The organism is Promicromonospora sp. NPDC050249 (genome assembly GCF_040656015.1).
Lineage (GTDB): Bacteria > Actinomycetota > Actinomycetes > Actinomycetales > Cellulomonadaceae > Promicromonospora.
The window spans coordinates 1-53,556 of record NZ_JBFAKY010000009.1 but is presented as its reverse complement, the minus strand read 5'-3'; the positions used below and the strand labels follow the sequence as shown (position 1 = coordinate 53,556).

Genomic DNA, 53,556 nt, shown 5'->3' with positions numbered 1-53,556 from the left:
GCAGGCCTCGGGCCCCGGTGGGCCCGGCCAGCAGGGCCCTGGCGGACAAGGCCCGGGTGGACAGGGCCCGCAGGGTGGGCCGCCCAGCCCGTTCGGCGGCCGTCCGTCCGCTGCGCCCATGCCGCCCGCCCCGCAGCAGGGTCGCTCGGGGAGGTTCGGCGGGCAGAACGCCCCGCAGGGCTCCGGCCCCGGTATGCCCCCGGCTGCCGGCAGGCCTGGGGACCCGGGCCAGACGTCGCAGTGGGGCCCGGCTCCTTCCGCGCCGACCCAGTCGCCGTCGGGCCCGCCATCACCGTTCGGGGCACGACCCGGAGCGCCTGCGGGCCTCGGTCAGCAGCGTCCCGGGAGTCTTGCCCCGCAGGCCGGAGGCCCGTCCAGCGGTCCGATGGCGGGCGGCGCGCCCGCGCCCGCGCTTCCTTGGGAGTCGGCTGCCTCGGCCGCCCCGCAGTCGCTGCCCCCGGGTGGCGCACCACAGGCCCCCGGTTCCCCGTTCCCCGGGCGTCCCGGTGCGGCCGGCCCGGGCTCCGGCCCGGTGGGTGGTCCTGGACAGCAGTTCCCTGGCGCGCCCGGTGGCCAGTTCGCTGCCGGCCCCGCCGCCCCGTCGCGTTCTTCCCGCCGTGAGGTGGAGGAAGAGTGGGACGAGGAGGAGGACGAGGGCCCGCAGTACACCTGGCTGCACTACATCATCCTGGTGGTCGTCGCGTTCGTGCTGGGCCTCCTGATCTGGAACCTGGTGCTCAAGGGCGACAGCGGCTCCATCACGGGTGCCGCCGCCCTGCTGGGCAGTCTGCCGGGCAGCTCGCCCGGCCTCAACGGAGGAGATGCGGCATGACCGCTACGGAGCGGGCCACAGAGCTCGCGATCATCGCTGCGCGAGCCGCGAGCAGCGTCAAGGCGCAGGAGATCATCGCGCTCGACGTGAGCGAGCAGCTGGTGCTCACCGACGTGTTCCTCATCGCGTCCGGTGCCAGCGAGCGTCAGGTCTCGGCGATCGTCGACGCGGTCGAGGAGCAGCTCTTCAAGGAGGGCGTCAAGCCGATCCGCCGGGAGGGCAAGGCCCAGGCGCGCTGGGTGCTCATCGACTTCGGTGACGTCGTCGTGCACGTGCAGCACGCCGAGGACCGCACGTACTACGCGCTCGAGCGGCTGTGGAAGGACTGCCCGGCGATCGACCTCCCGGAGGACGCCCGGGGCGGCGGCGACACCGGCGAGTACAGCGACCCCGACGACGGCGCCATCTACCTGGCGGGGGACTCGCGCCGGTGACAGCTGGGACGGTAGTGCTGCTGCGCCATGCGCGCACCGCGTACAACGCGGGACTGCGGCTGCAGGGCCAGATCGACATCCCGCTCGACGAGGTCGGGCGGTGGCAGGCGGAGCAGGGCGCCACGGCCCTCGCGGCGTCGCACAAGGCTTCCCTCGTGGTCGCCAGCGACCTGGGGCGGGCCAGGGACACGGCAGCCGCCTACGCGCGGCAGGTGGGCCTGGAGGTCGTGACAGATGCCGGGTTGCGTGAGCGCTCGTTCGGCATCTGGGAGGGCATGACCGACGCCGAGATCGCGGAGCGCTGGCCAAACGAGCACGCGGTCTGGCGGAGCGGTGGGGAGCCGCCGGTCGAGGGGGTCGAGCCGAAGGACGTGGTCGCCCGCCGGATGGAGGAGGCGGTGCTGCGGCACGCCGAGGCGCTGAGCGCGGGGGAGACCCTGGTGGTGGTCTCGCACGGTTCGGCGATCACCCAGGCGATCACCCGCCTGCTCGGCCTCGACCCGGCCACGTGGCGTGGGCTGCACGGCCTGCACAACGTGCACTGGTCGCACCTGCACGCCTCCGCCCCGGGCGCGGCACCGGCATGGCGGCTGGTCGCGCACAACGTGGGCGCCGGCTACCCGCTCGACACCTGGCAGTCAGGGCCGGAGGCCCGGCAGTAGCTGCCCGGGTTTCCGGCGTGATGGAGCGCACGCGGGTTTTGATTTGGTCCCTGGCGTCGGTCTGCATAGACTAACCACGCTCGCCCGGCCGGATGGCTGGGGGAGACCAATTCGGGGCTGTGGCGCAGCTGGTAGCGCACCTGCATGGCATGCAGGGGGTCGGGGGTTCGAGTCCCCCCAGCTCCACCGATACGAGAGCCCGGCCATCGGCCGGGCTCTCGTTCGTTGTTGCGCCGGCGGTTACCGCCAGGCAGATCCCGGCCCACGGCTCAGCCGGACCAGGGCCTCCGCGCGCTCCTGCCGGCCGGCGTCGTCCAGCGCGAGGCCTGAGGTTCTCGACGCCCCGCAGAAGACGTCGGACTCCGGCAGGTTGCCGCTGAGCAGGAACCGCGTCGTGGTGTTCAGCGCGCACGGGTTGTCGTCGTAGACGTAGACCCCGTGCCCGCCGCCGTCCACGCTGACCAGCCGGGCCCGGTCGCCGAACGCCTCGCGCGCGATCTCGCCGCCCCGGTGCGGTGTCGCCGGGTCCCGCAGGTTCTGCAGCACGAGGACGTTCTCCGGCCCCTCCTCCGCGAACTCCACCGGCGGGTCGACCGGGTCGTTGTGCCAGTAGGCGCACGGCGTGATGTTCGCCGCCGCCGCTCCGAACAGCGGGTACCGCTCACGGTCGACGGCGACGGCGCGCCGGTAGGTGCCGACGTCCTCGGCCCAGTCGCTGTCGTTGCAGGTGACCGCGAGGAACGCGGACCAGGTGTTGTCGTAGGGCGATGGGGTCGCCGTCGCACCGGCCGGCCGCTGGACGGCGTCCGCCGCGCGCGGCCCGCCCGCTGCGGGCTCCAGCTTCTTCGCGTACCGGGCGGCGGACGCCGCGTCGGCGTCGGCCAGCGACTGCCAGAGCTGCGCGGCCATCGCGAAGCTGCTGTCGGCGTAGGCCGCGACGAACATGTAGAACCGGAAGGTGCCGCCGTCGATCCCTCCGACGGGACGGCGCTCGAGGCGGTCCGCCTGGGCGAGGAAGTTCTTCCGCACCTGGCCCGGCGTCCGGCCGAGCTCGTAGCTGTCGTGCCGCTCGGCGGCCCAGGCCGCGAAGTCGGGGAAGCGGTCCTCCATGCCGAGCCCGAACCTGCGCAGGCTGCCCCGGTCGAGCGCCGTCGCGCCGAGGTTGCTGTCCACCACTATCCGGTCGCCCTGCTCGGGGAACAGCGAGGCGTAGGCGGCGCCCAGCGCGGTGCCGTACGACGCGCCGTAGAAGCTCAGCTTCTCCTCGCCGAGCGCCTCCCGGATCAGATCCATGTCCCGTGCGGTGTTGGCCGTCGTCATGTGCTGCATCCGGCCCTCCGGGTCGTTGGCCGCGCACTGGTCGGCGATCTTCCGCGCGAACCTGGCCTGCTCGGTGACCGCCGCCGCGTCCTCGGCGTATCGCGGGACGTTGCCCGGGTAGTTCTGCTCGATGGTGAAGCCGCAGCTCACCGGTGCCGAGTGGCCCACCCCGCGCGGGTCCATACCGATCAGGTCGTAGGCGTCCAGGACCGTCGACGGCATCCCCAGCGCGCTCATGTCGGCCGGCTGGGAGAGCCCCGAGCCGCCGGGTCCGCCGGGATTCAGGAGCAGCACGCCCTGCCGGTCGGCGGGCTTGGTGCTGGCCAGCCGGGAGATCATGATCTCGATGGTCGTGCCGTCGGGCCGGTCGTAATCCAGTGGTACGGGCACCGTCGCGCACTCCAGCTGCGCCCGCGCCGCGTCCGGCATGTCCGCCGGACAGGATCCCCAGTCCGGCCCGCTCGTCCGCTCCTCGTCACCGACGGCTGGTGCGGCCAGCAGCGATCCGGCGAGCCCCGCCGTCGCCGCCAGTGCCAGCCCGGCCCTGATCATTCGTCGTGCATTCATCTCGCACCCCTCGTCCGGTCGCTCTTGCTCGACACGTGCGAGACCCACTCCAGACCGTGTTCCAGGAACAGGGTCAACCGCTCGGCGCTGTGACGCGGGTCACTGCGCCGACGACGGGTGTGTCGACGATCACCGTCCCGCCGGCGCCGGCGTCATTGACCTCAACCGGGGTTGAGGTTCTAGCGTCGGACGTATCGACATCTTGCGATGAGAGGACCGGAAATGCCTGTCTACACCCTGCCTGAGCTGCCCTACGACTACGCGGCGCTCGAGCCGCACATCAGCGGGCGGATCATGGAGCTGCACCACGACAAGCACCACGCCGCGTACGTGGCGGGCGCCAACGCCGCGCTCGACGCGCTGGCCGCGGCCCGGGAGAGCGGCGACCTCGCCGCGGTGAACCTGCACGAGAAGAACCTCGCGTTCAACCTGGGCGGGCACACCAACCACACGGTGTTCTGGCACAACCTCTCGCCCGAGGGCGGCGGCGAGCCGGACGGCGAGCTCGGGGCGGCCATCGCCGACCAGTTCGGCAGCTTCGCGGCGTTCAAGGCGCACTTCGCGGCAGTGGCGACCGGTATCCAGGGCTCCGGCTGGGCGGTGCTCGGCTGGGACAGCATCGGCGGGCGGCTGCTGGTGTTCCAGCTGTTCGACCAGCAGGCGAACGTGCCGCTGGGCGTCACGCCCCTGCTGATGCTCGACATGTGGGAGCACGCCTTCTACCTGGACTACCTCAACGTCAAGGCCGAGTACGTCAAGGCGTTCTGGAACCTGGCGAACTGGTCCGACGTCGCGGGCCGGCTCGACCGGGCGCGCGCCACGACGGGAAGCCTCATCACCGCCGCGTGACCTGCGAAGGGTCGCCCTGGTGGGCGGCGTCGGGCGGCGACGGCTCGCTTTGGTCCCAGCGGCCGAATCGGTCTAGACTGACGACGCTCGCCCACCTGGGCGAACACCCTTTCGGGGCTGTGGCGCAGCTGGTAGCGCACCTGCATGGCATGCAGGGGGTCGGGAGTTCGAGTCTCCCCAGCTCCACCGAAACATCTGGTCAGAGGCCATTCTGAAATCCTGTCACCAGGAGGACGGGATGGCCTCTCGCTGTGAGTTCACCAGCTCAGGTTTGAATCCCGTCCTGCTCGGACACGTTCCGGACATTTGAAATGTCCCCAAGATGGCCCGCGAATGCGGTTACGGCGTCCCCCGTACTGGGGCGAGATTGGTCATACCGACGCAGACCCCTCGGTGTCGGGCGCTCCAGGACTCGCCCCTACGGGAGAAGACCGTGACCGAGAAAGCCTTGACCGCGTCGCCGACGACGCCACTCGCCACTACAGCGCGTCTGGTGGCGCTCGACGTCGACGGCACGCTGGCGTTGGAGGGGCGTATCCCGGACGCGACGGTGACAGCTGTCCAGGCGACTGTCGCCTCCGGCCACCACGTGGTGATCGCGACGGGCAGGTCCCTGGTCGGGGTGGCGCCGATCGTCGAGCGGCTCGGGCTACGTCGGGGCCACGTGATCTGTTCCAACGGTGCCGTGACCGCGTGGATCAGCGAGCACCGCCTGATCGTCCAGGACGCGGTGCGGTTCGACGCCGGACGTGTACTGCAGCGGGCCCGCGACGCGATCCCGGACGCGCTGCTCGCGACCGAGGTCCTGGGCAAGGGCTATCAGGTCAGCGCCCTGTTCCCGGACGGGCTGCTCAACGGCAGGCAGCACCTCGTGGGGCACACGCCCGAGCTGTGGGCCGCCCCCACCACACGCGCCGTCGTGCACGCGGCCGACGTCGCCCGGCTGGGGCGCGAGCTGGGCTGGTTCGACGTGACCGTCACGCTGGGCTCGACCGCCGAGCCCGGCGACTGGCTCGACCTGACGGCGCCGAGCCTCTCCAAGGCGAGCGCCCTGGAACGTGTTCGCCGTCGCCTCCGAGTTGCCGCGGAGCACACGATCGCGGTCGGTGATGGGCACAACGACCTGGCGATGTTCGAGTGGGCGGCGCGCGCGGTCGCGATGGGGAACGCACCGGCCGAGGTCCGGTGTGCGGCCGGCGAGGTGTGCGGGAGCATCACCGAGCACGGCGTGGTGGACGTGCTGCGCTCGATCGCGGGTGTGCGATAGGCCTCGTCGTCAGGCGTCAGGGCAGCACGGGCCCGACCGAGACCATCAGGCAGAGCGCCAGGACGGCCACGAGCGAGAACCGGAACATCTGTCGTGCCCAGCGGTCGTCGTCGTCCGCCCGGAGCCCGGTGATGCCGAGCCAGGTCCAGTAGCCGCCGACCGCGCCCATCACCACGGTGTAGACGATCCCTACGTACCCGAACACGGGCAGGAGCAGGGTCGAGACGACGAACGCCACCGTGTACGCCAGGATCTGGATCTTCGTGTTCCGCATGCTCCGGACCACCGAGATGACCGGGACGCCCGCCTTGGCGTACTCCTCGTGCCGGTAGATCGCGATCGAGTAGAACTCGGGCATCTGCCAGAGGAAGACGGCGAGGAAGACGAGCACCGCGCCGACGTCGACCACACCGGAGACCGCCACGTACCCGGCGAGGATCGGCGCGGCGCCCGAGACGCTGCCCACCAGCGTGCCGTGGATCGAGAGGCGCTTCGAGAGCATCCCGTAGAGCACGACGTAGACGACGAACCCGCCGAGGCCGACGGCCACCACCAGCCAGTTCGTCCAGGCGACGAGCATCGCCATGCCGACGACACCGAGCACCACGCTGAAGACGACGGCGGGCCGCGCGCCGATGCTGCCGGTGACCGTCGCCCGCTTCCTGGTGCGGTCCATGACGCCGTCGATGTCGCGGTCGAGCACGTTGTTGAGCACGCAGGCCGACGCGATCACCAGGGTCGTGCCGACGACGAGAGCGGCGAACAGCCAGAGGTCCACCTGCCCACGGCTCGCGAGCAGGAAGCCCGCGGCGGCCGTCAGCACGTTGCCGTAGAGCACCCCGGGCTTCGTCAGGGAGTAGTAGCGCGTGAGCGTGTCACGAAGGGTCGTGCCGTCAGCCCGGGCCGCGAGCGCGCCGTCGGTCCCGTCGACGCCGGTCAGGGTCGGGGGCTGCTTGATCGCGGTCATCCGACGTGTGTCCGGACCACTACACGGGAGAACCCGCCGTTCGAGCTGAGGGGTGTTCTCGGATCCACCGGCTCAGCCTACGTGAGCGGGCGCCGCCGGATGGTTCACTGGTGCCCTGCACGCCCCTCGGAGACAGAACTCGGAGACGGAAAGGCGCGGCTCGCCGGCGAGCCCAGGTGTCGTATGACGGACAAGGTCGACCTCAAGAAGAGACTCGACGCCTACCAGGCGAAGGTGGGCCAGCTCCGGGTGCTCGACGTCCCCGACCTGCAGTACCTCATGATCGACGGGCACGGGGACCCGAACACCTCACCCGCCTTCGCCGAGGCGGTCGAGGCGCTCTACCCGGTCGCGTACGCGCTCAAGTTCGCGGCGAAGCGCGACCTCGGGCGCGACTTCGTCGTCATGCCGCTGGAGGGTCAGTGGTGGGCCGAGGACATGAGCTCCTTCACCGCAGAGCGGGACAAGGCGCGCTGGGACTGGACCCTGATGATCATGCAGCCCGACTGGATCGACGAGGACATGTTCACCGCCGCCGTCGCGCGGGCCGGGACGAAGGGCCCTCCGGCCCGGCTCGAGGACCTCCGCCTGGAGCCGCTGTCCGAGGGGCGGTGCGTGCAGACGCTGCACGTCGGCACCTTCGACGACGAGGCGGACGTGCTCGCGCGGATGCACGACGAGTTCATCCCGGGCAACGGGTTCCGCATGGTCGGCAGGCACCACGAGATCTACCTCAGCGACCTGCGCAGGGTCGCACCCGAGAAGCAGCGGACGATCCTCCGGCAGCCGGTGGCGGCGTCCGGTCCAGGACTGGCGCGAGACCCTGGCTGACGCAGCGGACGAGAGCGGGGCCCGGCCACGGGGCGGCGCGTTCCGGCTGCTCCGCCACAACCGCGACTTCCGGGTGCTGTGGACGGCCCGGGCCGTGTCGGTCCTCGGCGACTCCCTCGGTCTGGTGGCGCTGCTCGTCCACCTCCAGGCAGAGGCCGGCGCCGCCGTCGCGGTAGCGCTGCTCCTGCTGGCCGGAGACTGCGTGCCGGGCCTGTTCGGCCCGCTCGCGGGCCTCATCAGCGACCGGATCGGGCTCCGCAGGGTGATGATCGCCTGCGAGGCGGTCCAGGGACTCCTGGTGCTGGCCATAGCCGCGTCGCTGCCGCCGCTCCCGGTCCTGCTGATCCTGGTCGCCGCCCGGGGGATCGGTGCCACCACCTTCATCGCGGCCTCGCGCAGCGCCGTGCCGCGCATGGTCGACGACGACGACCTCGAGGCGGCCAACTCCGCACTGGGTGTCGGCACCTACGGGCTCGAAGCCTTCGGCCCACTGATCGCGGCGGCACTGTTCACGGTGAGCGGGATCCGCGGCGTCCTGCTCGTCGACGTCGCGACCTTCGCGGTCTCCGCGGTCGTGCTGGCGCGGCTTCCCCTGCTCGGCAGCGTGCTCCGGACGGCTCCGGCCGACGAGGCTCCGCCGGTCGGGTGGTACCGCGAGCTGACAGCAGGCTTCGGGCACCTGCGCTCGATCCCCACGGTGCGCGTGATCGCCGCCGGCTTCGTCGGTGTGGTCGCCTTCAGCGGGGTGGACGACGTCGCCCTGGTCTTCCTGGCGCGCGACGAGCTCGGCGGGAGCAGCTCCGACGCCGCGATCCTCTACGCCGGGGTGGGCATCGGCCTGCTGTTCGGCTACCTGCTGCTCGGGCGCGTGGGCGGACGCTGGCCGGCCCTCGGGCTGCTGCTCGTCGGGTTCGTGGTGAGCAGCGCTGGCAACCTGGTCACCGGTCTGGCCGGCTCGATAGCCGCCGCCATGGTGCTCCAGACCCTGCGCGGGGCGGGCATCGCGGCCCTCGACGTCGGCGTCAACACCCACCTGCAGCGCATCGTCCCGCCCACCGTCCTCGGCCAGGCGTTCGGCACGCTCTACGGCGCCATCGGCCTGGCCGCAGGGCTCTCCTACGCGCTGGGCGGTCTGCTGCTCGCCGCGACCGATGCCCGCATCACCTTCGTCGTCGCGGGTGCGGGCGGCCTGCTCGTCAGTGCTGCCGCGGCGGTCGCGCTCCGCCGTGCCGCCCGGCGTCCGGCGAGCTGACGTCGGCCCGCCGATCCCGGGACAGGGTCATGGCGCCGTTCCCACGGCGTCGGCCAGGGCGAGCACCGCGGCCCGTGGCCCTGCGTGTGCCCGCACCTCGATGCGGTGCACCAGCCGCGGGGCCGTGAGCGGCACGATCGCGAGGCCGTCGGGCGGGGCGAGGTTCCCCGGCGCGGCATGCAGGCCGTGGCCCGCGCGGACGAGCGCCGCAACCGTGTCGGCAGAGGTCCCGGTGTACGCGGTGCCGCGCCGCAGGCCCAGCCTGGCAGCGGACGCGAGTGCCGACGTCGAGCAGGTGGTGCCGGTCGTACCGAGCCACCGCGCGTCGGTGAGTGCCGCCAGATCGATCCCTGACCGTCGCGCGAGGGGATGAGCGACGGGGAGCAGCACGGCGATCGGTGCCTCCCGGACCACCCGCACGACCAGGTCCGGGCCCGACCCGGGCAACGGGTCGCCCGGTGCGGCGATGCCGTCGACGACCGCCACGTCGGCGCCACCTGACATGAGGGCGGCCGCGGCCGCGGCGGCGTCAACGACGACGACGGAGGCGAGCCGGCCGGCGACCGGGAGCAGCTGCTCCGTGGCCGGCGTGACGGCGACCGAGACCGGCGTGTCCTCGTCGCGCCCGGTGACCCGCGCCACCGCGGCCCGCGCGGCCTGCTCGTGCGCCAGGATCTGCCGGACGTGCCGGAGGAACTCGCGCCCGGCAGGCGTCGGGGCGACTGTCGGGCGCCGGGTGAGGAGCGGCGTCCCCGCCGTCCGCTCGAGGCCCGCGACGTGCTGCGAGACCGCGGACTGGGTGAAGCCCAGGGCGCTCGCGGCCCGCGAGAACGAGCCCGTCTCGGCGACGGTGGCCAGGCTGAGCAGGGCGCGGGTGTCCACGGCGCCAGTATCTCCCGGCGGACACTCGGGTATCAGCGATCACGATCCGGGAATCGGCATTCATCGTTGGACGTGATACACCGGGGCGGCTCAGCATGGGCGCATGAACCCCACACGCATCGCACTGGTCGGGGACCGCTCGACGGCGGTCCGGGCCCACGAACGGATCCCCGAGATCGCCGGCCGGTACGACGACGTCGACCTGCACTGGCTCTCGACCACCGACCTCGCGCCTGCCGAGGCGACGGCGTTCGACGGTGTCTGGGTGGTCCCCGGTTCCCCGTACGCCGACGAGGACCGGGTCATCGAGACGATCCGCGCCGCCCGGACGGGAGGTACCCCGCTGCTGGGGACGTGCGGCGGGTACCAGCACATGGTCCTGGAGTTCGCGCGCGACGTGGTGGGCATCAGGGTGCGGCATGCCGAGAGCCAGGTGGCGGGCGCGGCGGACGCCGGGGCCGCTCCGGCGTCGACCGCGCTCATCACCGAGCTGGCGTGCTCGCTCAAGGGCCGCAGCGGACAGGTCGACGTCGTGCCGGGCAGCCGGGCGGCCGAGGCCCTCGGTGAGCGGAGCTTCGAGCGTTTCCACTGCTCGTTCGGGCTGACCGCCGCCGATGCCGAACCGCTGGTGGCGGCCGGGCTGGTCGTCTCGGGAACGAGCCCCGAGGGGGAGCCTCGGGTGGTCGAGCTGCCGGGCGACGCGTTCTGGCTGGGCACGGCGTTCCAGCCTGAGCTGGCGGATTCTCAGCCGCACGCCGTGATCGAGGCGTTCGTGGCGGCTGCCCGTGTGCGTGCGGCCCGGCGTGCGGCGGGCGCCGACATGGCGGCCGCCCGGTGAGCCGTCCTGTGAGCCGTTCGGTGAGGTACGTGACGGTGCCCGGGTACGGCGGATCCGGGCCGGAGCACTGGCAGACGCACTGGGAGCGCGACCTGCCCGCCGTCCGGTTCGGGCCCGCCTCGTGGGACGCGCCCGATGCGCTGGACTGGGCCGACGCGTTGACCCGCGCCGTATCGGACGGAGGCCGCCCGGTGTTCCTCGTGGCGCACAGTCTCGGTTGTCTGACCGCCGCATCGTGGCTCGCCGAGCGCGGACCGGACGTGGTGGCCGGTGCCCTGCTCGTCGCCGTCCCCGATGCTTGCGGGCCTGCGTTCCCTGCCGCGGCGAGGGCGGGCGGCTTCGAGGTCGTCCGACGTCGGCTCCCGGTCCCGGTCACCGTCGTCGTCTCGCAGGACGACCCGTACGCGGCCGCCGGGTGGACCCGGGACCTGGCCGCCGTGTGGGGTGCGGAGGTCGTGGGGATCGGGGAGGCCGGCCACGTGAACGAGGCGAGCGGCGTCGGCCCCTGGCAGGCGGGGCGGGAGATCCTGCGGGGGCTCGTCGCCGCCCCGGCGTGACGATTCCTCCACCGGGGGTTCGCGCCGAACCAGGGTGGAAGCGGCCCGCTCAGCCGCCCCCTCCGGAGGAGTCGACGTGCGACGCACCTCGCTCGCCACCAGCGCTCTGAACGTGCTGCTGCGCCCGGCGACCGCCGGGATGCGGGCACCTGACCGCGCGTTCGACGCGCTGGTGGTCAAGGCGGAGCGGAAGACGAGGGCGCACGCCGTGGCGGTCCCGGAGTTCGTCGACGATCTCCGCCTTCTCCTGCGGTCCTTCGCCGCGTGTCCCGGCCTGAGCCCGATGGGCTGGCACGAGTACGAGCTGTCCCGGTACGGGCTGACGGCGGCGGACGTCGGGGCCGCGTTCGGCGACTACGCGGACCGGTACTGCGCGGCCTGAACCGGACGAGCGGCTCCGGCCCGCACGGCGTGGCACGACGACGTCCGGCTACATGTCCACCCTGGGTACGACGGCGATCAGCCCTGGGGCCGATGCCGGTGCCGGCGCCCGTCGTTAGGTTCTGGCCATGACCACCGTGGACCACGCCCCACCCCGCGCCGCGACGTTCTCTCGCCCGGCCGTGCGCCTCGGGATCGCCGTGGTCCTGAGCTTCCTGCTGGGCGGCCTGACGTCCTACGCGCAGGGGTTCCTGCCGGACGCGTTCGCCTCCTTCGCGAACTCGGCCAGCGGCTGGACAGTGCTCACGGCGGCGCTCGTGTACTGGTCCCGAGCACGCACAGGGCCCGCGGCGGTGCTGGGAGCCGTGAGCTTCGTGCTCCTCGTCCTCGGGTACATGGTCGCGTCGCAGTTGCGTGGATTCGTGTACGACCCGCTGCTGTTCTCCGTCGTGGGCGTGGTGGTCGGCCCCTTCGTGGGTGTCGCGGCATCGTGGCTGCGGGCCACCGGCGTCCGCGCAGCCCTCGGCGGGGCGCTGCTGGCGGGCATCGGAGTGGGGGAGTGCGTCTACGGGCTCACCGTCGTCGGGGACACGACGAGCCCCGTCTACTGGACGCTGATCGGCGTGGCCGGGCTCGCGCTCGTGGCCGGCCTGCTCGTACGCCGCGTACGGGGTGCGCTGCCGGTCGCGCTCGCGGTCGGCGGTACGGCGGTCGTCGCGGTGGCGTTCCACGTCGCCTACACGAGCCTCGGCTAGGCAGGGACCAGCCGGTCGAGGAGCCGGTCGAGGAGCTCGGCGACCCGCGCCTCGGCGGCGTCGTCCACCAGGAGCAGCTGGGCCAGGCCGCTCGTTCCCGTCACGATGAGCTCGGCGTCGAGCTCGGCGGCCCGCCCGGCCGACGGCGCCGCGTCCCCGCGGACCCGGTGCAGCTGCTCCGCGATCGCCCGGACGAGGAAGCGCGGCGCGCCCAGCGTGTCCTCCGCGGTGACGTCGGGGTCGGTGAGCGCCGCGGCGTGGAACGAGTTCAGGACCACCGTGTCCCGCCGCCGGTCGGCGTCCGTCGGCAGCAGCTCGGTGAGGATCGCGCGGATCACCTCGTGCGGTCCGGGGTCGGTGCCGAGGACGCTCAGCCGGCGGGTGAACCGCGTGCCGGCGTCGGCCACCACCGCGTGGTGGGTGGCGAGCAGGAACTTCCGCTTGGTGCCGAAGTAGTACTGCACGAGCCGCACCGAGATACCGGCCTCCGCGGCGACGGACTGGAAGGTGGCCGCCCCGAGGCCGTCGCGGGCGATGACGCGACGCGCGGCGTCCGTGATCTGCGTCCGCCGCTGATCGTGGTCGGCCAGCTTCGGCATGTGGTCCCGCTCTCTCGTCCGCGCGCCGTCCGGCGCCTCTTCATGGTATGTGCAGACCAGCATAGATGATACGTTCATACCATCAAACGAGGAGGGGCCGATGGCCAAGGTCGGAAGGTTCAGGAGCGACGCGGCGCGCGAGGCCTATCTGCGCACGTACGAGGCGATGACGGAGCACTGGCCGGTCCCGGCGGTCCTCACGGACGTCCCGACCCCGTTCGGGTCGACGCACGTCCGGCGGTCGGGTTCCGGCGACGGAAAGCCGCTCGTGCTGCTCGCGGGCGTGCTCGGCAGCAGTCTGCACTGGCACCAGGTCGTCGAGGGGCTGGCCAGGGACCGCGCCGTCTACGCGCTGGACACCATCGGGTCGGCCGGGCGCAGCGTGCAGACCGCGCCGCTGACCGGTGACGCCGACTACGGGGTCTGGTTCGCCGCGGTGCTGGACGGGCTCGGCCTGGACCGTGCGCACGTGCTGGGCGAGTCGTCCGGCGCCTGGCACGCGACCCTCGTGGGCTTGCACGCGGCGGACCGGGTGGCGAGCGTGTCGCTGATCGAGCCGAACGGGGTGATCGTGAGGACGCCCTGGCGGGCCCTGTTGAAGATGATCCGGTTCGGCGGGGACACCACCGACGAGGGCTGGCGCAGGATGAGCGAGTGGCTGACGCCGGGTGTCACCATGACCGACGCCGAGCGGGCCACCGCGAAGGCCGCGCAGGGATACAGGCTCGCGGCCGGCTGGGCGCGCCCGCTGAAGGACGCGGAGCTGGAGTCGTTCGCCCCGCCGCTCCTGGCGGTCTACGGCGGCGTCTCGGTGGTCTCGGAACCGCTCACCGCGCAGCGGCGTCTCACCGAACGTCTGCCGTCCGCCGAGGTCGAGATCTATCCCGGGGCGGGGCACGGCGTGCGCGGGCAGCTCCCCGACCTCGTCACGGCCCGGGTCGTCGAGTTCGTGGCGCGGCACGACGCGGGCTGACGTCCGGGCCGGGCTGTGGTCGAGCTGGCCCCCGCTGGTCATGCCGAAGCCCCGCTGGCCAAGCGTGTCGAGACCTGGATCTCGACACGCTCGACCAGCGGGGCTTCCGCTCGACCGGCGGGGTTTCGTGCGCTCAGGCCTGGCCGAAGAACGTCCGCAGGTCCTGCACCACCAGCTCCGGAACCTCCAGGGCCGCGAAGTGGCCGCCCTTCGGGTACTCGGCCCAGTGCTCGATGCGCGCGTTGTCCCGCTCGGCGAACGCCCGGATGGTCTGGAAGTCGTCGGCGAAGACGGCCACGCCGATCCGGCCGGTGCTCACCACGGGCTCCGCGCCCGAACGCTGCTCGGTGTAGTGGTACCGCACCGCCGTCGCGGACGTGTTGGTGAGCCAGTAGAGGCTGACCTGCGCGAGCACCTGGTCGCGGGAGACCAGGCTGGTTCCGTTGCCGAAGTTCTCGAACAGCTCGCTGTACGCGAGCTGTGCGACGGGCGAGTCGCTGAGCCCCGCGGCGATCGTCTGCGGTCGCGAGCCGTTCATCGCGTTGTACCCGCCCACGCTCTGGAACCACTGCATGTGTCCGAGGGCGGCGAACTCCTTGGGGCCGAACCCGTCCATCTCGCCCTCCGCGCCGGAGGGGAACGAGAAGAGCTGCAGCACGTGCGCGCCGAGGAAGCCCTCCGGGTCGAGGACCGCCAGCTCGCGCCCGATCATGGCACCGCCGTCGCTGCCGTGGATGCCGTAGGAGTCGTAGCCGAGCTGCCGCATCAGCGTGTCGAAGGTGCGGGCGACGCGGGCCATGGTCCAGCTCCCGCCGTCGGCCGGCTCGCTCAGCGGGGTGCTGAAGCCGAAACCGGGGGTGGACGGGACCACCACGTGGAACGCGTCCTCTGCCCGGCCGCCGTGCGCCACCGGGTCGGTGAGGGGCCCGATCAGGTCGAGGAACTCGAGGAACGAGCCCGGGTAGGTGTGGGAGAGGAGCAGGGCCCGCGCGCCGGGCTCCGCCGAGCGGACGTGGACGAAGTGCACGTTCTGCCCGTCGATCTCGGTGATGAACTGCGGGAAGGAGTTGGCGCGCTCCTCGACCGCGCGCCAGTCGAACTCGTTGCGCCACTGCTCGACGGACTCGCGGAGGTACGACTCGGGCGTCCCGTAGTCCCACGAGTCGCCGGGGGCGGCCGGGGCGAACCGGGTGCGGGCGAGACGGTCCGCGAGGTCGTCGAGGTCGGCCTGCGGGATCTCGATCCGGAAGGGGCGGATGTCGGCGGCGGTGTTGTCCTGGGTGTTCTGCGTGGTCTCCATGTCTCAGACATTACGAGCAGTTCAGGAACCGTTCGTTCCTCTATTCTTTCAAGACTGGAGTAATTTCTCGGACAAAACGCTCGGAAACAGAAGGAGCCGCGATGAGTACGACGGCGGGGCGTCTGCTCGCCCTCCTCGGCCTGCTGCAGTCCCGCGCCGAGTGGTCGGGGCCCGAGCTCGCGGACCGGCTCGACGTCACCGACCGCACGGTGCGCAACGACGTCGCGCGCCTGCGCGACCTGGGCTATCCCGTCGACAGCGTGCGGGGGCCTGGCGGCCGGTACCGGCTGGGCGTGGGCGGCAAGCTCCCCCCGCTGGTGCTCGACGACGACGAGGCGGTCGCCATGGCGGTCGGCCTGCGGTCCGCCAGCGCCGTCGCGGGGATCGAGGAGAGCAGTGCCCGGGCGCTCGGCAAGCTGGAGCACGTCCTGCCCGACCGCCTGCGCCGCCAGGTGGCCGCGCTGCGTGACGCCACGAGCGCCGGGCCGGTCAACACGAGCAGCAACGTCGAGGACCCCGCCGTCGACCCCGGGCTGCTCACCGAGCTGGCCGCCGCGATCCGCGACCACCAGGGGCTGCGCTGCTGGTACCGCGAGGCGCCGCGTGAGATCGAGCCGGCACGGCTCGTTGCCTGGCAGCGCCGGTGGTACCTGGTGGGGCGGGACGTCGGCTCGGGTCAGTGGCAGCCGTTCCGCGTGGACTGGCTGGAGCTGCGCACGCCGGGCGGACGGCGGTTCGTGCCCACCGACCCGCCCATCGACCTGACCGAGCTCGTGGTCCGCGAGGTGGCCCGGACGGGCTGGGCGGTGCACGCCCGCATCCTGGTGCGCGCGCCTGCCGATGAGGTGCTCGCCCGGATCAACCCTGCCGTCGGCACCGTCGAGCCGGTGGACGACAGGACCTGCGTGCTGGTCACGGGCGGCGACAGCATCGAGATGGTGGCCGTGTGGATCGGCATGCTCGGTCTCGACTTCACGGTGCGGGAGCCGCAGCGGCTGGTCGAGCATCTGGCGGAGCTGTCCCGGCGCTACGCGGCGGCGGTCGGCTGAACGCGCTCAGTCGCGCGTGGCGTGGCCCTGCTCGATGACCGTGGTGAGCCGGTCGCGGGTCTCGGCCAGCTCGCGCATCCGCTCGTCGATCCGGTCGCGCTCGGTGGCGAGCAGCTCGAGCATGCTGGTCGAGGCCATGCCCGAGTCCATGCACGGCATGATGTCGCGGACCGTGTTGCTGTTGAGGCCGGCGCCGTACAGCACCTGGATCAGCCGGACGCGGTCGACGGCGTCCTCCGTGTAGTAGCGCTGGCCCGAGGCGGAGCGCTCCGAGGTCAGCAGGCCCTGCTCCTCGTAGTAGCGCAACGCGCGGACGCTCACGCCGGCCTGTCCGGCGAGCTCGCCGATCCGCATCATCTCGCCGGTCCGCACCATCATGTCCCCCATGTCTCCATGCCTGTATCTCTGACGTCAACGTCAGATCCTACGGCGCCGATTCCTGCACTCAGGCTCCGCTCATCTGTGACCACTGGTGCGCTCATCTGTTAATCTGGCCGGACGTTCAACGGAGTCTGAAGGGCGGCGGAGGAGCACGATGACGGCACTCGACGAAGAGACCGTGGGCGGCCTGGTGGCGTCTGCGCCGAGCGGCGCGGCGCTGGTGGTCCCCACCTACGACCGGTCGCGGCTGACCACCGGGATCGTCCATCTCGGGGTGGGGGGCTTCCACCGCGCGCACCAGGCGATGTACCTGGACCGGCTCATGTCCGAGGGCAAGGCGCTGGACTGGGCGGTCTGCGGCGTCGGCGTGCTGCCGAGCGACGTCCGGATGCGCGACGCGCTCGCCGCGCAGGACGGCCTCTACACGCTGGTGCTCAAGCACCCGGACGGACGCCTGGAGGCGCGCGTCATCGGGTCGATCAAGGAGTACCTGCTGGCGCCCGACGACCCCGAGGTCGTGCTCGAGAAGATGGCCTCCCCCGACGTGCGCATCGTCTCGCTCACGGTCACCGAGGGCGGATACAACATCCATCACGTGACCGGCGAGTTCGACCTGACGGGCCCGGCGGTCGCCGCCGACCTGGTAGACGGCGCCGTCCCCGCGACGACGTTCGGGCTGGTCACCGAGGCCCTGCGCCGCCGGCGGGACCGGGGCGTGCCGCCGTTCACGGTGATGAGCTGCGACAACATCCAGGGCAACGGCGAGGTCGCGCGGCGGGCGTTCACGACGTTCGCGCGGGCCAAGGACGCCGACCTCGCGGCCTGGATCGAGGAGAACGTCGCGTTCCCGAGCTCCATGGTCGACCGGATCACGCCGGTCACCACGGACGCCGACCGCGCGCTGGTGGCCGAACGCTTCGGCATCGACGACGCCTGGCCGGTGGTGGCCGAGCCGTTCGAGCAGTGGGCGCTGGAGGACACCTTCCCCACGGGGCGGCCCCCGTTCGAGGACGCCGGCGTGCAGGTGGTGTCCGACGTCGAGCCGTACGAGCTGATGAAGCTGCGCCTGCTCAACGCGAGCCACCAGGCCCTGTGCTACGTCGGTTACCTGTCCGGGTACCGGTACGCGCACGAGGTGGCGGGCGAGGACGTGTTCGCCCGGTTCCTGCTCGGCTACATGGACGACGAGGGCACGCCCACGCTGGAGCCGGTGCCCGGCATCGACCTGGACCTGTACAAGCGCACGCTCATCGAGCGCTTCGCCAACCCGCACGTGGCCGACACCCTCGCGCGGCTGTGCGCCGAGTCGTCGGACCGCATCCCGAAGTGGCTGCTGCCCGTGGTCCGGCACCACCTGGCGACGGGCGGGCCGATCGAGCACGCGGCGCTCGTCGTCGCGTCCTGGGCCCGGTACGACGAGGGGGTGGACGAGGTCGGCGAGCCCATCGAGATCGTCGACCGGCTCGCGGACCGGCTGCACCGGGCGGCGCTCGCGCAGCGGACCGACCCGCTCGCGTTCCTGCGGGACCGCGAGGTGTTCGGCGACCTGGTCGACGACGAGCGGTTCACCGCCGCCTACACGGCGGCGCTGACGTCCCTGCACGAGAAGGGCGCCCGAGCCACGGTCGAGGCTCTGGTGACCCGCACCGCGAGGTAGAGCGCCTGTCCGCGGACACCCGCTCTACTTCGGCGAATCCGGGGTGGTGTTTAGGGGGTGGCGAGGAGGGACTCCAGGGTGGTGGCCGCCGCGTCGTCCATCACCAGGGTGTTGGCGATGCCGCCGCGTACCGCGGCCACCAGACCCGGGGCGACGGCTGCGCCGTAGCCGATCGCGATCACCTGCGGCGTGGCGACGAGCTGTTCGAGCGTCACGCCCACCACGCGCTCGTCGAGGCTGGTGCGGACGGGGCGGCCCTCGGCGTCGAACAGGCGGCCCGAGCACTCGGCGATCGCTCCGGCCTCGGTGGCCGCCTGCTGCTCCTCGGTGCTGATCTGTGGGAACACCGTGGACGTGCGTTCGGACCAGTGGCCGATCGCGACGACCGCGACGTCCAGGTGATCGGCCCGCGCCAGCGCGTCGGCGATCTCCGGCTGCCGGCGCATGCCCGCGGCGGTGGCGGCGTCGGCCACGAGGAGCGGTGACCAGACCGGCCACGTCCGCACGCCGGGCATCTGGGCGAACGTGCTGATGAGCGCGAGCGAGTTGCCGCTGCCCTCGACGGGCAGTGCCCCGACCAGCTGGACGACGTCGCACTGCGGCAGCCGGCCGATGTGCCGCACCGCCGCCTCTACCGTGCGCGACCACGAGACGCCGACCGTCGCGCCCTCGGCGATGTGCTCGCGCGCGGCGCGGGCGAGCTCGACCGCGACGTTCTCCCGGGTGGCGGCGGTGTCCTCGCCGCTCGCGGTGATGAGGACCTCGCGCAGCCCGAGGCGGGCGGCGAGGCGGGCGCCGCGTTCGCCGTCGGCCCGGGGTGGCGTGATCTCTATGCGGACCACTCCCTCGTCCCGGGCCTGCGCGAGCAGGCGCGCCACCTGGAAGCGGGAGATGCCGCGGTGGCGCGCGATCTCCACCTTCGACTTGCCGTCGAGGTAGTAGTCGGTGCTCACCTCGACCATGAGGTTCGAGAGGAGGTTCGAGTCGTTCTGGGTCACCTGCGTCCTCACTCCCGCAGGCGTGAGCGGGGAACATCTGAGCGACTGATAAGGGAGGGTCTTGCTCACCTGAGCATACCGAACTACGCTGCGGATGCAGATGAGCAAGTAACAATTCTCAGATGAGCGCGGCGGAGACGCTGTGCCGACTAAGAGGACGAGGAGAGGACGAGGATGTTCCGACCTCCGAGGGGTACTTCGGTGAGAGCGACGCTGACGGCTGCCACGGCCGCCGTCGCGCTGGCCCTGACCGGCTGCGCCGGGGCGGGCGCCGTGGGCGGCGGTGACGGCGAGCAGATCGTCGTGGCCATCGTGTCCAACCCGCAGATGCAGGACGCGATCTCGCTGCAGGACGAGTTCCGTGCCACCCACCCGGGCGTCGACGTGCGGTTCGTGTCGCTGCCCGAGAACGAGGCCCGCGCCAAGATCACGGCGTCGGTGGCGACCGGCGGCGGCGAGTTCGACGTCGTCATGATCTCCAACTACGAGACGCCCATGTGGGCAGAGAACGGCTGGATCGAGAACCTGCAGCCGTACATCGATGCCACCGACGGGTACGACGCCGAGGACTTCGTCCCCAGCGTCCGCGAGGCCCTCTCGCACGACGGCGACATGTACTCGGTGCCGTTCTACGGGGAGTCGTCGTTCCTGGCCTACCGCACCGACCTGTTCGAGCAGGCGGGCCTCGAGATGCCCGCGAACCCGACCTGGGACGAGGTGCGCGAGCTGGCGGCCGAGCTGAACGCTCCGGAGGAGGACTTCTCCGGCATCTGCCTGCGCGGCCTGGCCGGCTGGGGCGAGGACATGGCCCCCATGACCACCGTGATGAACACGTTCGGCGGCGGCTGGTTCGACGAGGACTGGAACGCGACCCTCGACTCTCCCGAGAGCCGGGAGGCCATCGAGACCTACATCGACACCCTGCGGACGTCCGGCCAGCCGGGCGCCGCGACGTCGGGCTTCGGCGACTGCCTCACCCGCTTCGCCCAGGGACAGTCGGCCATGTGGTACGACGCGACCTCGATGGTCTCCTCGGTCGAGGACCCCGCGTCGTCGACGGTGGCGGGCAAGGTGGGCTACGCCCCCGCACCTGTCGCCGAGACGGAGTCGGCGGGCTGGCTCTACAGCTGGTCGCTGGCGATCCCGTCGACGAGCGAGCACAAGGACGCCGCCTGGGACTTCGTCTCCTGGATGACGGACAAGGAGTACATCAAGCTGGTCGGCAACGAGATCGGCTGGGAGCGGGTGCCGCCGGGGAGCCGGCTGTCCACCTACGAGCTCCCGGAGTACGCGGAGGTCTCCGAGGCCTACGCGGAGGCCACGCTCGACTCGATGAACGGGGCCACGCAGGAGGCCGCGATGACCCACGAGGTGCCGTACCCCGGCATCCAGTTCGTCGGGATACCCGAGTTCCAGGACCTCGGCACGCGTGTCGGCCAGCAGATGTCCGCCGCGATCGCCGGCCAGATCACCGTGGACGAGGCCATCGCGCAGTCCCAGCGGTACGCCGAGACGGTGGCGGAGACCTACCAGGCAGAGGAGGGGCAATGAGCACCTCGACCATCGACCGGCTCGAAGGCTCACGCCGGGCGGCGCGCAGCGAGGCGTCGTCGCGGCCGGTCAGCCGTGCGGAGACGTGGCGCCGTCGCGGCCCGCTGCTGCCCGCGCTGATCTTCACGGTCATCGTCACGCAGCTGCCGTTCCTGCTGACCATCTGGTACTCGCTGCACTCGCGGAACCTGCTGCGTCCCGAGTCCGACCTGTTCGTGGGTCTGTCGAACTACGTCGACATCGCCGTCGACTCGACGTTCCGGCAGACCGCGTGGAACTCCGTGGTCATCACCCTCGGCTGCGTGCTGGTGGCGATGGTCCTCGGGATCGTCCTCGCGCTGCTGCTCGACCGGCCCTTCTTCGGGCGCGGCGTGGCGCGCACCATGCTCATCACGCCGTTCCTCGTGATGCCGGTGGCGACCTCGGTGCTCTGGTCGATCGCGCTGCTGAACCCGACGTACGGCCTGTTCAACTGGGCCCTCGGCCTGTTCGGCATCGAGGCGGTCGACTGGACGTCGACCTACCCCGTGATCGCGATCCTGATGGCCCTGGTGTGGCAGTGGACGCCGTTCATGATGCTGCTCGTGCTCGCCGGCCTGCAGGCCCAGCCGAAGGACGTGCTCGAGGCGGCGTCCGTCGACGGCGCAGGCACATGGCTCACCTTCCGGCTGATCACCCTGCCGCACCTGCGGCGGTACATCGAGCTGGGCGTGCTGCTGGGGATCATCTACGTGGTCAACACGTTCGACCAGATCTACCTGATGACGGCGGGCGGGCCCGGTACGGCCAGCGCCAACCTGCCGTTCTACATCTACCAGCGTGCGTTCCTCGGGTTCGACGTCGGGCAGGCCGCCGCCATGGGTGTCGTCGTCGTGATCGCCACGATCATCGTGGCCTCCGCCGCGCTGCGCCTGATCTTCCGCAGCTTCGAAGTGAAGGAGTGACCATGTCTGTCGCTACTCCCGTGGCCACCTCGCGCACGACCGACGCCCGGCGCAGCACGAACCGTCGCGTCTCCGGTGGTTTCCTGACCACCCTCACCTGGCTGCTCGCCATCGGGTTCTTCTTCCCAGTCGCCTGGATGGCCATGACGGCGTTCAAGCAGGAGAACCAGGCGGCATCCGACCCGCCGACGTGGTTCTTCACGCCGACCCTCGACCAGTTCCGGGCAGTGCTCGAGAGCGGCTCGATGGTCTACGTGGGCAACTCGGTGATCGCCACCGGCGTCTCCACGGTCCTGGTGCTCCTGCTCGGTGTGCCGGCGGCGTACGCGCTCTCGATCCGGCCGGTGCGACAAGTCAGCGACGTGCTGTTCTTCTTCATCTCCACCAAGATGCTGCCGGTGGTGGCCGTCATCGTGCCCATCTACGTGATCGCCGGCCAGCTCAAGGTGCTCGACAACATCTGGACCCTCGTGGTGCTGTACACCGCGATGAACCTGCCGATCGCGGTGTGGATGATGCGGTCGTTCTTCATCGAGGTGCCCGGTGAGGTGCTCGAGGCGGCGTCGATCGACGGTGCGGGCCTCATGCGCACCATGCGGTCCGTGCTGCTGCCGATGGTGGCGCCCGGCATCGCGGCGACGGCGCTCATCTGCGTGATCTTCGCCTGGAACGAGTTCTTCTTCGCGCTCAACCTGACGGCGTCCCAGGCGGCGACCGTGCCGGTGCTCATCGTGTCGACCATGACGAGCGAGGGCCTGTTCCTCGCCCGGCTCAGCGCGGCGGCCCTCCTGGCGTCGCTCCCGGTGATCCTGGCGGGCTGGATCGCCCAGAAGCAGCTGGTCCGCGGGCTCTCGATGGGCGCGATCAAGTAGCGGGCCGGCCGAGGTGGTCGATGAGCGCGTCCAGCACCGCCTCCAGGTGCACCGTGCTCCCGGTCGCGCGCAGCACCTGGACCCCAGCTTCACGAACCCGACGGTAGGAGCACAGTTCTGGACTTGCTAGTCCAAAAATGGGTTCCTAACGTCGCAGGCATGACACAGGCAACCGAGACAGTGCGCACACAGGGCAGGCTCCAGGACCGGACCGCCCTCGTCACCGGGTCCACCAGCAACATCGGCCGGGCGATCGCGGAGGCGCTCGCGGCCGAGGGGGCGCACGTCGTCGTCTCCGGGCGCGACCAGCGGCGCGGCGGGGCCGTCGTCGCTGCCATCCGGGCGGACGGCGGCAGGGCCGACTTCGTCGCGGCCGACCTGGACGGCAGCCCGGAGGCGAGCCGCGACCTCGCGAACGCGGCCGCCGAGCTGCTCGGCGGCCGGATCGAGATCCTGGTGAACAATGCAGGGATCTACCGGTCGGCCCCGAACCTGGCCGACACCGATGCCGAGAGCCTCGACCGGCTCTACGCGGTGAACGTCAAGGCGCCGTACTTCCTCACCCAGGCGGTGGCCCCGGGCATGGTGTCCGACGGCGACGGCGTGATCGTCAACCTCGGCTCGTGGGTCGCGCGGCTCGCCGGCCCGACCGGAGGGGCGTACGCCTCGACGAAGGCTGCGATGGAGTCGCTCACCCGGTCCTGGGCCGCGGAGCTCGGCCCGCAGGGCGTGCGGGTCAACGCCGTCTCGCCGGGCGTGATCCGGCCGCCCGACCTCGACCCGTCCGTCGCGTTCTCCGAGAACCTGACCGTGGGCACCCCGGCGGGCGCGCCGGGGCACCCGGACGCCATCGGTGCCGCGGTGGTCTACCTGGCCTCGGACGACGCGCGGTTCGTGCACGGCACGGTGCTCGACGTCGACGGCGGCCGCACCGGGGTGGCGGTCCTGGCCGGATGACCATGCACCTGCTGCCAGGATCGATCTGATACTGGCAGCAACTGCATGGTCATCCCGGTGAGATTTCACCCGGAATTTACGCAAAACGGTCCAAGTCGAGGGGTTTGCATTGAAGTGTGACCGTCGCACCGTCGCCCGCAGGGGGTCGCGGGCCGATTCATACGGAGGTCGACGATGCGCACACGTCTCGGACGGGCTTGGGGGAGCGGGCTCTCCGCACTCGTGGTCGCTGCCGGAGTGCTGGTGGCGCCGGGCGCCGTCGCGCAGGAGGACGCCACGCAGACCGTGGCCGCCATCCCGGCCGGTTACTACGACGGCACGGCGGGCCTCTCGGGCGAGGCCCTGAAGTCCGAGCTCAACGACATCATCAGCGGGAACACCCGGCTGTCGTACAGCCAGGTGTGGACCGCACTGATGGTCACCGACCAGGACCCCGCCAACTCCAACAACGTGATCCTCCTGTACGGCGGCCAGTCGCGTGCGAAGAGCCTCAACGGTGGCGACGTCGGCGACTGGAACCGCGAGCACGTGTGGGCCCAGTCGCACGGCAACTTCGGCACGTCGGCCGGCCCCGGCACGGACCTGCACCACCTGCGGCCCGAGGACGTGCAGGTGAACGGCATCCGCGGCAACAAGGACTTCGACAACGGCGGCAGCGCCGTCAGCGGGGCGCCGGGAAGCCTCACCGACTCCAACTCCTTCGAGCCCCGGGACGCGGTCAAGGGTGACGTCGCGCGCATGATCCTCTACATGGCGGTGCGCTACGAGGGCGAGGAGGGCTTCGTCGACCTGGAGACCAACGACACGGTCACCAACGGGTCGGTCCCGTTCCACGGCAGGATCTCGGTGCTGCTGGACTGGAACAACGAGGACCCGGTGTCGGCGTTCGAGGCCAACCGGAACGACGTCATCTACGAGGACTACCAGCACAACCGGAACCCGTTCATCGACCACCCGGAGTGGGCGGACGCGATCTGGGGCTGACCCCGAGCTCGCCCCCTCGGCGTATGGCCGGAGCGGGGCGGGCTCTCTACCCTGGAGGGAGAAGGCTTGCCGGCGTGGGCAGGGCACCCGGGCAGGCGACTCGCACAGAGGGTCGGAGGGTCAGCGTGTCGAACGAACGCAGATCGGTCGAGAGCAGGTCCGTGCCGCGGGTGCCGCCGCGCTGGTTCGTCCGTACCGTCTGGGGGCTGCATCGCGGCCTGTACCGGGTGACGGCGGGCCGGGTAGGGCTCCGCAAGCCGCGGGGACGCAGCTGGGGAACGCTGCGCCTGACGACCACCGGGCGCAGCACGGGGTGCGAGCACAGCGTGATCCTCGCCTACGTCGAGGACGGCCCCGACCTCGTCTGCCTGGCGATGAACGGCTGGGCCGACGGCGAGCCGTCGTGGTGGCTCAACCTGCAGGTGCACCCCGAGGCCACGGCGGACCTGGCCGACGGGTCCCGGTTCGTGCAGGCGCACGCCGCGCAGGGCATCGAGCGCGAACGCCTCTGGGCCAGGTGGCGGGAGGTCGACGCACACCTGGACGCCCACGCCGCGCTCCGCTCGGCGGAGACCGCCGTGGTCGTCCTGCGACCACGGCCCGAGCCTCGGCGACTGTCATAGCGTCGCCGTCGCGAGTGCCTCCTCCTGCCCGTCGAGGGTGATCTCGATGCGGTCCACCTCGGTCATCGGGATGGCCGACGACGCGTCCAGGTCCGTCGTGGTGCCACCCGACCAGGACCAGGTGCCCGCGACGGTGCGCGCGCCGTCCTGGCCGACCAGCACCAGCTCGTACTTGATCGGCTCCGGCGGCGTGTAGTCGCCGCCCGGCTGCTCTCCGGGCTCAGGCGGGTAGTCACAGCTCCACTCGAGGCTCGTACCCCAGTCGGTGGGCGTGACGACCAGCTCGGCACGCATCCTGGCGTCGCCCACCGGGCGCAGCTCGATGGTGCGCGCACCGGCCACGGTGGCCGACGTCGGCGCCGTGGACGCACCGTCCGGCGATCCGAACAGGCCGCTGCCCGCGAGCGTCGAACCACCGATCGCACCGGCGACCACCAGGGCCGAGGCCGCGACCGCCAGCAGCGACCGGCGTCGGGTGCGGGACCTACGGGCCGCACCCGCGAGGCTCGTGAGCGAGACCACGGGCGCGAGCTCGGGGTCGACGTCGTACGGGGCCGGCCCGACGCCGTCGGACAGGCCTGCCGTGGGTACCTCGGCGACGAGCGCCTCCGCATGCCCCGCCGTCAGCGTGCTGAGCAGGCCTGGCATGCCGGCGAGCTCGGCGACGGCGGCGCGGCACGCTGCGCACTCGGTCAGGTGCCGCTCGTAGGCACGCCGGTCGCTCGGGCTCAGGGCGCCGAGCACGTACGCCGCGTCCCACTCGGCGTACTGGTCGCCGCCGTGTCCTCCCTCTGCCGGGATCATGACGTAACTCCTTTCTCCTGCAGGGCCAGGCGCAGCGCGCGCAGCCCGTAGTGCAGACGCGACTTCACGGTGCCGGGCGCGATGCCCAGCTCGGTCGCGAGCTCGGCCACCGAGCGGCCGCCGTAGTAGGCGCCCACGACGACCGCTCGGTGTGCCGGCGAGAGTGACACGAGCGCGTCGGCGACGAGCCATGAGTCGAGCACGGCCTGGGTCGTGTCCCGTTCCTCGCGGTCCGGAACCTGACCAGTGGCCCGCTCGCGGGTGCGCCGGGCGCTGCGGAGGTGGTCGACGGTGAGGTTGCGCGCGACCGTGAACAGCCACGCGCGGACCGACTCCTCCGACCGTTCGAGGACCTCGGGGTGCCGCCACGCGCGCAGCAAGGTCTCCTGCACGACGTCGCGCGCCTCCTCCTCGTCGCCCGTGCGGCGCACGACGTACCGGTACAGCGCACCGGCGTGCGTGTCGTGCACCGCCGCGAGGAGCTGGTCCTCGGCGCCCGCGGGCGGGTCACCTGTGGTCACGGTCCCGTCGCCTCCGGGTGTCGGTTACTGTCCGGGCTGCAGCTGCAGCGAGAACTCGATGCTGCCCTCATCTTCCACCGTCACGAACCCGAGCGACGGGGCGTCGACGTCGAAGTCGGCGAACGTGATCGGGATGCTGCCGATGACCTGCACGGGGTCGCCGCTGGTCGCGTCGCCCGCGACCTCCGCCTCGAACGTCGCGGGCTGCGTGACGCCGTGGACGGTGAGGTCACCCGTGAGCTCTACCGCGGTGGCGCCCTCTTCGATGGTCGCCGGCTCGGTGAGCTCGAACGTCGCGGTGGGGAACTCGCCCACCTCAAGCGCGGTGTCGCGGAAGTAGGCGTCACGCGGGGCCTCGTCGGTCGCCACCGTCGCCATGTCCACCTCGATGTTCGCCTCGGTGATGGAGCCGTCGGCCACCGTCACCGCACCGGTCACGTCCTCGGTGCGCCCCGTCACGGTCACGTCCTCGCCGTTCAGCACCTCGTCGAGGCGGTACCCGGCGAACGACCCGTCGCTGACGGTCCACGTGCCGGCAGCCGACTCGGCGTCGGGCAGCGGGACCGCCGACGACTCCAGGGTGGGTGCGTCCGCCGCGGCCTCGTTCGCCCAGTCGGCGTACAGGCCCGGCCCGAAGATCGCCGCCGCCCCTCCGACCACGACTATCGCCGCACCGACACCGACCGCGACCTTTGTCCCTCTGCGCACGTCCGCCCCTCTCGTTCGCAGGCCGACCCGTTGCCGGCCTCTGCCCCTACTACTACGGGTGAAAGAGACGATCGGTTCAATCGGGTTCTCGATCGGCTTCGCGATCGGAGTCAAAGCCGGGGTGGTTCGGCGCGCGGGGTCAGAGCGTGACCTCGTCGTGGCGGGCGATGTCGAACGTGCCGCCCGGGTAGCGGAGTCCGGAGAAGTACATGTTGGTGTGGGCGACGATCTGCTCGCCGGTGATCCGCACGCCGTCCCACTCGGTGTCCCTGGTGGTGTGACCGTCGCTCACGAGCGTCACGTCGTAGCCGAGCGCCGCGGCACGCTGCGTGGTGGTCCGCACGCAGAAGTCGGACTGCGCGCCGACGACGACCAGGCGGGTGGCGCCGAGCGAGTCCAGCACGTCGCGGAGACCGGTGTCGGCGAACGAGTCGCGGTACGCCTTGTAGACGAGGGCCTCGCCGGGCTGCGGGGCCAGGCCGTCGGCGAGGGCCCAGCCGGGAGTGCCCCGCTCGAGGCCGGGCTCGTGGTGCTGCACCCAGACGACGGGTGCGCCGGTGCTCCGGGCGCGCTCGACGAGGGCGATGGAACGGGCGACGACGCCGTCGGCGTCGAAGCACCCGCGGACGACGTCGACCTGCAGGTCGATGACGAGGACCACAGAGCTCACAGGTACTGGGCCTTTCTGGAGGGACTGGTACGGGCCGGCATGAACATCTACTCCGCGAAGTGTGTTGCTGTGAGTAGACACTGTCTACTCACAGCAACACGCCTCGTCCGCGGTGGTTCTACCTCGGAGCGCCTGGCGACGGATCGTCGCCGGACAGGGCCTGTTCGCGGCGCAGCAGGGCCGCGCGCCGGGCGTGCGCCCGGACCACCAGCACCGTCGAGACCACGACGAGCACCGCGACGGCCGCGACCGCGCCCCACGTCCCGGTACCGCGCTGCGCGACCGTGCCGATGAGCAGGCCGCCCACCAGCACAGACGCCGTCAGACCGATCCACGCGGCCACCACGCGGTCGGTCGCGAACAGCGGGATCCGGGACCGCAGCAGCCAGGTCCCGTAGGCGGCCCAGGCGAGGCACACCAGCATGAGCAGCCCGAAGGCGAGCTGGGTCAGGACCGGCAGGGGACCGGGCTCGGTCCACCACAGCGCCCCGACGAACACGGCGCCGGCCACGCCGACCACCAGCGCGGCCACGGCACGCACGCGGGCGCCCTTCGACAGCGTGCCGCCCAGCCCGGCGATGACCTCCGGTGCGGAAGCACGAGGCTCCTCGTTCGTCATGTCAGCTCACCTTCCTCCTCGACGTGCTCGCGCAGCATGCGTCGCGCACGGTTCAGCCGTGACTTGATCGTTCCTGCCGGGACACCGCAGACCTGCGCGCAGTCCTCGACGGAAAGGTCCTCCAGGTAGTGCAGGACCAGGACCTCGCGCTCCAGGACCGGGAGACCCGCGAGCCGGGCGACCATCTCCGCCCGGTCCACCAGTGCGTCGACCGGGTCCCGCGCGCCGCCGTCGGACCGGTCGTGATCGCTCTCGAGATCACCGACCAGCTGATGTCGGTCGGAGTACTGACCGCGCAGCCGGTTCAAGGCCGCGCGCCGCACGATCGTGAACAACCACGGGGCGAACCGGTCGGGCTCACGGAGCCTCGGCAGTGCTCGCACGACGGCGATCCAGGCCTCCTGCGCCACGTCGTCGGCGCGTTCGGCGTCGAGCATGCGGCGTACGTAGAGCCAGACCGGCCTCTGCCATCGCACCACCAGGTCCTCCAGGGCGGACCGGCTGCCCAGCTGAGCCCTCACCACCAGCAACTCATCGCTCATCTCGCCTCCTCTCACCTGTGCAGTCGCGGTGCGTGGCCGTGAGGTTCACGTCCGGGACACGAGTGCTGAACCACCTGCGGAAAGACCGAACCGAATAAAATGGCGGATGCGGATTCACCCGCGAAGGACATCCGCTCAACTCCCGCCTCCCGGACGAACCGCTCGTCGACTGGCACGGCCGTGGCCTGCTCGGCGCCCTCGGCGGCGCCCGGGTGCTCGACGTCGGCTGCGGCAACGGGCGCAACGGTGCGTGGCTCGCGGAGCGGGGCGCCGACGTCGTCGGGGTGGACCTGGCCGCACCCCTGCTCGACGCCGTCTACGACTCGGGATGCTTCCACCACCTGGCGCCGCACCGGCGCATCACCTACCGCGAGCGGATCCTGCTGCTGCTCGCACCCGGCGGGCGCTACGCGGTGGTGGCGTTCGCCCAGGAGAACCAGCCGAGCCCACCCGACCGCGAGGTGCTGACGAGCGGTGACCTCGGCGGCGGGATGTCGTTCCTGGTCGAGGACCTGGAGCGGATCTTCGCGCCGCTGCGCCCCGTCGAGGTGCGCCGGGTGCGCGACGACGTCCCGGGAACCTTTGGGGCGGACTTCCTGAACGCGGGGCTGTTCGAGGCGTGACGGCGGCCGACGGCGGCGCCACCTGACGGGCCGGCCTACGCGGCCGGCTCCGCGTACAGGCGTTCCCGGAGCTCGACGAGCTGCTCGGCCGACTCGTCCGGGCTGATCCCGTCCGTGTAGACCGTGGCGGCGGCGACCTCGGCGGCCAGCGGGTCCGCCACCCACTCGGCGATCCAGTCGTGGCCCTCGATGATCCAGTCCTTCCCGCGGCTCGCGATCGCACGCTCGCGCAGCACCGCCACGGAACGCACCGGGTCGGGGCTCGGCAGCAGGTGGATGACGTCGGGGACCGGCGCCAGCGCCCGGCGCACCTGGTCGGCGTACTCGGGCCTGGTGAAGCTGGTGTAGCCGGCGCCGAAGGCGAGGACCGTGTCCGAGTGGTCCGGCACGGCGCGCTCCACCGCGTGCGCACGGGCGGGCTCCCACTCGCGTTCGGCGGCCACCCAGCCGACTGCCTCGTCCCGTTCGAGGAGCCGGTCCAGGTCCCAGCCGACCTCCGCGCAATAGGTCCAGGCGATGTCGTCGATGTCGACGAACGGGTGCCCGAGGCGCTGGGCGACGAGCGCGCCGAGCGTGGACTTCCCGGCCGCGAGCGGTCCTACAAGGATCATGGACGACGCTCCCTGCTGAACGGGCGAAATGTCGCCCATTATTGCTCACTGTGTGGAGGTAGGCGGTAGCCGCTGTTCGCCGGCCGAGAGGGACCGTAAGGTCCGCTCATGCTTCGAACCCGATCAATCGTCAGGGGAGTGCTGGCGCTCGCGGCGATCGCCGTGGTGGCTCTGGCGCTTCCGCCGTTGTCGCTGGCCGTCGACGAGATTGCAACGCCCCCAGCATCTTCTCTCCCCGCGCTGCCCGAGGGTGCCCGGGTGACCGGCGAAGACATGGGATGCGGCTCGGGAGGGTGCTGGCTGGAGCTGACCGTCGACGCTCCGCCCGGGATGTCGGGCAAGGAGCTGGCAGCCGAGGTGCTGCCCGACGGTAGGGCGTGCCCGTTCCAGAGCACGTTCGACCTGCGGCGAGTCTGCTCGTGGGTGATGGAGACCGAGGCCGAATCGGTGCAGGTCAACCTGCAGTACGAGCGGTGGGTGGATTAGTGGGCCGGTGGTGGTCGAGGTAGTTCTGCGCCGTGGTGAGACTGGTCAGGTCGGGCATGCGGTCGAGGTAGACGAGGCCGTCCAGGTGGTCGATCTCGTGCTGGACGACGCGGGCGGTGTAACCCGTGAACTCCCTGGTGACGGTCTCGCCGGCCGCGGTGGTGCAGCGCACGGTGATGCGCTCGGCCCTGGGCGTCAGACCCAGGTAACCGGGCACGCTGAAACAGCCTTCCCAGTCGAGCGTCGTCGCTGCCGAGCGTTCGACGACGACGGGGTTGAGCAGCTGGATCAGGCCGGTCTCGGGCCGGTCGGGAAAGACGTCGGTCTTCCGAACCTCCACGATCGCGGCCCTGACCGAGACGCCGATCTGCGGTGCGGCGAGGCCCGCGCCGTTGAGCTCGCGGAGGCGGGTGACCAGCGTCGCCAGCAGCTCTCCGGCGTCGGCCGCGTCGATGGCCGAGGTGGGCGCCTTGAGTCGCGGGTCGCCGAGCATCACGACGTCGTGGGTGGGACTGGTCATCGGTAATCCTGTTCTGGGCCGACGTCGAAAAAGGTCTCCGGCCGCCCGAGGAACCTCTTCCACAGGGCGACCGACTCCAGCTCTCCCCACGTGCGCTCGGCGATGCCGTGCTCCGTCATCTCGAGGATCTGTGCTCCGGGCAGCGCGGCGATCATCGGCGAGTGCGTCGCGTAGATGACCTGCGTCGCGTGCTCGTCCGCGACGTCCTGCAGCCGGTACATCAGCTGGAGGGTCGAGGCGAACGACAGCGGCCCCTCGGCCTCGTCCAGGAGGTAGAGGCCCGGACCGTCGAACCGGCCGAGGATCGCCTGGAGGTAGGACTCACCATGGCTGACCTCCCACGACGGCTTGTCCCCGTACCCAGGCATCCCGGCACCGGTCATGTACTCGAGCATCCCGAACGCGGTCTCTGCCCGCAGGTAGAAGCCCTTCGCGTTGCGGTGGGTCATCCCCGAACCGGCACGGGTGCGATCCAGCAGGATCGCCTCGCCCAGCGGGCTCGTCTCCATGGCGCTGGCGTACTTCCGGCCGCCGTGCCCGCCGCGGACGTCGAGCCCGTATCCCTCGGCGATCGCCTCCAGCAGGGTGGACTTGCCGCTGCCGTTGGCACCAACGAGGATCACGATGCTGCTGGTCAGACGGACCCCCTGGGCGGCAAGGTCACTGATCGCGGGTACGTTCCACGGCCATGCGCCGTCCTCGACGGCGGTGGGCCTGACGCGGATTCGCTCGATCAGCACGAAGTCAGCCTCACGAGAACTGGCTCGCCTCCAGCAGCACGTCGACCAACCGTTCGGCAGCGTCCGGGCGCCCGTGCTCGCGGGCGGCCTGGGCCATCCGCTCGCGCCGTCCGGCGTCGGAGAGCAGCGGCCTGAGTGCCGCCCGGAGGTCTCGCTCGTGGACGTCGCCCTCCAGGGTGATGGCTGCTCCCAGGTCCTGGAGTCGGTGGGCGTTGTACGACTGCTCGTTCCCGGCCGCCGAGGCGAGCGGGATCAGGACCGAGGGCTTGCCGAGCGCGGTGAGCTCCGCGATGGTGCCGGCTCCGCTCCGGGAGACGACGACGTCGGCGAGGGCGAGCACGTCCGGCAGCTCGGCGCCGACGAACCCCGTGACGCGGTAGCGGGCGGCCTGCTCGGCGGGGAGGTCGGCAGTGCGCTCGAACATGTCCTGGAGGTTGTTCGGTCCGCACTGGTGGATCACGTTCGCGTGCTGCAGGAGCCAGGGCAGCGCCTCGGCGACGACGTTGTTGATCTGGACCGCTCCCTGCGCCCCGCCCGTCACGTACAGGACCGGAAGGTCCGGGTCGAACGAGTCCAGGCCCAGTGCGTCGACGGCCTTGAGCGGCTCCCCCGACAGCACCTCGGCGCGGACGGGGTTACCGGTCACAACGGCCCGCTCACGCACCCCCTCCGGCAGCAGCTCGAGGGTGGACGGCGAGGACACCGCGACACGAGTGGCCCGCTTGGCCAGCAGACGGTTGGCGAGCCCGAGTCGCACGGTCTGCTCGTGCACCACGAGCGGACGACGGAGCAGGCCCGCCGCGAGCCCGATCGGGACCGCGACATAACCGCCGGTGGACAGGATCACGTCCGGCTTGAACTCGGCCACGATCGACCTGGCCTGCGCGACGCCGAGCGGGACGCGCGCCATGTCCTTCATGTTTTCCGCCGTCAGCATGCCCAGCGGGTTGCTCGACCGGCGGAGCTTGCCCGTGGCGACCGCCACGAAGCGAATGCCCTCGGACTCGGTCACCTTGGCCTCCAGGCCCGCGGCCGTGCCCGCCCACAGGATGCTGACGGCGGTGCCCGTCTCGGCCAGCCTGGCCTGGAGGGCGCGGAGCGTGGTCAGCGCCGGATAGGTGTGGCCGCCGGTCCCTCCACCGGTGACGAGCAGACGGAACTCGCGCGGGTGTGAACTCACGTGGATCTCCCAGGACGGCGTGGGTGGGGCGCGGGTCAACTGTAGGCGATTTGTGACGGTCCGAGGGTTCGCCGTTGTGGTCCGGTCAGGACAGCGTGATCCGGTCGAGCTCGATCGAGACGACGACGGGATCGGCCAGCTTGCGACCGTTCTCGTCGGTCAGGTGGACCGAGCGCTTGGTCGGGAAGACGAAGCCGTCGAACTCCTGGTGGCCCCAGCTGTAGTGCGCCGAGTCCCGCTCGCTCGGGCCGAACACGTCGGGCGAGTAGTCGTGGCGCCGGATCAGGCCGGCGTCGTCGATGTAGTACGTCTGCACGCGGGAGTGGGTCACCAGGTTCTCCGGGAACGTGACCTGGAGGCGGCGCCAGGTCTCGCCGTCCTCCTGCCAGGGTTCCAGCTCGGCGAACTCGAAGCCCGGCTCGGTGAACGTGAACGGCTCGGTGAGGTAGTTCCACATCGCGTAACCGGTGAAGTAGGCGGCGTGCAGCCGGTCCCAGGGGGTGTCGAGCACGTGGCCCGCGAACGCCGCGGCCGGGTCGCGGCGCTCCTCGACGACGTCACCGCCCGTGGTCTCCACGGCCACCCGGTCCGGGGTGAACGAGCTGCGCAGTCCCGCCCCGCCGAACGGTGTGTGGCTCGCGAACTGGCGGCGCAGCTCGATCGTGGCGGTGTAGTCGTCGAGCACGTCGTCCTGGCCCTTGATGCTCCACAGCGCGCCTCCGTTGAGGACGTGGGCCGTGAGCGTGGTGAACGAACGCCACCGTTCGACGTCGCCGTGCGCGGCGATCACGATGTTCTGAAGCTCGGTCATGAGAGTTCCTTTCGGGGATGCGGTGTATGTGTATGACTGGTCGTCTCGTCATGAGCGAACTGAAGCTGCGCTCGCTCGGGCGTGCCCTCAGCGCAGGAGCAGGGCGACCATGCGCTCGAAGGTCCGGACCGATTCGTCGGAGGACGTCGCCTTGGACTTCACGGCGCCGCCTTCCCATGCGTTGACGATGAACTCGGCGAGGTCGCCGGACGGTACGTCCGTCGTGAGCTCGCCCGCCGCCTTCGCCTCGTCGATCGCCGTGGCGAGCGTCGCGGTCCAGAGCTGCAGGAAGTCGCCGACCGCGGAAGCGACCGTTGCGCTGTGTGCAGGGACCTCGCCGGCGAGGTTGGCCATGAGGCACCCCTTCTCGGCAGCGACCGTGAGTCCGGAAGCCATGAGGCCGGCCAGGTGCCGATCGATCCGCTCGCGCGGTGTCCCGGATCCGGCGTCCGCCAGGGCTGCCAGCCCGAAGCCGTCCCCGTAACGGCGCAGGGCATCGACCGCCAGCGCCTCCTTGCTGGCGAAGTGGTTGTAGAACGTGCCCTTCGGCGCGCCCACCGCGCTCATCAGGTCCTGGACGCTCGTTCCGTTGTACCCCTTGAGGTGGAACTGCTCGAGCGCGGCATCGGCGATGCGCCTCTTCGTGTCGAGCGAGACTGCTGTCTTGGTGCGTGCCATCGTGACCTCCTGCAGTTAATATGACCAGTCGTCTCGTTATTGTCAACCTGCCAGGGCGCTGCTGTGAGCAGAAGCGCCGCCGTCCGCCAAGGGCTCAGCCCTACGCTCAGGTATGACCCAAAACGCTCCGCCCCAGCGCCCAGGGCGCGACGGGGTGCCCGAAGGGCCAGGCACACCGTCGACGCCGACGAGACGAGAGCCGCTGTTGCGGCACATGCTCGGTGAGCGCCTGCGACATCTGCGTCATCTGCGCGGCGAGACGCTGGACCAGACCGCCCGCCGCGCCGGGATCTCACCGCAGTACCTCTCGGAGATCGAGCGCGGGGTCAAGGAGCCGTCGAGCGAGATGATCGCGGCCATCACCGGTGCGCTGGACGTCACGCTCGTCGACCTGGTCGCCGCCGTCGCCGACCGTCTGGTCGTCGTCCGCGACACCACGCGGCAGCCGACCTGCCAGGCGGCCTTTGCGCTCGCTGCGTGAGGCTCCCGGGCCGCGCGACCCGGGAGCCGCACGTCACCGCTGGTCGATCACCTGGTCCAGGAGACCGTACTCGCGCGCGGCACCGGCCGTGAAGATGCGGTCGCGGTCGGTGTCGGCACGGAGCGTCTCGACGCTCTGACCCGTGTGCTTCGAGAGCGCGACCTCCATGTCCGCGCGGATGCGGACCACCTCGTCGGCCTGCAGGATCAGGTCCGGTATCGCGCCGCGGCCCTGCGCCGCCGGCTGGTGCAGGATGACCCGGGCATGGGGGAGCGCCGCCCGTCGTCCCTCGGCCCCGGCCGCCAGGAGGACGGCGCCCACCGCTACCGCCTGGCCCACACAGGTGGTCGCCACCTTGGGCCGGATGTAGCGCATGGTGTCGTAGATGGCCATCCCCGCGCTCGGGTCGCCGCCCTCGCAGTTGACGTAGAGCTGGATCTCGCCGTCCGGGTTGCTCGACTCCAGGTGGATGAGCTGGGCGATCAGGGCGTTGGCGACGCCGGCGTCGATGGCGGTGCCGAGGTAGATGATCCGCTCGGAGAGCAGCTGGGAGTAGACGTCCATGATCCGCTCGCCCCGTGGGTGCGACGCTATGACGTTCGGGATGGTGTAGCTGCTCATCGTCCATCTCCTTCGGCTGCCGCGGTGAATCCGGTTCGCTGACGATCGCGTGGCCTGATGGCCGCGAAGCTCTGCACGATCGTGTCGATGAAGCCGAAGTCGAGAGCCTCCTCGGCCGTGTACCAGTGGTCGTGCAGCGAGTCGTCGAAGATCCGCTCGACCGGCTGGCCCGTGTCCTCGGAGATGAGCCGCAGCACCGTGTCGCGGGTGTGCCGCAGGTCGTCCGCCTGCAGCTCGATGTCGACGGCGGTACCCGCGATCCCCGCTGAACCCTGGTGCATCAGGACCCGCGAGTTCGGCAGCGCACGGCGCTTTCCCTGGGTGCCTGCGGAGAGCAGGAACTGCCCGGCGCTGTAGGCGATGCCCAGCACGAGCGTGGAGACGTCGTTGGGGATGGTTCGCATGATGTCGCGGATCGCCAGCATCGCCGGTACCGATCCGCCCGGGGAGTGGATCCACAGCTGGATGTCGGTGGCCGGGTCCTCGGTGGCCAGCGCTATCAGCTGTGTCATCAGGAGCGTGCCGTTGTCGTCGTCCAACGGTCCGTCCAGGACGAGGACGCGTCGTTCGTACAGCTCGCGTCGTGTGCTCTCGCCGAACATCGGCGGCTTCGGTGCATCAGTCATGACCTCACCGTGCACTCCGCGACGGGCTCCACGGGGCTGGATCTGCCCAGGGCAGCCCTGCTCTGGGCAGCGCTGCTCAGAGCAGCGGGACCCGCTCTGCCCAGACCTGCGGGATCAGATCCAGCCGCGTTCCTCCGCGAGGAACACTGCCTGCTGCCGCGAGTCCACCGCGAGCTTGCCCAGCACGGCGGAGATGTGGTTGCGCACGGTGCCGGGTGCGAGCGAGAGGGTGCGGGCGATCTGGCCCGTCGTCTCGCCGCGCCGGCCGGCACGCAGGACGTCGAGCTCGCGGTCGGTCAGCGGTGAGCGTTCGTCGCTGAGCGCGTCGGCGGCGATCTCCGGGTCGACGTAGCGCCCGCCGGCCGCGACGCGGCGGATCACTGCCGCCACCTCGTCCGCGGAGCGGGACTTCGGCAGGAACCCGGCGGCCCCCGAGGCCAGCGCCCGCCGCAGGACGCCGGGCCGGGCGTGGCGGGTGACGATGACGCACCGGGTGGCCAGCGTGCGGTTGAGGCGTTCGGTGACCTGCACGCCGTCCAGGTGGGGCATCTCCAGGTCGAGCAGGCAGACGTCCGGCCGCACGCGTTCCGCGGTGGCAACCGCCTCGGCGCCGTCGGCGCACTCCGCGACGACCTCGATGTCCGGTTCCAGGCGGAGCAGGGCGGCCAGCGCGGAGCGGATCATGCCCTCGTCGTCGGCGAGCAGCACACGGATCATCCGGCAACCCTCTTCTCGGCGGTGTCTTCAACGGGGGCTTCGGCAGTGGCCTGGTCGGGGACCGTGACGACCACGGTGAACGTGTGGTCCGCGCGGTGCACCTCGAGGTTCCCGTCGGCCTCGGCCGCCCGGCGCGCTATCCCGTCCAGCCCCGCGCCGTCGGCGTTCTCGGGTGCGTCGGCGACGACGTCGTTGGCGATCTCGTAGCGCCACGACCCGTCCGTGCGGGTCAGGGACAGGCGCGCCCACTTGCCGCCGCCGTGGCGCAGGACGTTCGTCGTCGTCTCGCGGATGACCGGTCCGAGCGCGGACGCCGGTGCCAGCGACGCGTCCGGGGCCACCGTGGCCTCGACCTTGGTACCCGCGGCCCGGAGCAGGTCGACGGCGTTGGCGAGCTCGTCGCCCAGGGGCACGGAGCGGAAGCGGGTGGCCAGGTCGCGGGTGCCCTGCCGGGCGTCGTCGACGCTGGCGCGTGCCGCGCGCAGCTGTTCCATGCCCGCGTCCGGGTCGCGGGGCATGAGCCGTTCGGCGAGCTCGAGCTGCAGGGCGATGACCTGGAGGTGATGGCCCTGCAGGTCGTGCACGTCGGTGGCCAGCCGGAGCCGTTCCTGGGTCGCGGCGAGCTTCGCCTCGGAGGTGCGGGCGCGGTCGAGCGCGACCAGGACGTCCCACCACCACAGCGACGAGACGGTGACAGCCGGGAGCAGGATGGCGAAGACGGCCAGCTGGGCCCCGCTCGCGCTGATGCCCTCTCCGGGGACCAGACGGAAGTCGATCACCGCCAGCGCGACGAGCAGGGCGGACGCGGCCAGCACCATGCGGAGGCGCACCCCGGATGGCCAGTTCAGCAGTATGAGTGCCTGGATCAGCGGGAGGACGCCCGCCACCCACTGCCCGGTGACGAGCCCAGCTACGAGCCCGAAGACCGCAGCGGTCAGGAACGGCGCGAGATGGTGCCGCCAGATCATGAGTGGCGCATCGGCCGTCCGGCGCCGGTACTCGAGCAGCGGGTGCAGCGTCGTGAGCCACCACAGCAGCGCGCTGGCGCAGACGACGGCGACCGTGGCACCACCGAAGCCGGCCTCCACGACGGTGGTCACCGCGAACAAGACGATCGCGAGCTCGAAGAACACGACGCTCGAAGCGACGTACCACCAGGTCACGCTGATGCTCCGGGTGAGCCGCAGCGCGCTGCGGGCTTCCACTGCCGCCGTCACGGCGGCCGAGGACTCGGGCTGGCTGCTCATGCGGTCAGGTTACGGCCATGACACATGTCATGGATGCGGCGTGCGAAGGACCCGGGAAGCGGTGACAGCCGGACACTTCTGGGCTGCGCTCCCAGCCGGTGGACTGGGTTCAGGACAGGGGAAGACCCCGAAGCCCACATCGACAGGAGCACACCATGAGCCTCATCGAAATCCTCCAGGACCTCGTCGCGAAGGTGCCAGAGGTGCTTCAGCCGGTCATCGTCGCGGCCGCCGGAGCGATCCCCTTCGTCGAGGGTGAGGGCGGGGTCGCGATCGGAATCATCGGCGGCATCCACCCCGTCGTCGCCGCAGTTGCGGCGGCGGTCGGCAACTTCCTCTGCGTGGCCGCGCTGGTGCTGCTCAGCTCCGGTGCCCGCAACGCCGTCGTGACGCGGCACCGGGCGAAGGCCGCCGCACGTGCCGGAGCGGCGGACGGCGGCGAGACCGTCCTGATGACCGCGCCCGCCGAGGAAGGCTCGCGGAGTGCCACGCGCAAGGCCAAGTTCCAGCGCGCCTACGAGCGCTACGGCGTCCCGGGCGTGAGCCTGCTCGGCCCGCTCCTGCTGCCCACGCACTTCACCGCCACCATGCTCGCCGCCTCCGGCGTCGGCAAGACCCGCATCCTGATCTGGCAGGCGATCGCGATCATCGCCTGGACCACGCTCACCGCGCTCATCATCAGCGGCGTCCTCGGGGCCGTCGGCTGAGTGCGGAGCCAGCGCGGCAGCGCCGTCGACGCCCATCCGAGTTGTCGCACCGCCGCCGCACATCGTGGCGTGGGGCCGGGATAACGCCTGGACGTGAGGCGGCAACGCCAGCAGGATTCGGTGCCTGAGTGGCAGTGCCTGCGGCGGGGAATGTCGCGGCACACGAATGTCTCGTCGAGCGAAGGACGTCCTCTGAGCAGCACACCGGATCTCGGTCCCGTACCCCAGCGCATCACTGTCGAGCGGGATCAGGTGCGCCGGCTGATCGACGACCAGTTCCCGCAGTGGGCCTACCTCTCGGTCGAGCCCGTGGCCAGGAGCGGCTGGGACAACGCCACCTTCCGTCTGGGCGACTCCATGGCGGTGCGTCTGCCGAGCGCGTCCGAGTACGCGCTGGCGGTCGACAAGGAACACCAATGGTTGCCGGTGCTCGCTCCCCGGCTTCCGCTCCCCGTTCCCGTGCCTCTGGCGAAGGGCCACCCCGGCGCGGGTTACCCGTTCTCGTGGTCGGTCTACTCGTGGCTCGACGGCGAACCGGCGACCGCTGAGCGCATCTCCGACCCCGGCCGCTTCGCCGTCGACCTGGCTGAGTTCCTGGCCTCCCTGCAGAGCGTCGACGCCACCGATGGCCCGCAGCCGGGTCAGCACAACTGGTTCCGGGGCGGCACCCTGCGTACCTACGACGCGCAGGCTCAGCACGCGCTCGCGGTGCTCGACGGCCACATCGACGTCGACCTGGCCCGTCAGATCTGGACGACCGCCCTCGACGCACGCTGGGACGGGACGGACGTCTGGTTCCACGGCGACGTGGCCCCGGGCAACCTCCTCCTCGACGACGGAGGGCTCGCGGGAGTCATCGACTTCGGGACCTGCGGTGTCGGCGACCCCTCCTGCGACCTGGCCATCGCCTGGACATTGCTGACGGCAGACACCCGGCAGGCGTTCCGCGAGCGGCTGTCGGTCGACGAGGCGACCTGGGCGCGCGGACGCGGTTGGGCCCTGTGGAGGACACTCGTCGCGTATGCCCAGACTTTGGGCCGGGCCGACGACGGTGGGGACGTCGAGGCCGATGACGCCCGCCGCGTCCTGGCCGAGATCCTGGCTGCGCCCTAGTGGTACGGCCGTAGGCGGGGATGCGGTGACGCACGTCGGACGGCGGACCGTACGGGCTCGGTGCGGGTGTCGTCGCCGCCGCCTTGTCGCGCGCCCAGTCGCCGGCTGACCTCTCGGGCCGCGCGGGTCGCCTGCTCGGCGAGACCGGCCCGCGTGTCGTCGTCGTAGGAGTCCGAGCGGAACGTCACCGCGAGCCCCGCGACCGGCCTGCCCGTGTGGTCGACGACGGCGGCGGCCACGGACGCGAAACCGGCCGTCACCTCGCCGTCCTCCACCGCGAAGCCGCGGGCCCGGGCCTCACGCAGCACCGTCCGTAGCTCCCGCAGAGTGCGCGGGCCGGCGCCGGTCAGGTCGGTGAACGACCCCGGCGTCGGGTACAGGGCCCGGACCTGCGCCGGGGGCAGCAGCGCGAGCACGGCCCGGCCGCTGGCGGTGAGGTGGCTCGGGAGGTGGACGTCGACGTCCGTCACCAGGGGCGGACGTCCCGCCGCCCGCTGCTCGACCAGGTAGAGGACCTCCCGGCCGTTCAGGACGGCGAGGTGCCCGTTCTCCCCGGCGGCCTCCACCAGCCGGGCGACGACCGGCGCGGCCAGGCGGGTGAGCGGCGCCTGCCGGGTGTACGCGCTGCCCAGGCCGAGGGCGGCCACGCCCAGGCCGTAGCGGCGCTCGTCGGGGAAGTGGCGCACGAAACCCTCGTCGCGCAGGACCGACAGCAGGTGGTAGACGCTGGAGCGCGGCACCCCGATGCCGTGCGCGATCGCGCCCGCCGGCACCGGCCCTGGCTGCGCCGCGAGAAAGCTGAGCAACCGCGCGGTGCTCCGCGCGGCAGGAACGGCACTGCTCCCGGCCATAGCTCTCCAAGGTGATCCGGGCGGTCGGCAATCTGTCAGGTGATCGGTAGTCCGGGCTGCCGATCACCTGACGAACTGCCGACCTTGCGGGTGCCGGACTTCGGCGGTGTCTCGTATCCCAGACTGTATCTGGGGTCACAGCCGCGCCAGCCGGGCGCCGGCGAGGTTCTATGAGCGCATGAGCACCCTGCACCACGAGGGACCGACGCCGACCACCCACGCGGCTGCTGCCCCCGACCTGCCCGAGCACGTCGTCCTCGACGGCACGCCGCTGACCGTCGACCAGGTGGTCGCCGTCGCCCGCCACGGCGCGTCCGTCGAGATCCACGAGGCAGCCCTGGCGCGGATGGCGACCAGCCGCGCCGTCATCGACGACCTGGCGCACGACACCGTGCCGCACTACGGCGTCTCCACCGGCTTCGGGGCCTTGGCCCGCCGGCACATCCCCACTGAGATGCGTGCCCAGCTCCAGCTCAGCCTCGTGCGGTCGCACGCGGCCGGGTCGGGGCCCGAGGTCGAGACCGAGGTGGTGCGGGCGCTGCAGCTCCTGCGGCTCGCCACGCTGGTCACCGGTCATACGGGGGCGCGGCCCGTGACGGCGCAGACCTACGCCGCGATGCTCAACGCCGGGATCACCCCGGTGGTGCACGAGTACGGGTCGCTCGGGTGCTCGGGGGACCTCGCGCCGCTCGCGCATGTCGCGCTTGCCGCGATGGGGGAGGGGCGGGTGCGGGTGGTCTCGACAGGGTCGACCAGCGAGACCGTCGACGCCGCTCAAGCACTTGCGGCGGCCGGTATCGCCCCCCTCGTGCTCGCCGAGAAGGAGGGGCTCGCCCTCATCAACGGCACCGACGGGATGCTCGGCATGCTCTGTCTCGCCATCCACGACCTGCGGCGTCTCCTCACCACGGCGGACGTTGCCGCGTCGCTCAGCGTCGAGGCCCTCCTCGGGTCGGACGCCCCGTTCGCCGAGGACCTCATCGGCATGCGCCCGCACCCGGGCCAGGCGGCGTCGGCGTCGAACCTGCGCCGCATCCTGGCGGGCTCGCCGCTGATGGCGAGCCACCGCGAGCTGGACGACGACGGAAACCCCGCGTGCACCCGCGTCCAGGACGCCTACTCCCTGCGCTGCGCGCCCCAGGTGCACGGTGCCGCCCGCGACACCCTGGAGCACGCGGCCACTGTCGCGGGCCGGGAGCTGGCCTCCGCCATCGACAACCCGGTGGTCACGGCCGACGGGCGCGTCGAGTCGAACGGCAACTTCCACGGCGCCCCCGTGGCCTACGTGCTGGACTTCCTCGCCATCGCCGCCGCCGACCTGGCGAGCATGAGCGAGCGGCGCACCGACCGGTTCCTCGACGTCTCCCGCTCCGAGGGGCTGCCCGCGTTCCTCGCGCACGATCCCGGCGTCGACTCCGGGCACATGATCGCCCAGTACACGGCCGCAGGGATCGTCTCGGAGCTGAAGCGCCTGGCCGCGCCGGCCAGCGTGGACTCGATCCCGAGCTCCGCCATGCAGGAGGACCACGTGTCCATGGGCTGGTCCGGCGCCCGCAAGCTCCGCCGCTCGGTCGACGGGCTCACCCGCGTGCTGGCCATCGAGGTGCTGACGGCCACGCGTGCCCTCGACTTCCGCGCCGAGGCCCCCGCGGCGGGTACGGGCGCGGTGCACGACGCCGTCCGCGCCGTCGTGCCCGGACCGGGACCCGACCGCTACCTCGCGCCCGAGATCGAGCACGTGGTCCAGCTCGTGGCGACCGGCCAGATCGCGGCGGCAGCAGCGTCCGCCGTCGGACAGCTCGACTGACGCCTCGACCGACAGCCCGACCGACACCGAACCGGAGCAGACCATGAACCAGCCGTACGACCGGGGCACCCCCGTCGCCGTCCGCGCCGCGCGCGGCACCACCCTGACCGCCCGCAGCTGGCAGACCGAGGCCCCGCTGCGCATGCTGATGAACAACCTCGACCCCGAGGTGGCCGAGCGGCCCGACGACCTGGTCGTCTACGGCGGCACGGGCCGCGCCGCGCGGGACTGGCCGAGCTACCACGCGATCGTCCGCTCGCTGACGGACCTGCGCGAGGACGAGACGCTGATGGTGCAGTCGGGTCGGCCGGTGGGCGTGCTGCGGACGCACGAGTGGGCGCCGCGGGTACTGATCGCCAACTCGAACCTCGTGGGGGACTGGGCGAGCTGGCCCGAGTTCCGGCGCCTGGAGCAGCTCGGCCTGACCATGTACGGGCAGATGACGGCAGGGTCGTGGATCTACATCGGCTCGCAGGGGATCCTGCAGGGCACCTACGAGACGCTGGCGGCGGTGGCGGCGAAGAGGTTCGACGGGACCCTGGCCGGAACGCTCACGCTGACCGGCGGCTGCGGCGGCATGGGTGGCGCACAGCCGCTGGCCGTCACGCTCAACGGCGGCGTCTGCCTCGTGGTCGACGTCGACCCGGCCCGCCTGCACCGTCGCGTCGAGACCCGCTATCTCGACGTGGTCGCTGGGTCCCTGGACGAGGGCGTCGAGCTGGCGCTCGCGGCCAAGAAGGAGCGCCGCGCGCTGTCGGTGGGCGTGGTCGGCAACTCGGCCGACGTCGTCCCGGAGCTGCTGCGCCGCGGCGTCGAGATCGACATCGTCACGGACCAGACGTCGGCGCACGACCCGCTGTCGTACCTGCCGTCCGGCGTCGCGCTGGAGGACTGGGCCGACCTCGCCGAGAAGGATCCCGCAGGGTTCACGGACCGGGCCCGGGAGTCGATGGCCCGGCACGTCGAGGCCATGGTCGGCTTCCAGGACGCGGGCGCCGAGGTGTTCGACTACGGCAACTCGATCCGCGACGAGGCACGCCAGGGCGGGTACGGGCGGGCGTTCGACTTCCCCGGATTCGTGCCCGCCTACATCCGGCCGCTGTTCGCCGAGGGCAAGGGCCCGTTCCGCTGGGCCGCGCTGTCCGGGGACCCGAAGGACATCGCCGTGACCGACAGGGCCGTGCTCGACCTGTTCCCCGACGACGACCACCTGGGCCGCTGGATCCGCGCGGCCCAGGACCGGGTCGCCTTCCAGGGGCTACCGGCCCGCATCTGCTGGCTCGGGCACGGCGAGCGCGACGTCGCGGGGCTGCGGTTCAACGAACTCGTCGCGTCCGGTGAGATCTCCGCGCCGCTCGCCATCGGGCGCGACCACCTGGACTCCGGCTCGGTCGCCTCGCCCTATCGGGAGACGGAGTCGATGGCGGACGGCTCCGACGCGATCGCCGACTGGCCCCTGCTCAACGCCCTGATGAACACCGCCTCCGGCGCGACGTGGGTCTCGATCCACCACGGCGGCGGCGTCGGCATGGGGCGGTCCCTGCACTCCGGCCAGGTCTCGGTGGCGGACGGCACGCCGCTGGCTGCCGAGAAGCTGGCCCGGGTGCTCGCCAACGACCCCGCGACCGGCGTGCTGCGGCACGTCGATGCCGGGTACGACGACGCCGTCGCGGCCGCCGAGCGTGGCGGGCTGCGCGTGCCGATGCGGGAGACGCCGTGACGGGAGTCGTGCGGCTGCTCGACGCGATCGCCGGCGTCGGGCGGGCGCCGTCCGGCGGGTACGAGCGGTTCGCGTGGACCGCGCACGACCTGACCCTGCGCGAGTGGTTCGCCGCCGAGGCCGACGCGCGGGGGCTCTCCGTGGTGGTCGACCGCGCCGGGAACCAGTGGGCGTGGTGGGGCGACCCGGACGCCGACGGACCCGGTGTCGTGACGGGCAGCCACCTCGACTCCGTCCCCGGCGGCGGCGCGTTCGACGGCCCGCTCGGGGTGGCGAGCGCGTTCGCGGCGCTCGACGCCTTGCGCGCCGAGGGGGTGCGCCCAGGGCGGCCGCTCGGGATCGTGAACTTCTCCGACGAGGAGGGCGCCCGGTTCGGGCTCGCCTGCCTCGGCTCGCGGGCGGTGACCGGGACTGTCGGCGCCGACCGGCTGCTCGCGCTGCGCGACGGTGCGGGGGACAGCCTCGCGGACGTGCTGGGACGGGTCTCGACGGGCTCGGCCAGAGGCGTGCGCGTCGAGCACTACGGGCGCGACGACGAAGCCCTCGCGCGGGTCGGCGTCTTCGTCGAGCTCCACGTGGAACAGGGGCGCTACCTCGCTGACCTGCCCGCGGACGAGGATGCGCCGGTCGCCGTCGGCGCCGCCATCTGGCCGCACGGTCGCTGGCGCGTCGACCTCGCGGGCGAGGCGAACCACGCCGGCACGACGCCGCTGGCCCACCGCCACGACCCGATGCTCGACCTCGCGCGGCTCATCACCGACGTCCGCGCCGCCGCCGAGGACGCCGGGGCGCTCGCGACGCTGGCCAAGGTCCAGGTCGAGCCGAACGGCGTCAACGCGATCCCGTCCCGGGTCCGCGCCTGGATCGACGCCCGCGCGGAATCCGAGGATGCGGTCCGCATGGTCCTGTCCACCCTGTCGGGACCGTTCGGCGCGTCGAACGTAGGGCAGGTCGCGGGACCGGGCCGCAGTGAGCGACCGGCCCTACGGTCGGCCGGGCCGACCGGGGGATGGGAGCCGGTGCAGGAGTCGTGGACGCCCGCCACCGTGTTCGACCCGGCGCTCGCGGCGCGGCTCGCCGACGTCGTCGGGCGGCCCGGCTCCGACCTGCCCGCACCCGTGATCGGGACCGGCGCCGGGCACGACGCCGGGATCTTCGCCGCCGCCGGCGTGCCGACAGCGATGCTGTTCGTGCGCAACCCGACCGGCGTCTCGCACTCACCCGCCGAGCTCGCGGAGGAGGCCGACTGCGACGCGGGCGTCCGCGCCCTGACTGCTGTCCTGGCAGACCTGCTCACTCGCAGCCGCGATGCGTCGATCGAGAACGGGGTTATGGATCGCATGCCTGCTGGTCCCGTCCATGACCCCGTTCTCGATAGGGAGGGCCGATGAGGTTCTGGTGTGAACGGGCTTGGTTGTCTTCGGGTGGCGGGGCGACGGGGAGCGTCGTCGAGTCCGTGCGGGTCGAGGTCGACGAGGGCCGGATCGCCGTCGTCGAGCCGGGTGTGCCGGCGTCGGGTGGCGATGTGCGGCTGGGCGGCGTCGTGCTGCCCGGGCTGGCCAACGCACACTCGCACGCGTTCCACCGTGCCCTGCGCGGGCGGACGCACGCCGACGGCGGGTCGTTCTGGACCTGGCGCGCCGGCATGTACGCGCTGGCCACGGCGCTGACCCCCGAGCTGTACGAGCGGCTGGCGCGCGCCGTGTACGCGGAGATGGCGCTGGGCGGGACCACCGCCGTCGGCGAGTTCCACTACGTGCACCACCGCGCCGACGGGACGCCGTACCCGGCGTCCGAGGGCGGCCCGAACGTCATGGCCGAGGCCCTGCGCTCCGCCGCCCGGGACGCCGGAGTACACCTCACACTGCTCGACACCTGTTACCTGGACGGCGGCCTCGGCCCCGACGGCCACGAGTCGCTCGCGCCCGAGCAGCTGCGCTTCGGCGACGGCACGGTCGCGGCCTGGGCGCGCCGCGTCGACGCGCTGCGCGCCGCCTGGGCCGACGACGACCGCGTGCTCGTCGGCGCCGCAGCCCACTCGGTGCGCGCCGTCATGCCGCCGGAGCTCGCGGAGCTGGCCCGCTGGGCCCGGCAGGCCGGGGCGCCGCTGCACGTGCACCTGTCGGAGCAGCCCGGGGAGAACGAGGCCGCGCTCGCGGCGTTCGGCGTCACGCCCACCCGGCTGCTGCACGACGCCGGTGTGCTCGGCCCCGGCACCACCGCCGTGCACGCGGTCCACCTGACCGACGACGACGTGACCCTGCTCGGCGCCTCGGGCACCGGCGTCTGCCTCTGCCCGACGACGGAGCGCGACCTCGCCGACGGCATCGCCCCCGGCCTGCGGCTGCAACGGGCGGGCAGCCCGCTGTCGGTCGGCACCGACCAGCACGTCGGCGCCGACGTGCTCGCCGAGGCACGCGGTGTCGAGGAGCACGAACGCCTCGCGACGGGACGGCGGGGCGCGTTCCCGCCCGCGACGCTGATCGAGCTGGCGACCTCCGCCGGGCATGCCGCGCTCGGGCGGCCGGACGCCGGACGGATCGCCGTCGGGGCGCCTGCCGACCTCGTGGCGGTCCGGCTGGATACCGTGCGCACGGCGGGGACCGACCCGGCGCAGGTCGCGCTGGTCGCGGGCGCGGGCGACGTGTCCGACGTCGTGGCGGGCGGCGAGGTGGTGGTGCGCGGCGGCGAGCACCGGGCCGGGGACGTCGGGCGCCTGCTCGCGGACGCGATCGAGGAGGTCTGGGCGGTCGCCGGCCAGGACGTGACGCAGGGGAGCGAAGCATGAGCGTGCTGCTGACGAACATCGGCGAGCTGGTCACGAACGATCCGGAGCACGGGGACGACCTCGGGGTCGTGACGGGTGCCGCCGTCGTCGTGGAGGCCGGCCGGATCGCCTGGACGGGGCCCGCCGCGTCCGCGCCTGCGGCGGACGTCGCGGTCGACCTCGGCGGGCGGTGCGTCATCCCCGGCTTCGTCGACTCCCACTCGCACACGGTGTTCGCGGGCGACCGGTCCGCGGAGTTCGCCGCGCGGATGACCGGCGAGCCGTACACGGGCGGCGGCATCGCCACCACGGTCGCCGCCACGCGCGCGGCAAGCGAGGACACCCTGCGGGCGCGCGGCCAGGCCCTGGTCCGGGAGATGCTCGCACAGGGCACCACCACCGTCGAGATCAAGAGCGGCTACGGCCAGGACGTCGCGACCGAGGCCCGGACGCTGCGGATCGCCCGGGAGCTCACGCCCGAGACGACCTACCTCGGCGCCCACACCGTCCCCGCCGAGTACGCCGACGACCGCCCCGGCTACCTCCGCCTCGTGACCGGGCCGATGCTCGCCGCCTGCGCGCCCCACGCCCGCTGGGTCGACGTGTTCTGCGAGCCCGCCGCGCCCACCGCGTTCGACGAGGACGAGTCCCGCGACGTGCTGCGGGCAGGCCTGCGGGCCGGGCTGCTCGCCCGGGTGCACGGCAACCAGCTGTCGGCAGGCCCCGGCGTCCGGCTCGCGGTCGAGGTCGGCGCGGCGAGCGTCGACCACTGCACCCACCTGACCGACGCCGACGTCGACGCGCTGGCCGGGTCCTGGTCCGCGGGCTCCGGCCGGTCGCAGGGACCCGACGCCGCTGGCGCCGGGCCCGGCACCGTCGCGACCCTGCTCCCCGCCATCGAGTTCTCCACCCGGTCGCCCTACCCGGACGCACGCCGGCTGCTCGCCGCAGGCGTGCCGGTGGCGCTGGCCACGGACTGCAACCCGGGCTCCGGCTACAGCTCGTCGATGCCGTTCGTCGTGGCGCTCGCGGTGCGCGAGATGCGGATGAGCCCCGCCGAGGCCCTCTGGTCGGCGACGGCGGGCGGGGCGGCGGCGCTCCGGCGGGACGACGTCGGCCACCTGGGCGTCGGGGCCCGCGCCGACCTCGCCGTGCTCGACGCCCCCAGCCACACCTACCTGGCCTATCGCCCGGGCGTGCCGCTGGTGTCCGAGGTCTGGAAGGACGGCGCCCGCGGGGCAGGTTAGGGGCGCGTCGAGCCCCGCACCACGAGACGGACGGGGACCACCACGCGTTCCGGCGGGTCGTCGTCGCCCGCCATCCGCCGTTCGAGCAGCCGGATCGCGCTCCGCGCGACCTCGTCGTGGTTCGGGTCGATCGTCGTGAGGCCCGGGGACAGGTACTTCCCGACGTCCAGGTCGTCGAATCCCACCACCTGGACGTCGTCGGGGACGCCGATCCCACGGTCGGCCAGCGCGGCCATCGCCCCGAGCGCGACGGTGTCCGTCACCGCGAAGATGCCGTCGACACGCAGGCCCGCCTCGAGGAGCCCGCCGAGCACCTCGCGCGACTCGCGTGCGGAGTAGGTCGTCACGGGGACGACGAGCGCGCCGTCGGCGGGCACCCCCGCAGCGCGGTGCGCCGCCTCCCACCCGGCCCGTCGCAACGAGGCCATGCCCGAGGTCTCGCCCGGGGCGCCGCCGAGCACGAGGATCCTGCGTGAGCCTCGGGCGAGCATGTGCGCCGTGGCGAGCCGGGCGCCCTCCTCGTTCGCGAGCCGGACGTGATCGAACCGCGCGGGGACCTCCCGCTCACCGAGGAGGACGATCGGCGCCCTGGTCCTGACGCTCTCCAGCCGCTCCCGGTCCAGCCCGGCCACGGAGAGGACCACGCCGTCGTACATCTGCAGGCGTGCGATGCTCAACGACTCGATCTCGCTCTCGGGCCGCGCGCCGGTGCGTTCGAGGACGAGATGGCGGCCGCTCGCCTCCACGATGGGCGCGATCCGGTCAGCGACCTCGCTGAAGTAGTCGTGGAAGCTGGGCACGATCAGGGCGATCGTGTCGGTGCGGCCCGACCGCAGGTGTCTCGCCGTGAGGTTGACCTCGTACCCGAGCTTCTCGATCGCCGTCAAGACCCGGTCGCGTGTGGGTGCGACGACGCGACGGTGGCCGTTGAGCACGTTCGACACGGTCATCATCGAGACGCCGGCCTCGCGGGCGACGTCGCTCATCGTGACCATCTGCTGATACCTCCAGGGCTGGACCAGGGGGTTGACGGGCGCCCTGCTCTGGCCTAGTTTAACGCTAAAATTCGCCAGTCGAAAACGGTTTCGGTCGAGGGTGACCGTCGCAGGTGACGCCCGGGTAACGACGCTCGGGCTCAGTTCTCAATGATTCTCAATGAGGAGAGACATGACTCGTGACATGAGATCCCGACGAGCGCGCCGCGCAGGCCGGCGCATGACGGCGGTCGTCGGCGCCACCGTGCTGGTCGCCCTGGCGGCGTGCACGGCGGACGCCGGTGGAGACGGTGAGGTCGACGGCCTCGAGCAGACCGCAGGCTCCATGGAGACCTTCGAGGCAGACCAGCAGTTCAAGGCCACGGAGCCGGTGAACTTCTCCATGCTCTGGACGGACTGGCCCGAGTCCCCGATCAAGGACTCCTGGCAGCTCTTCGACGAGATCGAGGAGCGGACGAACGTCTCCCTCGACCTGACCAACATCCCGTTCAGCGACGCGGTGGAGAAGCGCAGCCTCCTGCTCAGCGCCGGTGACGCGCCGTACATCATCCCGCTCGTCTACACGGGCGAGGAGCGGAGCTTCGCGGCGTCGGGCGCCGTGCTGCCGCTCAGCGACTACGAGGAGTACATGCCCAACTTCCAGAAGTACGTGGAGGAGTGGGACCTGCGCGCGATGATCGACAACCTGCGCCAGGCGGACGGCAAGTACTACATGATGCCCGGCCTGCAGGAGGTCTCTGTGCCGGTCTTCACGCTCCTGGTGCGCAAGGACGTGTTCGACGAGGTCGGTGCGCCCATCCCGGAGACCTGGGACGAGCTCCGTACGGGACTTGAGAAGATCAAGGCCAAGTACCCCGACAGCTACCCGCTGGCCGACGGCTTCGAGGGCGCGTCGATGCTCAACTACGCCTCGCACGCCTTCGGGACCAGGGCCGGCTGGGGCTTCGGCGACGGCACGTTCTTCGACGAGGAGTCCGGCGAGTTCGTCTACGCCGGCACGTCGGAGGGTTACCGGGAGATGGTCACGTACTTCCGCGGCCTGGTGGACGACGGGCTGCTGGACCCCGAGTCGTTCACCGCCACCAACGACGGCGCCGGGACCGTCACCGAGAAGTTCGCCGCCGGTGAGGTCTTCGCCGCCTCCGGTGCGAACGGCACGGTGCAGGAGTTCTCGACGGCGCTCGACGAGACCGCGGGCAAGGGCAACCACGAGGTCGTCCAGATCGCGCCGCCGGGCGGACCGGCCGGCCAGGTCGTCGAGCCGCGCAACTTCTGGAACGGCTTCATGGTCAACGCCGAGGCCAAGGACGACCCGCACTTCATCGCCATGCTGCAGTTCCTGGACTGGCTGTACTACAGTCCCGACGCCCGCGAGATGCTGCGCTGGGGCGTCGAGGGCGAGACCTACACCAAGTCCGAGGACGGGAAGTTCACGCTCGAGCCCGGCTACTCGCTCGACGCGTTCAACATCAACTTCGGCGAGGGCACGGACATCGCGAAGGACCTGGGCTTCTCCAACGAGGTTCTCGCGGGCTCCACCGAGTCCAGGGCCCTCAAGGAGTCGTACAACTCGCCGCAGTTCGTGGAGTACATCGACTCGGTGCTCTCGACGAGGACGCCGCGCGAGCCGTTCCCGCCCGCACCCCTGAACGAGGCGGAGCTCGAGCAGGCCTCGCTCCTGACGACGACGCTCACGGACACCGTCAACACGAACACGCTGAAGTTCATCCTCGGCGAGCGCGATCTCAGCGAGTGGGACGCGTACGTCGCCGAGCTCGAGGGCCAGAACCTGCAGGGTTACCTGGACCTCGTCAACGGCGCCCACCAGCGCTTCGCCGAGAGCAACGGATAGTGGTCGCCGAACCAGTGGTCGGCCGTCGGCCGGCGGTCGCCCGACCGCAGGCCGACGGCCGACCGGGCGGCCACGGGTCGAAGGTGCCGTGGCGCGTCGTGTGGCGGCGGGACGGCGTCCTCTACCTGATGGCAGTCCTGCCGGTCGTGTTCCTCCTGATCTTCCGCTACGGCCCGATGCTGGGGAACGTCATCGCGTTCCGCCGGTTCCGGCCGGGCGGCAGCATCTTCGGCGAGGAATGGGTGGGGCTGCTCTACATCGAGATGTTCGTCAACGACCCGATGTTCTGGCACGTGTTCGGCAACACCGTCACCATCGGGGCGCTCACGCTGATCGTCGGCTTCCCGCTGCCCATCATCCTGGCCCTGCTGCTGAACGAGGTGCGCAAGAGGGCGTTCAAGCGGGTGGTCCAGTCGATCTCCTACCTGCCGCACTTCCTCTCCGTGGTGATCGTCGCCGGCATGGTCATGCAGCTCCTGTCGCTGCAGGGCACCGTCAACCAGATCACCGAGGCGGTGGGCGGGGAAGCGATCCCGTTCCTGCAGCGGCCGGAGTGGTTCCGCGTGATCTACGTCGGGTCGGAGGTGTGGCAGACCCTCGGCTGGGGAACCATCCTCTACCTCGCCGCGCTGACGACCGTCGACGCCTCGCTCTACGAGGCGGCCCGGATCGACGGCGCCAACCGGTGGCGGCAGACGTGGCACGTCACCCTGCCCGGCATCCGGCCCACCATGATCACGCTGCTCATCCTCAACATCGGGACGTTCCTGAACGTCGGGTTCGAGAAGGTCCTGCTGCTCTACAGCCCGCTGACCTACTCCACGGGTGACGTCATCTCGACGTACCTGTACCGCGTCGGGCTGGTGTCCAACAACCTCAGCTACGCGGCGGCGATCGGGCTCTTCCAGGCCTGCATCGGGCTGGTCATGGTGCTGTCGGCGAATCTCATCTCGCGACGACTGACGGGAGCAAGCCTGTGGTGACCCAGAACGCCATGACCGTGCGGTCCGTCTCGGCGCGCTCGGGGGTATCGGTCGGCCCGCGCGACACCAGGGGCTACCGCGCCTTCACGGCGATCAACACGGTCGTGCTCCTGCTGGTCTGCGCGGTGATGCTCTATCCGTTCGTCACCGTGCTCGCCCAGTCGTTCTCCAGCGCCGGCGCGATCAAGGCGGGCCTGGTCAGCGTGTGGCCCGTCGGGTTCAACCTGGACACCTACGGGGCCGTGGCGCAGAACGGGACCTTCTGGAACGCGTACGGCAACACCGTCCTGTACACGTTCCTCGGGACCACCATCGCGATGGTCCTCACGACGACCTTCGCGTACGCGATCTCCAAGCCGCACCTGCGGGGCCGGAACGTGCTGATCGGGATCGCCGTCTTCACGATGTTCTTCAACGGCGGCATCGTCCCGAACTACGTCCTGATCTCGGCCCTCGGCATGAAGAACACCATGTGGGCGGTGATCCTGCCTGGGGCGATCTCGGTGTTCAACCTGCTGGTGATGAAGGCCTTCTTCGAGAGCCTGCCCCGGGAGCTCGAGGAGGCCGCGCAGATCGACGGGCTGGGCTGGTTCGGCATCTTCCGCCGGATCGTCCTGCCGCTGTCGAAGCCCGTCATCGCGACGATGGTCCTGTTCTACTCGGTCGCGTACTGGAACGACTGGTTCGCGGCGTTCCTCTACCTCGACAAGCAGGAGCTCTTCCCGGTCACGCTCTTCCTGCGCAACCTCATCGCGGGAGCGTCCACCACGGCGTCGGAGGGGGCTGCGGCCGCGGGGACGACGACAGCGGCCATCAACGCGAACATCCAGTCCGTGACGATGATCCTGACGATCATCCCGATCCTGTGCGTCTACCCGTTCGTGCAGCGGTACTTCGTCTCGGGGGTGATGCTCGGCTCGGTCAAGGGCTGAGCCGGGATGCCCGCGAGGTAGAGCGCTTGTCCGGCGCCGCCCCCGCCGCTCCGCCGGCCGCCCCGGCCGCCGCTCCGCCGACCGCAGCGCCGAGG

At 71.6% G+C, this 53,556-nt stretch carries 58 protein-coding genes and 2 tRNA genes (1 of these 60 only partly in view); 35 read left to right on the top strand and 25 right to left on the bottom strand.

Annotation, left to right across the window (positions count from 1 at the left end):
* The 4 genes from AB0I32_RS09515 to AB0I32_RS09500 all read left to right on the top strand — a co-directional run.
* Positions 1–832: the 3' portion of a hypothetical protein gene (locus tag AB0I32_RS09515; protein WP_357505186.1), read on the top strand. The gene continues 359 nt to the left of window position 1, outside the view; only the last 832 of its 1,191 coding nucleotides appear in the window; its start codon lies off the left edge, out of view; its stop codon occupies positions 830–832.
* Positions 829–1,266, top strand: a complete 438-nt coding sequence (rsfS, locus tag AB0I32_RS09510) for a ribosome silencing factor (RefSeq protein WP_357505184.1) — start codon at positions 829–831, stop codon at positions 1,264–1,266. Before AB0I32_RS09515 ends, rsfS begins: the two co-directional genes overlap by 4 nt.
* The gene (locus tag AB0I32_RS09505; protein WP_357505182.1) at positions 1,263–1,928 is read left to right on the top strand and encodes a histidine phosphatase family protein; all 666 of its coding nucleotides are present in this window, start codon (positions 1,263–1,265) and stop codon (positions 1,926–1,928) included. Before rsfS ends, AB0I32_RS09505 begins: the two co-directional genes overlap by 4 nt.
* A gap of 113 nt (positions 1,929–2,041) precedes the next feature.
* Positions 2,042–2,114: transfer RNA gene (locus tag AB0I32_RS09500), tRNA-Ala, on the top strand.
* A gap of 54 nt (positions 2,115–2,168) precedes the next feature.
* Here the strand turns inward: AB0I32_RS09500 and AB0I32_RS09495 are convergent.
* Complete coding sequence (locus AB0I32_RS09495) at positions 2,169–3,815, bottom strand: alpha/beta hydrolase (RefSeq protein WP_357505180.1); 1,647 nt, start codon at positions 3,813–3,815, stop codon at positions 2,169–2,171.
* A 222-nt stretch (positions 3,816–4,037) separates the two neighbouring features.
* Between AB0I32_RS09495 and AB0I32_RS09490 the strand changes: the two genes are divergently transcribed.
* The 3 genes from AB0I32_RS09490 to AB0I32_RS09480 all read left to right on the top strand — a co-directional run bounded on the left by AB0I32_RS09490 (position 4,038) and on the right by AB0I32_RS09480 (position 5,931).
* On the top strand, positions 4,038–4,664 hold the full coding sequence (locus tag AB0I32_RS09490) for a superoxide dismutase (RefSeq protein WP_357505178.1): 627 nt from the start codon (positions 4,038–4,040) through the stop codon (positions 4,662–4,664).
* 113 nt (positions 4,665–4,777) lie between these two features.
* Positions 4,778–4,850, top strand: a tRNA-Ala gene (locus AB0I32_RS09485).
* A gap of 247 nt (positions 4,851–5,097) precedes the next feature.
* The gene (locus AB0I32_RS09480; protein WP_357505176.1) at positions 5,098–5,931 is read left to right on the top strand and encodes an HAD family hydrolase; all 834 of its coding nucleotides are present in this window, start codon (positions 5,098–5,100) and stop codon (positions 5,929–5,931) included.
* Positions 5,932–5,947: 16 nt separating this feature from the next.
* On the opposite strand, the gene cyoE is transcribed toward AB0I32_RS09480, so the two are convergent.
* A complete protein-coding gene (gene cyoE / locus AB0I32_RS09475) occupies positions 5,948–6,898 on the bottom strand; it encodes a heme o synthase (RefSeq protein ID WP_357505174.1) in 951 nt (316 codons plus the stop codon).
* Between the two features lie 183 nt (positions 6,899–7,081).
* On the opposite strand from cyoE, the gene AB0I32_RS09470 reads away from it, so the two are divergent.
* Positions 7,082–7,729 (top strand): GyrI-like domain-containing protein, encoded by a 648-nt coding sequence (locus AB0I32_RS09470; RefSeq protein WP_357505172.1) that lies wholly within the window; start codon positions 7,082–7,084, stop codon positions 7,727–7,729.
* 73 nt (positions 7,730–7,802) lie between these two features.
* Positions 7,803–8,981 carry an MFS transporter gene (locus tag AB0I32_RS09465; RefSeq protein WP_357505170.1) on the top strand — a complete coding sequence of 393 codons (1,179 nt, stop codon included), beginning with the start codon at positions 7,803–7,805 and terminating at the stop codon, positions 8,979–8,981.
* Positions 8,982–9,008: 27 nt separating this feature from the next.
* Here AB0I32_RS09465 and AB0I32_RS09460 read toward each other — a convergent pair whose 3' ends face one another.
* Entirely contained in the window at positions 9,009–9,863 is an 855-nt protein-coding gene (locus tag AB0I32_RS09460; protein ID WP_357505168.1) for a LysR family transcriptional regulator, read from the bottom strand.
* Positions 9,864–9,966: 103 nt separating this feature from the next.
* Here AB0I32_RS09460 and AB0I32_RS09455 point away from each other — a divergent pair, with 103 nt between their 5' ends.
* The 4 genes from AB0I32_RS09455 to AB0I32_RS09440 all read left to right on the top strand — a co-directional run bounded on the left by AB0I32_RS09455 (position 9,967) and on the right by AB0I32_RS09440 (position 12,394).
* A complete protein-coding gene (locus AB0I32_RS09455) occupies positions 9,967–10,701 on the top strand; it encodes a hypothetical protein (protein ID WP_357505166.1) in 735 nt (244 codons plus the stop codon).
* A 29-nt stretch (positions 10,702–10,730) separates the two neighbouring features.
* Positions 10,731–11,258: an alpha/beta hydrolase gene (locus tag AB0I32_RS09450; RefSeq protein WP_357505164.1), complete on the top strand. Its 528-nt coding sequence runs from the start codon at positions 10,731–10,733 to the stop codon at positions 11,256–11,258.
* A gap of 76 nt (positions 11,259–11,334) precedes the next feature.
* Positions 11,335–11,640, top strand: coding sequence for a hypothetical protein (locus tag AB0I32_RS09445; RefSeq protein WP_357505162.1), 306 nt, complete (start codon positions 11,335–11,337; stop codon positions 11,638–11,640).
* A 127-nt stretch (positions 11,641–11,767) separates the two neighbouring features.
* A complete protein-coding gene (locus AB0I32_RS09440) occupies positions 11,768–12,394 on the top strand; it encodes a DUF6518 family protein (protein WP_357505160.1) in 627 nt (208 codons plus the stop codon).
* Here the strand turns inward: AB0I32_RS09440 and AB0I32_RS09435 are convergent.
* Positions 12,391–12,993: a TetR/AcrR family transcriptional regulator gene (locus AB0I32_RS09435; RefSeq protein WP_357505158.1), complete on the bottom strand. Its 603-nt coding sequence runs from the start codon at positions 12,991–12,993 to the stop codon at positions 12,391–12,393. The genes AB0I32_RS09440 and AB0I32_RS09435 overlap by 4 nt on opposite strands.
* 100 nt (positions 12,994–13,093) lie before the next feature.
* Between AB0I32_RS09435 and AB0I32_RS09430 the strand changes: the two genes are divergently transcribed.
* Complete coding sequence (locus tag AB0I32_RS09430; RefSeq protein WP_357505156.1) at positions 13,094–13,966, top strand: alpha/beta fold hydrolase; 873 nt, start codon at positions 13,094–13,096, stop codon at positions 13,964–13,966.
* 133 nt (positions 13,967–14,099) lie between these two features.
* On the opposite strand, the gene AB0I32_RS09425 is transcribed toward AB0I32_RS09430, so the two are convergent.
* Positions 14,100–15,266 carry an epoxide hydrolase gene (locus AB0I32_RS09425; protein WP_357505154.1) on the bottom strand — a complete coding sequence of 389 codons (1,167 nt, stop codon included), beginning with the start codon at positions 15,264–15,266 and terminating at the stop codon, positions 14,100–14,102.
* Between the two features lie 101 nt (positions 15,267–15,367).
* Here AB0I32_RS09425 and AB0I32_RS09420 point away from each other — a divergent pair, with 101 nt between their 5' ends.
* Positions 15,368–16,315, top strand: a complete 948-nt coding sequence (locus AB0I32_RS09420) for a WYL domain-containing protein (RefSeq protein WP_357505152.1) — start codon at positions 15,368–15,370, stop codon at positions 16,313–16,315.
* Positions 16,316–16,321: 6 nt separating this feature from the next.
* Here AB0I32_RS09420 and AB0I32_RS09415 read toward each other — a convergent pair whose 3' ends face one another.
* Positions 16,322–16,702, bottom strand: coding sequence for a MerR family transcriptional regulator (locus AB0I32_RS09415; RefSeq protein WP_357505150.1), 381 nt, complete (start codon positions 16,700–16,702; stop codon positions 16,322–16,324).
* 148 nt (positions 16,703–16,850) lie between these two features.
* On the opposite strand from AB0I32_RS09415, the gene AB0I32_RS09410 reads away from it, so the two are divergent.
* Positions 16,851–18,353 (top strand): mannitol dehydrogenase family protein, encoded by a 1,503-nt coding sequence (locus AB0I32_RS09410; protein ID WP_357505148.1) that lies wholly within the window; start codon positions 16,851–16,853, stop codon positions 18,351–18,353.
* Positions 18,354–18,403: 50 nt separating this feature from the next.
* On the opposite strand, the gene AB0I32_RS09405 is transcribed toward AB0I32_RS09410, so the two are convergent.
* The gene (locus AB0I32_RS09405) at positions 18,404–19,351 is read right to left on the bottom strand and encodes a sugar-binding domain-containing protein (protein WP_357505146.1); all 948 of its coding nucleotides are present in this window, start codon (positions 19,349–19,351) and stop codon (positions 18,404–18,406) included.
* A gap of 174 nt (positions 19,352–19,525) precedes the next feature.
* Here AB0I32_RS09405 and AB0I32_RS09400 point away from each other — a divergent pair, with 174 nt between their 5' ends.
* The 6 genes from AB0I32_RS09400 to AB0I32_RS09375 all read left to right on the top strand — a co-directional run bounded on the left by AB0I32_RS09400 (position 19,526) and on the right by AB0I32_RS09375 (position 25,282).
* Complete coding sequence (locus tag AB0I32_RS09400; protein WP_357505144.1) at positions 19,526–20,902, top strand: sugar ABC transporter substrate-binding protein; 1,377 nt, start codon at positions 19,526–19,528, stop codon at positions 20,900–20,902.
* Entirely contained in the window at positions 20,899–21,846 is a 948-nt protein-coding gene (locus AB0I32_RS09395; protein WP_357505142.1) for a sugar ABC transporter permease, read from the top strand. The genes AB0I32_RS09400 and AB0I32_RS09395 overlap by 4 nt, the downstream gene beginning before the upstream one ends.
* Positions 21,847–21,848: 2 nt before the next feature.
* Positions 21,849–22,718, top strand: a complete 870-nt coding sequence (locus tag AB0I32_RS09390) for a carbohydrate ABC transporter permease (RefSeq protein WP_357505141.1) — start codon at positions 21,849–21,851, stop codon at positions 22,716–22,718.
* 159 nt (positions 22,719–22,877) lie between these two features.
* On the top strand, positions 22,878–23,675 hold the full coding sequence (locus AB0I32_RS09385; RefSeq protein ID WP_357505139.1) for a glucose 1-dehydrogenase: 798 nt from the start codon (positions 22,878–22,880) through the stop codon (positions 23,673–23,675).
* Between the two features lie 174 nt (positions 23,676–23,849).
* Positions 23,850–24,659, top strand: coding sequence for an endonuclease (locus AB0I32_RS09380; RefSeq protein WP_357505137.1), 810 nt, complete (start codon positions 23,850–23,852; stop codon positions 24,657–24,659).
* 125 nt (positions 24,660–24,784) lie between these two features.
* Positions 24,785–25,282, top strand: a complete 498-nt coding sequence (locus AB0I32_RS09375; protein ID WP_357505135.1) for a nitroreductase/quinone reductase family protein — start codon at positions 24,785–24,787, stop codon at positions 25,280–25,282.
* Here AB0I32_RS09375 and AB0I32_RS09370 read toward each other — a convergent pair.
* The 6 genes from AB0I32_RS09370 to AB0I32_RS09345 form a co-directional block, all read right to left on the bottom strand.
* Positions 25,277–26,086: a zf-HC2 domain-containing protein gene (locus tag AB0I32_RS09370; RefSeq protein WP_357505133.1), complete on the bottom strand. Its 810-nt coding sequence runs from the start codon at positions 26,084–26,086 to the stop codon at positions 25,277–25,279. The two genes, AB0I32_RS09375 and AB0I32_RS09370, sit on opposite strands and share 6 nt — an antisense overlap.
* Positions 26,083–26,607, bottom strand: a complete 525-nt coding sequence (locus tag AB0I32_RS09365) for a sigma-70 family RNA polymerase sigma factor (protein ID WP_357505131.1) — start codon at positions 26,605–26,607, stop codon at positions 26,083–26,085. Before AB0I32_RS09365 ends, AB0I32_RS09370 begins: the two co-directional genes overlap by 4 nt.
* A gap of 24 nt (positions 26,608–26,631) precedes the next feature.
* Complete coding sequence (locus tag AB0I32_RS09360; RefSeq protein ID WP_357505129.1) at positions 26,632–27,315, bottom strand: YceI family protein; 684 nt, start codon at positions 27,313–27,315, stop codon at positions 26,632–26,634.
* A 139-nt stretch (positions 27,316–27,454) separates the two neighbouring features.
* The gene (locus tag AB0I32_RS09355) at positions 27,455–27,985 is read right to left on the bottom strand and encodes a cysteine hydrolase family protein (protein ID WP_357505127.1); all 531 of its coding nucleotides are present in this window, start codon (positions 27,983–27,985) and stop codon (positions 27,455–27,457) included.
* A gap of 118 nt (positions 27,986–28,103) precedes the next feature.
* Positions 28,104–28,604: a hypothetical protein gene (locus AB0I32_RS09350; protein WP_357505125.1), complete on the bottom strand. Its 501-nt coding sequence runs from the start codon at positions 28,602–28,604 to the stop codon at positions 28,104–28,106.
* Positions 28,601–29,146 carry a sigma-70 family RNA polymerase sigma factor gene (locus AB0I32_RS09345; protein ID WP_357505123.1) on the bottom strand — a complete coding sequence of 182 codons (546 nt, stop codon included), beginning with the start codon at positions 29,144–29,146 and terminating at the stop codon, positions 28,601–28,603. The genes AB0I32_RS09350 and AB0I32_RS09345 overlap by 4 nt, the downstream gene beginning before the upstream one ends.
* Positions 29,147–29,358: 212 nt before the next feature.
* On the opposite strand from AB0I32_RS09345, the gene AB0I32_RS09340 reads away from it, so the two are divergent.
* Entirely contained in the window at positions 29,359–29,769 is a 411-nt protein-coding gene (locus AB0I32_RS09340) for a class I SAM-dependent methyltransferase (RefSeq protein ID WP_357505121.1), read from the top strand.
* A 35-nt stretch (positions 29,770–29,804) separates the two neighbouring features.
* On the opposite strand, the gene AB0I32_RS09335 is transcribed toward AB0I32_RS09340, so the two are convergent.
* Complete coding sequence (locus AB0I32_RS09335; protein WP_357505120.1) at positions 29,805–30,380, bottom strand: shikimate kinase; 576 nt, start codon at positions 30,378–30,380, stop codon at positions 29,805–29,807.
* A 108-nt stretch (positions 30,381–30,488) separates the two neighbouring features.
* On the opposite strand from AB0I32_RS09335, the gene AB0I32_RS09330 reads away from it, so the two are divergent.
* Complete coding sequence (locus AB0I32_RS09330) at positions 30,489–30,866, top strand: hypothetical protein (protein ID WP_357505118.1); 378 nt, start codon at positions 30,489–30,491, stop codon at positions 30,864–30,866.
* Here the strand turns inward: AB0I32_RS09330 and def are convergent.
* The 5 genes from def to AB0I32_RS09305 form a co-directional block, all read right to left on the bottom strand.
* Positions 30,835–31,386, bottom strand: a complete 552-nt coding sequence (gene def, locus AB0I32_RS09325; RefSeq protein WP_357505116.1) for a peptide deformylase — start codon at positions 31,384–31,386, stop codon at positions 30,835–30,837. The genes AB0I32_RS09330 and def overlap by 32 nt on opposite strands.
* A complete protein-coding gene (locus tag AB0I32_RS09320; RefSeq protein ID WP_357505114.1) occupies positions 31,383–32,126 on the bottom strand; it encodes a hypothetical protein in 744 nt (247 codons plus the stop codon). Before AB0I32_RS09320 ends, def begins: the two co-directional genes overlap by 4 nt.
* 10 nt (positions 32,127–32,136) lie before the next feature.
* Complete coding sequence (gene murG / locus AB0I32_RS09315; protein ID WP_357505112.1) at positions 32,137–33,306, bottom strand: undecaprenyldiphospho-muramoylpentapeptide beta-N-acetylglucosaminyltransferase; 1,170 nt, start codon at positions 33,304–33,306, stop codon at positions 32,137–32,139.
* A gap of 85 nt (positions 33,307–33,391) precedes the next feature.
* A complete protein-coding gene (locus AB0I32_RS09310) occupies positions 33,392–34,117 on the bottom strand; it encodes a hypothetical protein (RefSeq protein WP_357505110.1) in 726 nt (241 codons plus the stop codon).
* Positions 34,118–34,204: 87 nt separating this feature from the next.
* Positions 34,205–34,795 carry a TetR/AcrR family transcriptional regulator gene (locus AB0I32_RS09305; RefSeq protein WP_357505108.1) on the bottom strand — a complete coding sequence of 197 codons (591 nt, stop codon included), beginning with the start codon at positions 34,793–34,795 and terminating at the stop codon, positions 34,205–34,207.
* A gap of 112 nt (positions 34,796–34,907) precedes the next feature.
* Here AB0I32_RS09305 and AB0I32_RS09300 point away from each other — a divergent pair, with 112 nt between their 5' ends.
* Positions 34,908–35,276 (top strand): helix-turn-helix transcriptional regulator, encoded by a 369-nt coding sequence (locus tag AB0I32_RS09300; RefSeq protein ID WP_357505106.1) that lies wholly within the window; start codon positions 34,908–34,910, stop codon positions 35,274–35,276.
* Between the two features lie 33 nt (positions 35,277–35,309).
* Here the strand turns inward: AB0I32_RS09300 and AB0I32_RS09295 are convergent, their stop codons facing one another.
* The 4 genes from AB0I32_RS09295 to AB0I32_RS09280 form a co-directional block, all read right to left on the bottom strand.
* Positions 35,310–35,897 carry an ATP-dependent Clp protease proteolytic subunit gene (locus AB0I32_RS09295; protein WP_357505104.1) on the bottom strand — a complete coding sequence of 196 codons (588 nt, stop codon included), beginning with the start codon at positions 35,895–35,897 and terminating at the stop codon, positions 35,310–35,312.
* Positions 35,894–36,523: an ATP-dependent Clp protease proteolytic subunit gene (locus tag AB0I32_RS09290; protein WP_357505102.1), complete on the bottom strand. Its 630-nt coding sequence runs from the start codon at positions 36,521–36,523 to the stop codon at positions 35,894–35,896. The genes AB0I32_RS09295 and AB0I32_RS09290 overlap by 4 nt, the downstream gene beginning before the upstream one ends.
* 114 nt (positions 36,524–36,637) lie before the next feature.
* Positions 36,638–37,240 (bottom strand): response regulator transcription factor, encoded by a 603-nt coding sequence (locus AB0I32_RS09285; protein ID WP_357505100.1) that lies wholly within the window; start codon positions 37,238–37,240, stop codon positions 36,638–36,640.
* On the bottom strand, positions 37,237–38,487 hold the full coding sequence (locus AB0I32_RS09280; protein WP_357505098.1) for a histidine kinase: 1,251 nt from the start codon (positions 38,485–38,487) through the stop codon (positions 37,237–37,239). The genes AB0I32_RS09285 and AB0I32_RS09280 overlap by 4 nt, the downstream gene beginning before the upstream one ends.
* A gap of 155 nt (positions 38,488–38,642) precedes the next feature.
* Between AB0I32_RS09280 and AB0I32_RS09275 the strand changes: the two genes are divergently transcribed.
* Both AB0I32_RS09275 and AB0I32_RS09270 read left to right on the top strand, forming a co-directional pair.
* Entirely contained in the window at positions 38,643–39,194 is a 552-nt protein-coding gene (locus AB0I32_RS09275) for a small multidrug efflux protein (protein WP_357505096.1), read from the top strand.
* Positions 39,195–39,446: 252 nt separating this feature from the next.
* Complete coding sequence (locus AB0I32_RS09270) at positions 39,447–40,307, top strand: aminoglycoside phosphotransferase family protein (RefSeq protein ID WP_357505095.1); 861 nt, start codon at positions 39,447–39,449, stop codon at positions 40,305–40,307.
* Here AB0I32_RS09270 and AB0I32_RS09265 read toward each other — a convergent pair.
* Positions 40,304–41,158, bottom strand: a complete 855-nt coding sequence (locus tag AB0I32_RS09265) for an IclR family transcriptional regulator (RefSeq protein ID WP_357505093.1) — start codon at positions 41,156–41,158, stop codon at positions 40,304–40,306. The genes AB0I32_RS09270 and AB0I32_RS09265 overlap by 4 nt on opposite strands.
* A gap of 178 nt (positions 41,159–41,336) precedes the next feature.
* Here AB0I32_RS09265 and hutH point away from each other — a divergent pair, with 178 nt between their 5' ends.
* From hutH to AB0I32_RS09240, 5 genes are read left to right on the top strand one after another with little or no spacing between them, the layout of a single operon-like run.
* Positions 41,337–42,965: a histidine ammonia-lyase gene (hutH, locus tag AB0I32_RS09260; protein WP_357505091.1), complete on the top strand. Its 1,629-nt coding sequence runs from the start codon at positions 41,337–41,339 to the stop codon at positions 42,963–42,965.
* Positions 42,966–43,008: 43 nt separating this feature from the next.
* Complete coding sequence (gene hutU, locus AB0I32_RS09255; RefSeq protein ID WP_357505089.1) at positions 43,009–44,685, top strand: urocanate hydratase; 1,677 nt, start codon at positions 43,009–43,011, stop codon at positions 44,683–44,685.
* Positions 44,682–46,076 carry an allantoate amidohydrolase gene (locus tag AB0I32_RS09250; protein ID WP_357505087.1) on the top strand — a complete coding sequence of 465 codons (1,395 nt, stop codon included), beginning with the start codon at positions 44,682–44,684 and terminating at the stop codon, positions 46,074–46,076. Before hutU ends, AB0I32_RS09250 begins: the two co-directional genes overlap by 4 nt.
* Positions 46,073–47,473 (top strand): formimidoylglutamate deiminase, encoded by a 1,401-nt coding sequence (locus AB0I32_RS09245; protein ID WP_357505085.1) that lies wholly within the window; start codon positions 46,073–46,075, stop codon positions 47,471–47,473. Before AB0I32_RS09250 ends, AB0I32_RS09245 begins: the two co-directional genes overlap by 4 nt.
* Positions 47,470–48,699: an amidohydrolase family protein gene (locus tag AB0I32_RS09240; RefSeq protein WP_357505083.1), complete on the top strand. Its 1,230-nt coding sequence runs from the start codon at positions 47,470–47,472 to the stop codon at positions 48,697–48,699. Before AB0I32_RS09245 ends, AB0I32_RS09240 begins: the two co-directional genes overlap by 4 nt.
* Here the strand turns inward: AB0I32_RS09240 and AB0I32_RS09235 are convergent.
* Positions 48,696–49,694, bottom strand: coding sequence for a LacI family DNA-binding transcriptional regulator (locus AB0I32_RS09235; RefSeq protein ID WP_357505081.1), 999 nt, complete (start codon positions 49,692–49,694; stop codon positions 48,696–48,698). The two genes, AB0I32_RS09240 and AB0I32_RS09235, sit on opposite strands and share 4 nt — an antisense overlap.
* A gap of 184 nt (positions 49,695–49,878) precedes the next feature.
* Between AB0I32_RS09235 and AB0I32_RS09230 the strand changes: the two genes are divergently transcribed.
* Genes AB0I32_RS09230 through AB0I32_RS09220 form a run of 3 tightly spaced genes read left to right on the top strand, consistent with a single transcriptional unit; the run spans position 49,879 to position 53,461 of the window.
* The gene (locus AB0I32_RS09230) at positions 49,879–51,546 is read left to right on the top strand and encodes an extracellular solute-binding protein (RefSeq protein ID WP_357505079.1); all 1,668 of its coding nucleotides are present in this window, start codon (positions 49,879–49,881) and stop codon (positions 51,544–51,546) included.
* Positions 51,546–52,529, top strand: a complete 984-nt coding sequence (locus AB0I32_RS09225; RefSeq protein ID WP_357505077.1) for an ABC transporter permease subunit — start codon at positions 51,546–51,548, stop codon at positions 52,527–52,529. The genes AB0I32_RS09230 and AB0I32_RS09225 overlap by 1 nt, the downstream gene beginning before the upstream one ends.
* Positions 52,530–52,540: 11 nt before the next feature.
* Entirely contained in the window at positions 52,541–53,461 is a 921-nt protein-coding gene (locus AB0I32_RS09220) for a carbohydrate ABC transporter permease (protein WP_357505394.1), read from the top strand.
* Positions 53,462–53,556 lie beyond the last annotated feature (95 nt).

What these genes read in the sequence shown, in the direction of transcription:
- rsfS (WP_357505184.1), top strand. Translation starts at nt 829, where the DNA reads ATGACCGCTACGGAGCGGGCCACAGAGCTCGCGATCATCGCTGCGCGA.
- AB0I32_RS09495 (WP_357505180.1), bottom strand. Translation starts at nt 3,815, where the DNA reads ATGAATGCACGACGAATGATCAGGGCCGGGCTGGCACTGGCGGCGACG.
- AB0I32_RS09490 (WP_357505178.1), top strand. Translation starts at nt 4,038, where the DNA reads ATGCCTGTCTACACCCTGCCTGAGCTGCCCTACGACTACGCGGCGCTC.
- cyoE (WP_357505174.1), bottom strand. Translation starts at nt 6,898, where the DNA reads ATGACCGCGATCAAGCAGCCCCCGACCCTGACCGGCGTCGACGGGACC.
- AB0I32_RS09470 (WP_357505172.1), top strand. Translation starts at nt 7,082, where the DNA reads ATGACGGACAAGGTCGACCTCAAGAAGAGACTCGACGCCTACCAGGCG.
- AB0I32_RS09455 (WP_357505166.1), top strand. Translation starts at nt 9,967, where the DNA reads ATGAACCCCACACGCATCGCACTGGTCGGGGACCGCTCGACGGCGGTC.
- AB0I32_RS09440 (WP_357505160.1), top strand. Translation starts at nt 11,768, where the DNA reads ATGACCACCGTGGACCACGCCCCACCCCGCGCCGCGACGTTCTCTCGC.
- AB0I32_RS09435 (WP_357505158.1), bottom strand. Translation starts at nt 12,993, where the DNA reads ATGCCGAAGCTGGCCGACCACGATCAGCGGCGGACGCAGATCACGGAC.
- AB0I32_RS09430 (WP_357505156.1), top strand. Translation starts at nt 13,094, where the DNA reads ATGGCCAAGGTCGGAAGGTTCAGGAGCGACGCGGCGCGCGAGGCCTAT.
- AB0I32_RS09425 (WP_357505154.1), bottom strand. Translation starts at nt 15,266, where the DNA reads ATGGAGACCACGCAGAACACCCAGGACAACACCGCCGCCGACATCCGC.
- AB0I32_RS09420 (WP_357505152.1), top strand. Translation starts at nt 15,368, where the DNA reads ATGAGTACGACGGCGGGGCGTCTGCTCGCCCTCCTCGGCCTGCTGCAG.
- AB0I32_RS09415 (WP_357505150.1), bottom strand. Translation starts at nt 16,702, where the DNA reads ATGGGGGACATGATGGTGCGGACCGGCGAGATGATGCGGATCGGCGAG.
- AB0I32_RS09410 (WP_357505148.1), top strand. Translation starts at nt 16,851, where the DNA reads ATGACGGCACTCGACGAAGAGACCGTGGGCGGCCTGGTGGCGTCTGCG.
- AB0I32_RS09400 (WP_357505144.1), top strand. Translation starts at nt 19,526, where the DNA reads ATGTTCCGACCTCCGAGGGGTACTTCGGTGAGAGCGACGCTGACGGCT.
- AB0I32_RS09395 (WP_357505142.1), top strand. Translation starts at nt 20,899, where the DNA reads ATGAGCACCTCGACCATCGACCGGCTCGAAGGCTCACGCCGGGCGGCG.
- AB0I32_RS09390 (WP_357505141.1), top strand. Translation starts at nt 21,849, where the DNA reads ATGTCTGTCGCTACTCCCGTGGCCACCTCGCGCACGACCGACGCCCGG.
- AB0I32_RS09385 (WP_357505139.1), top strand. Translation starts at nt 22,878, where the DNA reads ATGACACAGGCAACCGAGACAGTGCGCACACAGGGCAGGCTCCAGGAC.
- AB0I32_RS09380 (WP_357505137.1), top strand. Translation starts at nt 23,850, where the DNA reads ATGCGCACACGTCTCGGACGGGCTTGGGGGAGCGGGCTCTCCGCACTC.
- AB0I32_RS09370 (WP_357505133.1), bottom strand. Translation starts at nt 26,086, where the DNA reads ATGATCCCGGCAGAGGGAGGACACGGCGGCGACCAGTACGCCGAGTGG.
- AB0I32_RS09350 (WP_357505125.1), bottom strand. Translation starts at nt 28,604, where the DNA reads ATGACGAACGAGGAGCCTCGTGCTTCCGCACCGGAGGTCATCGCCGGG.
- AB0I32_RS09345 (WP_357505123.1), bottom strand. Translation starts at nt 29,146, where the DNA reads ATGAGCGATGAGTTGCTGGTGGTGAGGGCTCAGCTGGGCAGCCGGTCC.
- AB0I32_RS09335 (WP_357505120.1), bottom strand. Translation starts at nt 30,380, where the DNA reads ATGATCCTTGTAGGACCGCTCGCGGCCGGGAAGTCCACGCTCGGCGCG.
- AB0I32_RS09330 (WP_357505118.1), top strand. Translation starts at nt 30,489, where the DNA reads ATGCTTCGAACCCGATCAATCGTCAGGGGAGTGCTGGCGCTCGCGGCG.
- def (WP_357505116.1), bottom strand. Translation starts at nt 31,386, where the DNA reads ATGACCAGTCCCACCCACGACGTCGTGATGCTCGGCGACCCGCGACTC.
- AB0I32_RS09310 (WP_357505110.1), bottom strand. Translation starts at nt 34,117, where the DNA reads ATGACCGAGCTTCAGAACATCGTGATCGCCGCGCACGGCGACGTCGAA.
- AB0I32_RS09305 (WP_357505108.1), bottom strand. Translation starts at nt 34,795, where the DNA reads ATGGCACGCACCAAGACAGCAGTCTCGCTCGACACGAAGAGGCGCATC.
- AB0I32_RS09300 (WP_357505106.1), top strand. Translation starts at nt 34,908, where the DNA reads ATGACCCAAAACGCTCCGCCCCAGCGCCCAGGGCGCGACGGGGTGCCC.
- AB0I32_RS09295 (WP_357505104.1), bottom strand. Translation starts at nt 35,897, where the DNA reads ATGAGCAGCTACACCATCCCGAACGTCATAGCGTCGCACCCACGGGGC.
- AB0I32_RS09290 (WP_357505102.1), bottom strand. Translation starts at nt 36,523, where the DNA reads ATGACTGATGCACCGAAGCCGCCGATGTTCGGCGAGAGCACACGACGC.
- AB0I32_RS09285 (WP_357505100.1), bottom strand. Translation starts at nt 37,240, where the DNA reads ATGATCCGTGTGCTGCTCGCCGACGACGAGGGCATGATCCGCTCCGCG.
- AB0I32_RS09280 (WP_357505098.1), bottom strand. Translation starts at nt 38,487, where the DNA reads ATGAGCAGCCAGCCCGAGTCCTCGGCCGCCGTGACGGCGGCAGTGGAA.
- AB0I32_RS09275 (WP_357505096.1), top strand. Translation starts at nt 38,643, where the DNA reads ATGAGCCTCATCGAAATCCTCCAGGACCTCGTCGCGAAGGTGCCAGAG.
- AB0I32_RS09265 (WP_357505093.1), bottom strand. Translation starts at nt 41,158, where the DNA reads ATGGCCGGGAGCAGTGCCGTTCCTGCCGCGCGGAGCACCGCGCGGTTG.
- hutH (WP_357505091.1), top strand. Translation starts at nt 41,337, where the DNA reads ATGAGCACCCTGCACCACGAGGGACCGACGCCGACCACCCACGCGGCT.
- hutU (WP_357505089.1), top strand. Translation starts at nt 43,009, where the DNA reads ATGAACCAGCCGTACGACCGGGGCACCCCCGTCGCCGTCCGCGCCGCG.
- AB0I32_RS09245 (WP_357505085.1), top strand. Translation starts at nt 46,073, where the DNA reads ATGAGGTTCTGGTGTGAACGGGCTTGGTTGTCTTCGGGTGGCGGGGCG.
- AB0I32_RS09240 (WP_357505083.1), top strand. Translation starts at nt 47,470, where the DNA reads ATGAGCGTGCTGCTGACGAACATCGGCGAGCTGGTCACGAACGATCCG.
- AB0I32_RS09235 (WP_357505081.1), bottom strand. Translation starts at nt 49,694, where the DNA reads ATGGTCACGATGAGCGACGTCGCCCGCGAGGCCGGCGTCTCGATGATG.
- AB0I32_RS09230 (WP_357505079.1), top strand. Translation starts at nt 49,879, where the DNA reads ATGAGATCCCGACGAGCGCGCCGCGCAGGCCGGCGCATGACGGCGGTC.
- AB0I32_RS09220 (WP_357505394.1), top strand. Translation starts at nt 52,541, where the DNA reads ATGACCGTGCGGTCCGTCTCGGCGCGCTCGGGGGTATCGGTCGGCCCG.